The sequence below is a fragment of the Streptomyces sp. NPDC030991 genome (genome assembly GCF_055571235.1).
Genome location: NZ_JBVIFR010000006.1, coordinates 347157 through 403757, shown reverse-complemented (window position 1 = coordinate 403757; position 56601 = coordinate 347157). Strand labels below are relative to the sequence as shown.

The following is a 56601-nucleotide window of genomic DNA, read 5'->3' as shown; positions in this document are numbered from 1 at the left end:
TTCGAGTTCTCCCTGGAGCGGCTGCTCGCCGCCCAGCGGGATGCCGACGCGGTGGTCACCGTGGCCGCCGTGCCCCGCACCCCGGAGGAGATCGCCGGCAAGTACGGCGTGATGCGCACCACCAGCGAACGTCTCGTCTGCGGCTTCCTGGAGAAGCCCCAACTGGCCGTTATCGAGCGGGAGTTCCCCGAGATCACCCAGTCGGGCGGCCCCCGCAGCCTGGCCACCAACGCCGGGATGTACCTCATCGACTGCGCCCGCCTGCGGCTCGCGGCGCGCACCCCCGAGCTCATCCGCCTCGCCCAGCAGCGCCTCGACTGGGGCAACGACCTGCTGCCCCGTCTCGTCGGCCTCGGCCACCCGGTGGCGGTCGACCCCATCGCCCGCCTCGGCGACCTCGGCAACATCCGCGACTACCTCGGCACCCTCGGCGACGCGCTCGGCGGCCTCTATCCACAGCTGGACCAGGCGCTCGGCAAACCGCTCAGCACGGACCCGCGCTACTGGATCCACGAGACCAGCCTGCGCTCCAAGGACCACGTCACCGGCACCACCCTGGCCCAGAAGATCGCCGAGGGCAGCGTCGTCATCGGCCCCGGTGTCCGCATCGGCCGGCACGTGGAGATCGGCACCGGGGTCCGGCTGCGCGCCACCGACGTCGGTGACGGCGTCGACCTGCACGAAGGGGTGCAGGTCGAGGGGAGCGTGCTCGGCGACTCGGCGGTCATCGGACCGTACGCGCAGATCAGCGACTCCTATGTGGGCCCCATGGTCCAGGTGCACTCCGACGTGCGCTCCCCGGTCCGCCTGGAGGCCCTGACCGCGGTGGGCGACGGCGCCCGCCTGTGGTCCGGGACCCGGCTCTCGGGCGTCAGCGTCTATCCGCGGCTGCGCGTCCCGACCGTCTCCGGCGTGCCCAGCGGCACCCAACTCACCAGCTCGGACGACATCTTGCAGTGGGTCTGAACCGGTCCCTCTCACCAGGAGACTTCCCGTGAACACTTCGATCGCCGTGATCGGCGGTACCGGCCGGGTCGGCCGGCTCGTCACCCGCAAGCTCCTCGACCGCGGTGAGTCGGTGCGCGTCGTCGGCCGCAGCGCCCGGCGCGCCCGGCACCACCTCCCGCCCCGCGCCCAGTTCTTCCTCGGCGACGTCCGCGAACCCGAGTCCCTGCCCGCCCCGCTGGAGGGCTGCTCAGCGGTCGTCTACACCGTGGAGCCGGGCACCGACACCACCGGGCCCGACAGCCCGCGCAGCACGCTGCACGCCGGCGTCCTCAACACCCTCGACGCGCTGCGCCGCGGCGAGTTCGGGCCCGCCCAGTTCATCCTGGTCAGCCAGCGCCATGTGACGCGCAGGGACCACCCGATGAACGCGTACGGCCGGATGCTGGACTGGCGGCTGGCCGGGGAGAACGCGGTCCGCGCCTCCGGGCACCCCTACACCGTCATCCGCCCGGGCTGGCTCACCGACCGCACCGAGCTCGCCGACGACGGCCGGGTCCACCTGGAACAGGGCGACCGCAGGGACGGCTACGTCGCGCTCCAGGACGTCGCGGAGGCCTGTGTGCAGGCGCTGTACTGCCCGTCCGCGCAGGGGCTGACCTTCGAGATGCGGGGCGGCGCGGGCAGCCCGCCGCACGACTGGGAGCAGCTCTTCGCCGGACTGCGGGCCGACGAGCCCACCGGAGAACGGGCCGTCGCATGAGCGCGGAGATCTCCACCGGACGCCCCCAGCCGCTGGGGTCCACCGTCGTCGACGGTGGGGTCAACTTCTCCGTCTTCTCGGAGCACGCCACCCGCGTGGACCTGCTGCTCTTCGACCGCTGCGACGATCCGCACCCCTCGCGCACCATCGAGCTCCACCCGGACCGGCACCGCAGCTTCCACTTCTGGCACTGCCACGTGGCCGGCATCGGGGCCGGGCAGGTCTACGCGTACCGGATGGACGGGCCGCGCGACACCAGCAGATCGGGGTCGCGCTTCGACCACCGCAAGGTGCTGCTCGACCCGTACGCCCGGGCCAACATCAACTCCCGCTGGAACCGGACCCTCGCCATCGGCGCGGCCGACAACGTACAGACGTGCATGCGCAGCCTGGTCGTCGACCTGGACGACTACGACTGGGAGGGCGACCAGCCGCTGCGCACGCCCATCGAGGACACGGTCATCTACGAGATGCACGTGCGGGGCGCCACCGCGTCACCGACCTCGCACGCGGAGAGCCCCGGCACCTTCTCCGCGGTGATCGAGAAGATCCCGCACCTGCGAGAGCTGGGCATCACCGCGGTCGAGCTGCTCCCCGTCTTCGACTTCGACGAGACGCAGGTGCTGCGCACGGGGCCGGACGGCGAGCCGCTGCACAACTACTGGGGCTACGACCCGTACGGCTTCTTCGCGCCGCACACCGGCTTCTGCACGTCGCCGCATCTGAACACGCACATCGCCGAGTTCAGGGACATGGTGAAGGCGTTCCACCGAGCGGGCATCGAGGTGATCCTCGACGTCGTCTTCAACCACACCAGCGAGGGCAACGAGTTCGGTCCGACGATCAGCTTCCGCGGCCAGGCCAACGAGGCGTACTACCACCTGTGGCCGCAGGACCGCGGCCACTACATGGACTTCACCGGCTGCGGCAACGCGGTCAACGCCAACCACCCCTTCGTCGCCAAGTTCATCGTCGAGTCCCTGGAGTACTGGGTCACCGAGCACCACGTCGACGGCTTCCGCTTCGACCTGGCCTCCGAGCTCTCGCGCGGCGACCAGGGGTACGAGATGGCGGTGCCGCCCGTCCTGTGGGCGATCGAGCTGTCCAAGGTGCTCGCCGAGACGAAGATCATCGCCGAGCCGTGGGACGGCGGCGGCCTCTACCAGGTCGGCCGGTTCCCCGGGAAGCGCTGGGCCCAGTGGAACGGCCCGTTCCGTGATGACGTACGGCGGTTCGTGCGCGGCGACGCCGGCGTGGTCGGCGACCTCGCCAAGCGGCTCGGCGGCTCGGAGGACCTGTTCGGGCCGCAGAAGGAGCTGCCCACCAACAGCATCAACTTCATCACCTGCCACGACGGCTTCACCCTCAACGACCTGGTGAGCTACGACCACAAGCACAACTACGCCAACGGTGAGGCAAACGCCGACGGGGCCGACCAGAACTTCAGCTGGAACTGCGGCGCCGAGGGCCCGAGCGACGACCCCGCGGTCGAGCGGCTGCGTGTCCGCCAGATCAAGAACCTGCTCTCCGTCCTGATGCTCAGCAGGGGCGTGCCGATGCTGCTCGCCGGCGACGAGTTCCGCAACACCCAGGGAGGCAACAACAACGCGTACTGCCAGGACAACGCGGTGTCCTGGCTCGACTGGGACCAGGCCGCGAAGGAACAGGAGACCTTCTCCTTCACCAGACGTCTGATCGAACTGCGCCGCCGCTACCGCACCTTCCGCGAGCCCCACTTCTTCTCCGGGCGCCTCAACGAACGGCAGCTGCCGGATGTGACCTGGCACGGCACGCGCCTGGAGCAACCCGGCTGGGACGACCCCCACGCCCGCGTCCTGGCCTGCACGCTCGGCGGCTTCGACGGCGACCCCGACCTGCACCTGCTCCTCAACATGTACCACCTGGGCCTCGACTTCGAGCTGCCGCGCATCAGCGGGCACCGCTGGCACCGCGTCCTCGACACGTCACGGGCGGGGCCGAACGACCTTCTTTCCGCCGGACAGGAAGAGCTGATCGACCACCACACCTTCCACACCCACGGCCGCAGCGTCGTGCTGCTCGCGGCCCTGCCTGAATCGAAGGACACCCCCCGATGAGCGTCTCCGCCGAACGCCGCACGTTCTCCGACACCCTCGCGGGCTACGTCACCTACTTCAGCCCCGCGCAGCGCCGCTTCGGCCTGCGCACCTCCGACGACCGGGAGTTCACCGTCCACCTGCCGAGGAACGTCTCCTCGCGCATCGTCCGCAACCTCGGCGACCCCTACCGCGACACCACGGCCGCCACCCTCGACATGCTCGCCGAGGGCCGCTATGTGTTCGTGTACGGCATCTGCTACGCCTGGCAGGACGGCGAGCGGTTCGAGGCGAAGGAGATCACCTTCCCCGAGGAGCACCGCGGCGCCTACGTCTTCGAGCACCCGGCCTGGTGGGTCCAGCAGGCCGCCGCCGTCGCCGACTTCTACCTGCGGGGACACTTCCCCGACGGCAAGTACGACTGGCAGAACTTCCGCACCCAGCTGACCCTGCACGGCACGCATCTGCCGGACTTCGACGGCGTCGACGTGCGCCAGGAGACCGACACCATCTCGCGGCTCGTGTACGGCCTGTCGACGGCGTACCTGCTGACCGGCGAGGACCGGTTCCTGGAGGCCGCCGAGTCGGGCACCGAGTATCTGCGCGAGCACATGCGGGTCGCCGACGACCAGGACGGGATCGTCTACTGGTACCACGGCATCGACGTCACCCCGACCGGCCAGCGCAAGGTACTGGCCTCGGAGTTCGGCGACGACTTCGACGCGATCCCGATGTACGAGCAGATCTACGCGCTGGCCGGCCCCACCCAGACGTACCGGATCACCGGTGACCCGCGGATCCTCGACGACATCGACCGGACGATCGCCCTGTTCGAGCGGTACTTCAGGGACCCCGAGCACGGCGGGTTCTTCTCGCACCTGGACCCGATCACGCTCGACCCGAACGCGGACGCGCTCGGCCCCAACCGGTCCCGCAAGAACTGGAACTCGGTGGGCGACCACGCACCCGCGTACCTGATCAACGCCTTCCTGGCCACCGGGCGCGAGGACTTCGCGCGGCTCCTGGAGGAGACCGCGGACACCATCGTCCAGCGCTTCCCCGACGAGCCGAACTCGCCCTTCGTGCAGGAGCGGTTCCACAGCGACTGGGCCCCGGACCGCACCTGGGGCTGGCAGCAGGACCGGGCCGTCGTGGGGCACAACCTGAAGATCGCCTGGAACCTGACCCGGATCGGGTCGCTGGTGGACAAGGACGGCTACGGCGCGCTGGCCGAGCGGATCGGCGAGATCATGCCCGCCGTCGGCAGCGACCAGCTGCGCGGCGGCTGGTACGACGTGGTGGAGCGCGTCGCCGACCCGGACAGCGGGCTGCACCGGATGGTGTGGCACGACCGCAAGGCCTGGTGGCAGCAGGAGCAGGCGATACTCGCCTACCTGATCCTGGCCGGCACCACGAGCGACCCGGAGCAGCTGCGCCTCGCGCGTGAGGCGGCCTCGTTCTACAACGCCTTCTTCCTCGACTACGACGACGGCGGCGTCTACTTCAACGTCCTGGCCAACGGCATCCCCTACCTGCTCGGCACCGAGCGGCTCAAGGGCAGCCACGCCATGGCCGGCTACCACGCCCTCGAACTGTGCTACCTGGCCGCCGTCTACACCGGCCTGCTCATCAGCAACGACACCCTCACCCTGCACTTCCGGCCGCGCCCCGACGACCTGCCCGACCGCACGCTGCGGGTCGCGCCGGACCTGCTGCCGGCCGGTTCGGTGGAGCTGACCCGGGTGTGGGTGGACGGGCGCCCCTTCCACCACTTCGAGCCCAAGGAGCTGACCGTACGGCTGCCGGCGGGCGACGAACCGGTGCGGGTACGTGTCGAGCTGGAACCGGCCCAGCTGCGCCTTCGGATGCGCACCGAGTTCGACGGCGGCACCGCGCACGTGCGGTGCGACGGCGTCATCGACACCACGGAGCTGGAGAAGTTCCGGCGCGTTCTGTCCGAGGTGATGGCGGCGGAGCCGCGGCGGGTGGAGTTCCATCTGTGCCAGGTCACCTCGATGGGCCGGCCCGCGATCAACGAACTCCTCTTCCAGCGCACCAAGGCCGGCCTCGACGTGGACTTCGTCATCGTCGGCTGCGCGCTGCCCGACGTCGCGGACGCGCTGCTCGCCACCGACGCCTTCCTCCTGGAGGGCGGGGACGCGTGCGCACATGACTGAACCCCTGCACCAGTTACCCGTTCCACACCTTCCCGGGGGCACCGTGTCCACCCTGACGACCCTCTCCAGCGAACTCTCCTTCTCGGCGTACTGCCAGGACCTGTTCCGCGAGCTGGCCCGCTCCGACCAGCGGCGGTGGGCCGAGGTCTATCTGCGCGGGCTGCTCGACGTGCCGGGGCGCAAGACACCGACCCGGATCTCCGAGCACGTGCTCGGGCGGCGGGCGGTGCAGCAGCTCCAGCAGTTCGTGCACCAGAGCCCGTGGGACTGCGGCCCGGTGCGGCGGCAGACGGCCGTGAGGACGGCCGGCACCTTCGACATCGACGCCTGGTCGGTGGACGAGGTCGTCTTCGCCAAGAACGGCGACCGATCGGTGGGTGTGGCCCGCCAGTACGCGCCCTCACAGGAACGCACCGTCAACTGCCAGCTCGCCTGCGCGGTCTCCCTGGTGGGGTCCGGCGGCGGCGTCCCGGTCAACTGGCGCCTGCTGCTGCCGCCCCGCTGGGACCGCGACGAGCAGTTGCGCGAGGGCGCCCACGTCCCCGCGGACGAGCAGTCCCGGCCGCGCTGGCAGTACGTTCTGCAAGCGCTGGACGAGATGACCGAGGAGTGGCAGCTCGATCCGCGTCCGGTGCTCGCGGACTGGCGGCACGAGAACGAGACCGAGCCGCTGCTGCGCGGTCTGGAGGCGCGGGGCCTCGGCTACCTCGTCGAGGTGTCGCCCCGCACCGCCGTCACCATGCCCAGGCCGCACTCGGCGCTGCCCGCGGTGCGCGGCACGGTCGCCGACCTCGCCGCACACGTGGCGCGGCGCGGCGAGCGGACCCCGGTCGGCTGGTACGACCCGGTCACCGAACGCCGGCACCGTTCGCAGTTCCTGTCCACCCCGGTGCTGCTGTCCTCACCCGGCGCGGCACAGGTGCAGCGGGTGAGCCCCCGGCACCTCGTCACGGACTGGCCGTTCGGCAGGCCCGAGCCGCGGGCGTACTGGCTGACGAACCTGCCGGCGCGCCGGATCGCCGAGGCGCTCCCGCTGGCGCAGCTGCGCTCGTCGGCCGGTGAGGGGCTGCGGCGGCTGCACGAGGATTTCGGGCTCGGTGACTTCGAGGGCCGCTCGTTCCGCGGCTGGCACCACCACGTCACCCTGGCGTCGGCGGCGCTCGGCTTCGACGCCCTGCGCAGCGCGGTGCCGCGCGAGGTACGTGTGCTGAGCGGCGCGGGGGCCTGACCGTGACCGGTGCGCCCGTCCGGGGATCCGTCCCGGGCGGGCGCACCGCTGTGCCGGTAAAACCTGTGAAAGGGGCGCGTCAGCCCTTCTTCCAGCCCACCTTCGTCCAGTCGAGGTCGCCGAGGCCGGGGACGCCGTAGTTGGCGAGGTTCTTGCGGACGGCCATCATCTGCGGGCGCTGGTACAGCTCGACGTCGTGGCCGATGCGCCAGATCTCGGCGTCGGCCCGGTTGTAGAGGGCGGTGGCCCGCTTCTGGTCGAGGGTGCCCTGGGCCTCGCGCAGGAGCCGGTCGACCGTCGCGTCGCCGATCCGGCCGTAGTTCAGCAGCGAGCCCTTGCCGCTCGGCCGCTGGTAGACGGAGACGACCGAGCCGGGGTACGTCATCCCGACGAACCGGAAGATGGCCAGGTCGAAGTTGCCCTGGTTGAGGTAGCGCGAGCCGTAGTCGTTCGGGGGCACCTTCACGATGTCGATCTCGATGCCGACCTGCCGCAGCATCTCCTGGATCAGCTGGGACAGGTCGAGGCCGAGCCGGTTGGTGGCGGAGCTGATGACGAAGCGCAGCTTCAGCTCGCGGCCGTTCCTGGTACGCGGTCCGCCGTCGCCCCGGGCCCGCCAGCCCGCCTCGTCGAGCAGCCGGCGTGCGGCGTCCGGGTCGTAGCTGCCGTAGGGGGCGGAGTGGTCGGCGTATCCGGGCTGGTTGGTCATGAAGATGTGGTTGCCGAGCAGCGGGACGCTGACCGGCAGCCCTTTGGCGGCGACGTCCGCCAACGCCCGGCGGTCGACCGCCTGTTGGACGGCGCGGCGGACCTCCGGGCTCATCAGGGGGCCGCGGGCGCCGTTCAGTGCGACGTGCACCTCGTCCCAGGAGGACCCGGTCCGGATCTCGCTGTCCTCGGCGCCCTTCAGCTGGGCGTAGTCCTCGGTGTTCGCGGCGTTGACGGCGTCGAGCTCGCCGTTGCGGTAGGCCTGGAGCGCGGCGTCGGGCAGCAGGGTACGCAGCGTGATCCTGTCGAGGCGGGGCCGCTCCCCCCACCAGTGCGGGTCGCGCTCGGCGGTCACGGTCTGCGTGGTGCTGTCCACGGAGGAGATCCGGTACGGCCCCGCGCCGACCGGGACCTTGCCGACCCAGCCCTTGTCGAACTGGGCCGGGGTGGCGGTCGCCGATGCCGGGTAGAGCGGTGTGAACAGCCGCCGCCAGTCGGCGTAGGGGTCGCGGAAGACCACCTTCACCTCCCGCGCGTCCGCACCCTGGCGGACATCGGCGATGCGGTCGTAGCCCGCGGGGTCCCCGATGCGGTAGCGGTCGTCGCCCCGGCCGAGCGCCTTCCACTGGGCCGCGAAGTCCGCGACGCCGATGGGGGTCCCGTCCGACCAGCGGGCCTTCGGGTTGAGCCGGTAGGTGACGGTCTGCGGCGAGGTTGCGGTGACCGTGGCGGAGACGAGGTAGTCCGGATCCGGGTGCGGGACGCCCTTGGGGTCGCGCGCGAAGAGCATGGGCTCGGACAGGCTCGCGATCTGCCAGCCGTCGGTGGTGCCGCCGTCGACGTGGTTGTAGTTGAGCTGGAGGCTCCACGCGGTGAGCGGGAGCGTGAGCGTACCGCCGGTGCGGAGCCGGCCCGCCGGGGTGGTGCCGATGTCCTGGGCGCCGAACTCGGGGACCGCCGCGGGCCGGTGGTGCGAAGCCGTCGCGCCGGCTCCGGTGCACCCCGCGAGCACAGCCAGCAGACACGCCGCCGCGGCGCGACCCACTCTGCGTAAGCCAGACACGTGACCCTCCCGATATGCCGTCACCGAAGTGAACTGATGTGTGAAGGAACGGAGTTGAAAGTAACATTGGCATGTATCGACCTCATGAACGTCACCCGCCGCGCACTCAGCGAGGAAGTACATGACCGGCCACACGCTCCGGCACGTCGCCCGTGGTGTGCTCCTCCTCCTCGTCTCGGCGCTGTTCGCGTACGTCGTCGCGTCCAAGGCCCTCGATCCGCGCGCCTACTTCGAGAACCGCGCCCCCCGGCCGCCCGCGGCGGCCGTCGATCACGAACTCGCCGCGCTCGGGCTCGACGACCGCCGCCCGGTCCTCGCCCGGTTCGGGCACTGGGCGTGGCGGGCCCTCCACGGGGATCTGGGGCGCACGCTCGACGGGACGTCGGTGACCGCGGAGTTCGGGCGCCGGGTGGGCGTGTCGGTGCGGCTGCTGACCGTCGGCACCGTCGCCGGTACGGGGCTCGGGGTGCTCGCCGGGGCGTGGGCCGCGGTGCGCGGGGGCCGGCTGCCGGACCGGGCCATGACCGTGTTCTCCTTCCTCGTCCTGTCGGTGCCGACGTTCGTGCTCGCGCTGCTCCTCAAGGACGGCGCGCTCGCCCTCAACCACGGCGTCGGACACACCGTGATCCGGTACACGGGCGAGTCCACACCCGGCAGCGGCGGCGGCCTCATCGACCGGCTCGGTGACCGGGCGGTCCACCTGGTCCTGCCGACGGCCACGGTGGCACTCGGCTCGATCGCCTCCTACAGCCGCTACCAGCGCGCCGCGACGCTCGACGTCCTGAACGCGGACCATCTGCGGACGGCGCAGGCCAAGGGGCTGACCCCGGGCCGGGCGCTGCTCCGGCACGGGCTGCGGATCTCCCTCGTCCCGATGACCACGTTCTTCTCGTTCGGCTTCCTGACGGTCCTCACCGGCTCCGTCTTCGCGGAACAGATCTTCGGCTGGCCGGGCATGGGCAGCTGGTTCCTGGAGGCCGCGCAGAAGGGTGACGTCAACTCGGTGACAGCGGTCAGCCTCTTCACGGCCGCGGCCGTGATCCTCGCGGGCCTGGTGGCGGACGCCCTGCTGCTCGTCCTGGACCCCCGGGTACGCGGATGACGGCGCCGCACGCCCTGCCGCGCTCACCGGCCGCGCTGCTCGGCCTCGCGCTCCTCGCGCTGCTGTTCGTGTACGCGTTCGCCGGCCCCCGCGTCTCCGCGTGGTCCGGCACCGACGTCGACTACGCGGCGCTGAGCGCGCCGCCGGACGGACGGCACTGGTTCGGCACCAACCGGATCGGCCAGGACGTGTTCGCGCAGACGGCGCGCGGGCTGCAGAAGTCGCTCCTGATCGGCCTGCTCGTCGCGGTCGCCGGCACGGTGTGCGCCGCGGTCGTCGGGACCTGCGCGGGCTTCTTCGGCGGCTGGACGGACCGCGCGCTGACGTTCCTCGTCGATCTGCTCCTGGTGGTGCCCGGCTTCCTGGTGCTCGTCGTCGTGGCGCCGTCGCTGCGGGACACGGGCTGGCCCGCGTACGCCGCGCTGCTGGCCGCGCTCGGCTGGATGGTGACGGCGCGGGCGGTGCGCGCGACGGCCCTGGCCCTGCGCGAGCGCCCGTACGTGACGGCGGCCCGTACCATGGGCGTGCGTCCGCTGCGCATCGCCCGCCGCCATCTGCTGCCGCACATGGCCTCGTTCCTCATCGCGCACGCGACGATCTCCGTGGCGGCGGCCGTGATCGGTGAGACGAGCCTGTCGTACTTCGGGTTCGGGGTGCAGCCGCCCGATGTCTCCCTGGGCACGCTCATCGCGGACAGCACGGGCGTGGCCCTGACCTACCCGTGGATGTTCTTCTTCCCGACCGGCATGCTGCTGTGCTTCGTGCTCGCCGTGAACCTGGTCGGCGAGGCGCTGCGCGGACGGCTCGACCCCGTGGCCGCGGAGGTGCCCGCGTGAGCGAGGCGGTGCTCCAGGTCCGCGGCCTGCGAGTGGGGTTCGGCCCCCACCGCCCGGCCGTCCGCGGTGTGGACCTGACGCTGCGGCGGGGCGAGGTGCTCGGCCTGGTCGGCGAGTCCGGCGCGGGCAAGACGCTCACGGCGCTGGCCCTGCTCGGTCTCCCGCCGCGCGGGGCCATGGTGTCCGGCTCGGTCCGGCTGTCCGGCACGGAGCTGACGGATCTGCCGGTCCGCGAACTCGCCCGGCTGCGCGGCAACCGCATCGCCATGGTCTTCCAGGACCCCTCGGCGGCGTTCACCCCGGTCCACCGGATCGGCGACCAGCTGGCCGAGGCCCTCCGTATCCACCAGCGGGGAACGGCACGGCGGTCGGCGCGGGCCAGGGCCCGCGACCTGCTCGCGGAGACCGGTGTCCCGGAACCTGACCGGGTGGCCCGCGCCTACCCCCACCAGCTCTCGGGCGGGCTGCTCCAGCGCGCGATGATCGCCATGGCCACGGCCAACCGCCCCGACGTGATCGTGGCGGACGAACCGACCAGCGCCCTGGACGTGACCGTACGCACCCAGGTCCTGGCCGCTCTGGAGCGCGCCCGGGCGGCGGCGGACGCGGCCCTGCTCCTGGTCACGCACGACCTCGGCGCGGTGGCCCACGCGACGGACCGGGTGGCGGTGATGTACGCGGGCCGCATCGTGGAGACGGGCCCGACGGACGCCGTGTTCACGAGCCCCCGCATGCCCTACACGGCGGGCCTGCTGGCGGCGTCCCCGCGCCTGGACCACGCCCACCCCCTGACCCAGGTCCCGGGCACGCCGCCCGCCCCGGACGCCCTGCCTGCGGGCTGTGCCTTCGCCCCGCGCTGCCCGAGCGCGACCCCCGAATGCGCCGTGTCGGCGCCCGAGTTGCGTCCCACAGGGGCGCGGGGAGCGGTGCCACCGGTCACGGGCGGCCCGAACCCGCCACCGAGCACCACACCACCGACGGCGAAGAGGGGGACGACCGCGCCCCCTCACGAGGTGGCCTGCTGGAACGGGCGCCCCCCAGCGATCACGGCCCCCTTGTTCCCCCTCACACCTGTGCCCGCACCCCGCCCCGCGGCCCCCGCCACGGCCTTGCGCGTCTCGGCGCTGAGAGCCACTTACCCGGCGGGCCGTCGCAGGCACCGGCACGTCGCGGTCCAGGACGCCCACCTGACCGTCCGGCGGGGCGAGACCGTCGCGCTGGTCGGTGAGTCCGGTGCCGGCAAGTCGACGACACTCGCCCGCGTCCTCGCCCTCACCGCACCGGAGGCGGGCCGCGTCGAGGTCCTCGGCCAGGACACGGCCGCCCTCTCCCGCGCCGGCCTCCGCCACCTGCGCGGCCGCGTCGGGTTCGTGCCGCAGCACCCGGCGGCGAGCCTGGACCCGCGGATGACGGTCGGCGAGATACTCGCCGAGCCGCTGGAGGCGCAGCGCACGCCACGCGCCGAGATCGCCGCCCGGCTGCCGGAGCTGCTGGCCCAGGTGGAGCTGGAGCCGGGCGCCGCCGCCCGACACCCGCACGCCTTCTCCGGCGGCCAGCTCCAGCGGATCGCGCTGGCCCGCGCGCTGGCCGTACGCCCGGATCTGCTGCTGCTCGACGAGCCGGTCTCCGCGCTCGACGTGTCCCTGCAAGCGGGGGTCCTGGACCTGCTGCGCCGTCTGACGGCCCGCCCGGAGGGGCCCGCCTGTCTCGTGGTCTCGCACGACCTGCCCGTCGTGCGGCAGATCGCGCGGCGGGTGGTGGTGATGTACGCGGGCCGCACCGTGGAGTCCGGCGCGGTGGACGACGTCTTCGGCCGGCCCCGGCACCCGTACACCCGCACGCTGCTGTCGTCGGTGCTGCTGCCGGAGCCCGGAGCGGCCCGCCGCGTCCGCGAACCGCTGCCACCGCTCCCCGGTGTCGGCGGCCCCGGGTGTGCGTTCCGGGCCCGTTGCCCGGTCTACCGCCGACTGGAGGCAGCCGACCGGTTGTTGTGCGACGAGGAAGCACTGACCGCCTCCGAGAGCCAGGTGCTCTGCCACTTCCCGTACACCGGCCCGACGGACGCGGCGGACCCGACGGACAGCGGGATGCCCCTCCGAGGCCGCGAGACCTCGAAGGGGCATCCCTTTGCTCACTGACGTGCGCTCACCGCAGCGACACGGCGGTCTCGTAGACCTCCATGGTGCGCTCGGCGGCGCGGTCCCACGAGAAGTCGCTCACCGCACGCTCCCGCCCGGCCACGCCCATCTTCGCGGCGCGTTCGGGTGCGTCGAGCAACTCACCGATGGCCGAGCCGAGTTCGCGGGCGAACCGCTCGGGGTCGGCCGGCTCGCCCGAGGCGTCGGTGCCCGCCTCGAACGGCACCAGCGTGCCGGTCTCACCGTCGGCGACGACCTCGGGGATGCCCCCGACGGCCGAGGCCACGACCGGCGTCTCGCAGGCCATCGCCTCCAGGTTGACGATGCCCATCGGCTCGTACACCGACGGGCACACGAACACGGCCGCTTGCGTGAGCAGTTGACGCACGGTCGGCGTGTCCAGCATCCCGTCGATGCGGAACACTCCCTCCCGTACGGTGCGCAGTTCCTCGACGAGCGCCGCCACCTCGGCGGCGATCTCCGGCGTGTCCGGCTGCCCGCAGCAGAGCACGAGCTGGACGCCGGGTGGCAGGGCGAACGCCGCGCGCAGCAGGTGCGGCAGCCCCTTCTGCCGGGTGACACGGCCGACGAAGAGCACGTACGGCCGGCCGGGGTCGATCCCGAAGCGGCGCAGCGCTGCCGCGTCGGGGTCGGGGCGGTAGACATCGGGGTCGATGCCGTTGTGGATCACCCGCACCCGTTCCGGCGCCACCTGCGGATAGACCCGCAGGACGTCCTCCCGCATCGCCGCAGACACGGCGACGACCTGGTCCGCGGAGCCGACGGCCGTGCGCTCCATCCAGCTCGACAGCGCATAACCGCCTCCCAGCTGTTCGGCCTTCCACGGACGCAGTGGTTCCAGGCTGTGCACCGTCATGACGTGGGCCGCCCCGTGCAGTTCCCGGGCGAGGTGGCCGGCCATGTTGGCGTACCAGGTGTGACTGTGCACGACTCCCGCGCCCGCACAGTCCCGCGCCATGGCCAGGTCCGCCCCGAGGAACCCCAGCGCGGCGTCCGCGCCGGCGATCTCGGGGTCGGGCAGGTAGGCCGTGACGCCCTTCTCCTGCCTGGGCTCCCCCAGGCAGCGCACTCGTACGTCCGTGAGCCGCCGCAGGGCGCGGGACAGCTCGGTGACATGGACCCCCGCTCCGCCGTAGACCTCCGGCGGGTATTCGCGGGTGAGGACGTCCACGCGGATCGGCGACCGCCGGTCAGCAGCAGATTCCACCATCGGCCCCCACACTGACCTGGTCACGCTTCCCGGTGTCCGTCGACTCGACGCCGAACGCCAGGACCGCACCCCCTCCCAGGCAAAGGATCAAGAAGAGTACGCACAAGGCCCTCCCCATCAAAAACCCCCCTGTTGTCGCAACTGCTTCGCGATTTGACTATGTCAGTCAAGTTCGTATGACTTATCGAGTCAAGCAATAACTTAGTAAACCCCAGAGGCCAGTTCGAATTGTGGGCGGACTACCTCTGGTAACTAAAGGCCACAGGCCCCATAGGCGACGTAGCGTCATGCTGGTAACTTTGAGTTGTCACGCAACCTGTCATGCACTCCGAAAGGGGTCTCATGGACCACAACAAGGCGGAGCCGGGCAGCGACCTCGGGGCACGCGTCAAGGCTCTGCGGACGGCGCACCGGCTCAAGCAGCAGGACCTGGCCTCCGCCGAGGCGTCGACGAGCTACATCTCGTTGATCGAGTCGGGCAAGCGCGCGCCGTCCAGGTCGGTCCTCGCCGGCATCGCCGAGAAGCTGGGCACTTCCCCGGACTACCTGCTGACCGGCAGGGAGGAACAGCGCGCGGAGGAGGCGCGGCTCAAGTTGGCCTTCGCCGAGATGGCCCTGCGCAACGGCGACAACGGCGAGGCGCTCCAGTCCTTCAGCGAACTTCTGTCGGCCCGCTCGGACCTCGACGACGCCATGGTGCGGCGCGCCCGCATCGGCCAGGCCGCGGCCCTGGAGAAGACCGGCCATCTCGAGGCCGCCATCTCCCTGCTCGACGAACTGCACGGCGAGCCGGGCATCGCGGTCGGTTCGGACGACTGGTGCCACGTCGCGATCTCCCTGTGTCGCTGCTACCGCAACGCCGGTGACCTCGCACTGAGCGTGGAGATAGGCGAACAGGCGTTGGCACGGCTGGACGAGCTCGGTCTCGAGACGACGGTGGACCACGTGCAGCTGGGCGTCACCCTGATGGGCACCTACTCCGCGCGGGGCGACCTGACCCGTGCCCAGCTGCTCGGGGAGCGGCTGCTGCGCGCCGCCGACCAGCAGGGCTCCCACGCCGCGCGGGGGGCCGTGTACTGGAACGCCGGACTCGTCGCCAGCTCCCGGGGCCAGTTGCGCGAGGCGATCGCGCTGACGGAGCGGGCGCTGACCATGATGTCCGAGGGCGACAATCTGCGGCACACGGCGCTGCTGCGGATGAACTACGGCATGCTGCTGCTGGACCTGACGCCGCCCCGCCCGGACGAGGCGTTGCAGTCGCTGACGGCCGCGCAGCAGCAGCTGGCCGAGGTGGGGACGACCGACGACCTGACCCGCTGCGAGATCAACCTCGCCAAGGCCGAGAAGTACCTCGGCCGCTGGGAGACCGCCGCGGCCCACGCCGAGCGCGCTCTGGGCCTTGTGGGCACCGGCGGCCGCACCCTGTCCGCCTCGGCGCGCACGCAACTCGCCGACATCGCCTTCCTACGGGATACGCCGCAGGACGGGGAGGCCCATCTGCGGGCGGCGGCGCGGCAGTTGCGGCACCTGCCGGCCTCGCGGCACTCCGCCGAGATCTGGCGCCACGTCGGCGACCTCTGGCTCCGGCACGGCGACCAGGGCGAGGCGCTCAAGGCCTACGACATGGCCCTGTCCGCCGCGGGCATGGCCCCGAACCGTGTCCCCGACCCCGTCCTCACCGACCACCAGAACTGACCCCCCACCCCCTCCCCCCACCCCCCTTCCCCCCCCACCACACAACCTCACCGGCCGCCGGAGCTGACCACCCCTACCACGGCCTCCCGTAGTCGGCCCATCGCCGCGACCGTCCCCGCCTCCACATGGACCCGCACCACGGGGGCGGCCGACGGCACCCGGACGTTGAACCAGGCGCCGTCGGCCAGTTCGCCGGTCACCCCGTCGAGGTGGTCGAGCTCGGCGCCGTGCGCCGCGAAGTGGCGGACCACCCGCTGCAGGGCCGCGGCCGGGTCCGGCACGGGGACGTCGATGCCACCCGACGAGGCATGGCGGTCGTGCCGGGCCACCAGCTCCGACAACTCCTGCCCCGAGCAACCGAGTTCGGCCAGGAGGTGGAGCGCGGCCAGCATGCCGGTGTCGGCGTACCAGAAGTCGCGGAAGTAGTAGCGGCCGCAGTGCGCGCCGCCGAACGCCGCGTCCTGCTCGGCCATCAGCGCCTTGATCGCCGCGGGCCCGATCCGGGAGCGTACGGGGATACCGCCTGCCTCCTTGATCGCCTCGATCGCGGAGGTGGAGGTGACCAGGTCGTGCACGACGGCGGCGCCCGGCCTGCGGGCCAGTTCGCGGCCCGCGACCAGGGCGATCACGGCGGCGGGCGGCACCACGGCCCCGCGCTCGTCGACGGCCAGACAGCGGTCCCCGTCGCCGTCGAAGGCCAGGCCCAGATCGGCGCCCGTCTCCCGGACCCGGTCCTGGAGCAGCCCCGGGTCCGCCAGCTCGGGACGGCGGTGCGGGAAGGTGCCGTCGAGCTCGAAGTGGAGCCGCACGACCTCGATCCACGGATGGTCCAGGACCAGCGGGGCGGTCAGGCCCGCCATGCCGTTGCCCGCGTCCACGACGACCTTGAGGGGGCGGATCCCGGAGAGGTCGACGAGGGAGCGCAGATGTTCCGCGTAGCCGGCCAGGACGCGGGTGGGCCGGATCGAGCCGGGGCATCCGGCCGGCGCCGGCCGCGGATGGCGCAGCCTGCTCCGCAGCAGTTCGAGCCCGCTGCCCTCGTCGACGTCGACGGCGCCCGCGCGGCACAGCCGGAACCCGTTGTACGCGGCCGGGGCGCGGCCCGCCGTGACCATCGCGCCGGGGATGTCGAGGCGGCCGGAGACGTAGTGCAGGTAGTCGGTGGAGCCGAGGCCCGCGTCGACGACGTCGGCGCCCTGGTCGAGGACGCCCTGGGCGAGCGCGTCGGCCAGGCACGGCGAGGAGGCCCGCATGTCGTGGGCGACGGCGACGGCGCCCGCGCCGGTCAGCTCCGTGAAGGCGGCGCCGACCCGGTAGGCGAGGCCGGGGTCGAGCTCCTCGCGGAAACGGCCCCGGATGTCGTAGGTGGAGACGATGCGGTCGTACAGGTCCGCCTGCGGTTCAGCCATCGAGGTCGTCCTCCTCGGGGTCGGGCGTCAGCCACACCACCGCGAGCGGCGGCAGGGTGAGGGCGGCGCTGCGCGCACGCCCGTGCCAGGGGGTCGGTTCGGGGCGGATCGTCCCGGCGTTGGTCACGCCGCTGCCGCCGTACGCGGCGGCGTCCGTGTTCAGCACCTCCCTCCAGGCGGCGGCGTCGGGCAGGCCGACGCGGTACCCGGTGCGGACGACGGGCGAGAAGTTGCAGAGCACGACGAGGGGGCGGCCCCGGGCGTCGTGGCGGACGAACGAGACCACGTTGGCCTCGGCGTGCGAGGCGTCGATCCAGGCGAAGCCGGCCGGGTCGGAGTCCAGTTCCCACAGGGCAGGCGTGGCCCGGTACCGGGCGTTGAGGTCCCGGACCAGGGAGCTGATGCCGCGGTGGTCGGCGGCCGCGGGCCAGCCCTCGTCGAGCACCCACCACTGCGGTCCGGCGTCGTGGTCGAACTCCTCGCCCTGCCCGAACTCCTGCCCCATGAACATCAGTTGCTTGCCCGGGTGTGCCCACATGAAGGCGAGCAGCGCCCGCAGGTTCGCCCGCCGCTGCCACCAGTCCCCCGGTGTCTTGGCGACCAGCGCGCCCTTGCCGTGCACGACCTCGTCGTGGGAGAGCGGCAGGAGGTAGTGCTCGTTGTGGGCGTACACCATCGAGAAGGTGATCTCGTCGTGGTGCCAGGCCCGGTGCACCGGGTCGTGGGCGAGGTAGCCGAGCGTGTCGTGCATCCAGCCGAGGTTCCACTTGAGGTCGAAGCCGAGCCCGCCGAAGCCGTCCGGGCCGACCTCGTAGGTGGGGCGGGTCACGCCCGGCCAGGCCGTGGACTCCTCGGCGATGGTCAGGGCGCCCGGTGCGGCCCGCCGGACCGTGTCGGTCAGCTCCTGGAGGAAGGCGACGGCGTCCAGGTTCTCGTGGCCGCCGTGCTCGTTGGGGCTCCAGTCGCCGTCCGGGCGCGAGTAGTCGAGGTACAGCAGGGAGGCGACGGCGTCCACCCGCAGCGCGTCGACGTGGAACTCGGCGCACCAGTACACGGCGCTCGCCACGAGGAAGTTCCGCACCTCGCGCCGGCCGTGGTCGAACTCCAGGGTGCCCCAGTCCGGGTGGTGCGCGCGGCGCGGATCGGACGGCTCGTAGAGCGGTTCGCCGTCGAAGCGCGCGAGGGCGAACTCGTCCTTGGGGAAGTGCGCCGGGACCCAGTCCAGGATGACGCCGATGCCGGCGGCGTGCAGCGCGTCCACCAGGTGCCGGAGGTCGTCGGGGTCGCCGAGACGGGACGTGGGCGCGTAGAAGCCCGTGACCTGGTAGCCCCAGGAGCCGCCGAAGGGGTGCTCCATGACCGGCATCAGCTCGACGTGGGTGAAGCCGAGGTCGGTGACGTACTTGGGCAGCTCCTCGGCGAGCTGCCGGTAGGTCGACCCGGGGCGCCAGGAGGCGAGGTGGAGCTCGTACACGGACATCGGCCGGCTCTGGCAGGCGGCGGTGCCGCGGCCCGCCATCCAGGCGGCGTCGCCCCACGCGTACGCGGAGGTGTGCACGACGGAGGCGGTGGCGGGCGGGACCTCGGTGGCGCGGGCCAGCGGGTCGGCCTTCTGCAGGAGGCGGCCGTCGCGGGTGTGGATCTCGTACTTGTAGTGCGTGCCCGCGCCGACGCCCGGCACGAAGAGCTCCCACACACCGCTGGAGCCGAGGCTGCGCATCGGGTGCGCGACGCCGTTCCAGCCGTTGAAGTCGCCCGTCACGCGAACCCCTTGGGCGTTCGGCGCCCACACCGCGAAGGAGGTTCCGGTGACACCGTCGAGGGTGCGGACGTGGGAGCCGAGGACCCGCCACAGCAGTTCGTGGCGGCCCTCGGAGATCAGGTGCAGGTCGATCGCGCCGAGGGTCGGCGGGAAGCGGTACCCGTCGTCGTCGGCCTGTCCGGTGCCGTCGTCGTAGGTGACGAGGAGTCGGTACGGGCCCGTGCCGGGGACGGTGCCGGTGAACAGTCCGTCCCGTTCGTGGGCGAGCGCGGCCCGCTCGCCCGTCGCGCGTACCGCGACGACGCCGCGGGCCAGCGGTCGCAGGGCGCGCACGACCGTGGTCCCCCCGGCCGCGGGGTGGGCGCCGAGGAAACTGTGCGGGTCGTGGTGGGCTCCGGCCAGGATCCGGTCCAGGTCCAGGTTGGGCGGCAAGGTGGGGGGTCCTCTCGTCGTCGAGCCCGCTGGTCAGCGGGCGGCCCCGGAGATCCGGTGCACCGCGGCCAGCGGGATGGGCAGCCAGTCCGGGCGGTGCCGGGACTCGTAGACCGCCTCGTAGACCGCTTTGTCCGCCTCGAAGGCGCGCAGTGGCACCGGGTGGCAGTGCGGGTCGGTGCCGCCCGCGTCGGCGTAACCGGCCATGAAGGCGCGCCGGTTGCGCACGGCCCAGGCGTGGGCCCGGCGGGCCCGGCGCACCCGGACGGCCGGGCTGTCGTCCGGACGGCGTTCGGCGAGCCGGCGCAGGCCGGCCTGTGCCGCGTAGTCGAAGGACCGGAGCATGCCCGCCACGTCCTTCAACACCGGCTGTGGGAGGGCGCGTTCGGCGGCGGGGCGGTCCGGTTCCCCCTCGAAGTCGATCAGGTGCCAGCCGTCCTGCGCGGGCAAAACCTGGCCCAGGTGCAGATCGCCGTGGACGCGCTGGACGAAGACGGGGCAGCCGCGCGAGCCGGCCCGGGCGTAGTCGTCGTGGAGCGCGGCGATCCGGGTGCGGTAGCGGGCGAGCGCGGGCACCTCGGCCGCCGCCGCCTCCAGCCGCCGGGTCATCAGGGCCGCCTCCCGCGCGACGTCGTCCGGGGTGGCCCGGGTGCGCGGGAAGGCGTCGGCGAGCACGGCGTGCACCTCGGCGACGGCCGTGCCGAGGGCGCGGGCGCGCGCGGTGAAGCCGCCGGTCGCCGGGACGGTGGGGCAGGTGCCGTCGACGCAGTCGGCGACCTGGCGCACGGCGGCCTGCCAGCCGTCCTCCTCGACCGGGAGGAAGTCCTCCAGGAGGCCGAGCACCAGATCCTGCCCCTGCCCCTGCACCGTCAGGGTGCCGTGCAGCCTGGGGGTGCGGGCGCTGCGCGCCTCGGTGAGGGCGCGCAGCGTCTCGACCTCCAGGTGCGGTCCCGGTTCGGGGCGCCGGTACAGCTTCAGCAGCAGCCGGTCACCGTAGACGACAGCGCTGTTGCTCTGGTCGGCACCGAGCGGCCGCGGCACGAGGCCGACCGGCAGCGGGAGCCGGGTGACGCGCTCCACCCGCGCTCCTCCGGCCGTCCCGGCGGCGAGATGCCGCAGCAGTACGCCCATCAGCGCGGCGTCCTCCGTGGCCTCGTACAGCGTCCACCCCTGCCAGCGGCCCTCCGGGACCCGGGCGATGGCCGCGCCCGCGAGCCGGCCGGGCAGCTCGGGGCGCAGGCCGAGGAGGAACTGGTGGAGCAGCCCGTCGCCGGTGCGCAGCACCGTGTGCACCAGGGCGGGCGCCTCGTCCCGTACGACGTGCGCGACGACCGGGGTGAGCCCCTCGGCGGGCCCGGCCCCGCCGGCGTACCAGCGGCGGGTGAGCAGCCAGGGCGCGAGCAGCGGCAGCAGCGGGGCGAGCAGCTGCCGCTGTCCGGCGTCCGCGGTGGCGACCGTCATGGCGCCGCCTCCACGGGGACCAGGAGGTGGGCGGGTGTGCGGCCGGGCTCCAGGCGTACGTAGGTCTCGTGATGCCAGGCGTGGATCTCGCCGGTGAGTTCGTCGCGCATCTTGAGCGAACCGTCGTCGGGCAGGCCGAGGGCGGCCAGGTCGACGGTGACGGTGGCCTCGGCCGGGTGGTGCGGGTCGAGGTTGACGACGGCGAGGACGGTGTCCGTGGAGCCGTCCGCGAGCACCACCTGTTTGCTGTAGGCGAGGACGTGCGGGTGCGAGGCGCGGTGGAGGCGCAGGTTGCGCAGTTCCTGGAGGGCGGGGTGGTCCCGTCTGAGCCGGTTGAGCCGGGTGATGAGCGGGGCCAGGGTGCGGCCCCCGGCCTCGGCTGCGGCCCAGTGGCGGGGCCGCAGCTCGTACTTCTCGGACGCCGCGTAGTCCTCGGTGCCGGGCTCCAGCGCCTCGTTCTCGCACAGTTCGTAGCCGGCGTACATGCCCCAGGACGGGGCGAGCGTCGCGGCGAGCACGGCACGCGACTCGAAGGCGGGGCGGCCCCCGTCCTGAAGGTGGGCGTGGAGGATGTCGGGGGTGTTGACGAAGAGGTTCGGGCGGAGGAAGCCGGAGCTCTCGTGGGCGAGTTCGGTGGCGTACTCGGCGAGCTCCGCCTTCTCGTTCTTCCAGGTGAAGTACGTGTACGACTGCTGGAAGCCGGCCTGCGCGAGGGCGTGCACCATGGCGCGCCGGGTGAACGCCTCGGCCAGAAACACCACGTCGGGGTCGCGGGTGTTGATCTCGGCGATGACCCGTTTCCAGAAGCCGACGGGTTTGGTGTGCGGGTTGTCGACGCGGAAGATCCGCACGCCCTGCGCCATCCAGAAGCGCAGCAGCCGCACGCTCTCGGCGACCAGCCCCTCGAAGTCCCGCTCGAAGGCGAGGGGGTGGATGTCCTCGTACTTCTTGGGCGGGTTCTCGGCGGGGGCCACGGAGCCGTCCGCGCGCTGGGTGAACCACTCCGGGTGTTCGGTGAGCCACGGGTGGTCCGGTGAGCACTGCAACGCGAAGTCGAGCGCGACCTCCAGACCCAGCTCGGCGGCGCGCCCGACGAACTGACGGAAGTCGTCGAGGGTGCCGAGGTCCGGGTGGACGGCGTCGTGCCCGCCCTCCGCGGAGCCGATCGCCCAGGGCGAGCCCACGTCGTGGGGGCCGGCGACGAGCGCGTTGTCCCGGCCCTTGCGGTGGGTGCGCCCGATGGGGTGGACCGGCGGCAGGTACACCACGTCGAAGCCCATCGCGGCGATCGCCGGGAGCCGCCGTGCCGCCGTCACGAAGGTGCCGCTGACCGGCGGCCCGCCGGCGGTGAGCTCCGCGCCCTCCGAGCGCGGGAACATCTCGTACCAGGCGCCGACGAGGGCCCGGCGGCGCTCGACGAGGAGGGGAAGCGGCCAGGAGGCGGTGATCAGTTCGCGCAGTGGATGGCGCCGCAGCGCGGCGACCACCTCGGGGGTGGCGGTCGCGGCGAGTCGCCGGGGGAGCGGGCTCGCATCGTCGCGCAGCGCCCGGGCCACCGCGCTCACCGCCTCCTGGCGGTCCTTGTCCGGGATCCCGAAGGCGGCCCGCTCGTACAGGAGCGCGCCCTCGGCGAGCATCAGCTCGACGTCGACCCCGGCGGGGATCTTGAGGTGGGCGTCGTGGCGCCAGGTGGCGACGGGGTCGGCCCAGGCCTCGACGCCGAACGTCCACGGCCCGGCGTCACCGGCCACGACGGTGGCCTCCCACCGGTCGGCGTCCGGGTCGACGAGGGTCATCGGGGTCCAGGGGCCCGGCCGGCCCAGCGGATCCCGCAGGACGACGTTGACGCCGATCTCGCCGGCGCCCTCGCGGAAGACGGTGGCGCCGATCGTGAGGGTCTCCCCCACGACCGCCTTCACCGGTACGGCGCCGCCGCCGACCTGGGGCGTGACGTCGCGGATCGGTATGCGGTCGCTGATGGGGACCCGGGCCGCCGGGTGCAGGACGGCGGTCATCGGGCACCCCCCAGCGCGGCCCGGCGCCCGCCGATGACCGGCCGTTCGCGCTCCGCGAGCAGGTCGATGATGGTCCGGGCGAAGAGGTGGCAGTGGCCGCCGGTGCGCGCGGTGACCAGGTCGCCGTGGACGACGACGTCCTCGTCGACGTACTCGGCGCCCATGTTGCGCAGATCGCCGAGCAGGTTGTTGTGGACGACCGCGCGCCGCCCGCGGACCAGGGCAGGCAGCGGCGCCGTCAGCCACATGCCGTGGCAGATGATGCCCTTGAGGATCGCCGGGTCCTGGAACGCGCGGCGCAGGAAGCGGGCAGCGGGCGGGAGTTCGGCCGGGTCCTCGGTGTAGCGCAGCCGGTCGGAGACCATGCCGGAGGGGACGATGACGGCGGAGAACTCCTTGAGCGCGAACTCGTCGACGTCCTCGAAGGACTCCCGGACGACGAACGGCATCCGGTGCTCGTGCCCGTGGAAGGTGATCTCCTCCTTCCCCCACATCCGGGAGAGGAAGTGGACCTCGGCGCCCTCCTCGGGGAAACGGTGCTGGTAGTAGAGAATCTCGGGTTCGTAGAAGTCGCTCTCCATCAGGATCGCGATCTTGTGGCCGGTGAGCCGCACGGCTACTCCTCCCTTCCGCGTCCGGTGACCAGGTCGATCAGGAAGGGGCCCGGTGTGCCGAGGGCCCGGTCCACCGCCGCCTTCGCCTGATCGGGCTTCTCCACCCGGACGGCCGGGACGCCGAGGGAGCCCGCGAGCGCCACGAAGTCGATGGCCGGCCGGGACAGGTCGAAGATCTCGGGCTGCGCGTGCGCCCCGATGTCGACCGTTCTCCAGTACTCCTCGATGTTGAGTTCGAGCAGCTTGTAGCTGCTGTTGTTGCAGATGACGAACTTCGCGCCGATGCCGTACCTGGCCGCCGTCCACAGCGCCTGGATCGTGTACATGGAGCCGCCGTCGCCGGTGAAGGCCACCACCGTCTTGTCCGGATGGGCCAGCTGGGCGCCCAGGGCGCCGGGGATACCGACGCCGAGGGAGCCGCCGCGGGTCTGGAACCAGTGGCCCGGCCTGGTCGGCGGCAGGTGCCGGGTCACGTCCGGCGACGAGGTGAGCGCCTCGTCGAAGACCACCGCGTCCTCGGGGAGCCGGCGGGCCAGCTCCTGGAGGAAGGCGGTCGTCGGCAGGGCGCCGGCGTCGAGCGCGGCCTCGTCCAGCTGCCGGGCCGCCGCGATCTCGTACGCGCGCCCTGCCGAGCGCTGCCGGAACCACTCGGTGGCCCGCGCCCGGCTTTCGCCGCTCATCCGCCGTCCGAGGGCGCGCGCGAGCCCGTCCAGGGCGCGCCGCGGATCGGCGGCGATACCGAGGTCGACGGGGAAGTTCTTGGCGATGGCGTCGGTGTCGAGGTCGATGTGGACGACGGGGGCGCCGTCGGCGAAGACCCCGTCGAGAGCCGGGTAGACCTCGGGCAGCGCGTACGTCCCGACGAGCAGGACGGCGTCCGCGGCGCCGGTGACCTTCCGGCTGCTCTCTCCGAACATGTGGCCCAACTGGCCCGCGTAGGCGGGGTGTTCGACCGAGAGGTTCACCTCGGACCAGTCGGCGCCCCACACCTCGGCGCCCCACAGGGCGGCGAGCCGGCCGAGCTCCTCCTGGGCGCCGGCGAAGTGGACGCCGTCCCCCGCGATGACCAGGGGCCGCTCGGCGCTCGCGAGCAGGCTCGCGGCCCGGTCGAGCACGTCGGGGTCGGGGGTGGCCGCGAAGTCCACGTACGACGTGGGCACGGCCGGCTCCGCGGTGTCCCGGTCCATCACGTCGGCGGGGAGCACGACGAGCACGGGCCCGTAGGGCGGGGTCGCCGCCACCTTGAAGGCGCGCCGCAGCACCCGCAGCGTCGACTCCGGGTCGACGACGCGCGTCGCCCACTTGGTGACGGGCTCGGCCATGGCGACCAGGTCGACCGCCATCTGGGCCTCCATGGCGTCGTAGCGCAGGCCCGCCTCGCCGGCGATCGCCACCAGCGGGGCGTGTCCGCGTTTGGCCTGGTAGAGCATGCCGACCGCGTTGCCGACGCCGACCCCGGTGTGCAGTTGCAGCACGGCCGGGGAGCGCGTGGCCCGCGCGTGGCCGTCGGCCAGGCCGACGACCGAGGATTCCTGGAGCGCGAGGATGTACTCGATGTCCGGGAAGTTGCGCAATTCGTCGAGGAAACCCTGCTCGACCGTGCCGGGGTTGCCGAACATGTACCGGACCCCGTCGGCCCGCAGTTGTTCGAGGATCGCGACCCGCGCGGGCCTGCTGACCATGATGCGTCCACCTCTCCTACGTAACTGCCTTCCGAAGGGCGTCAGTTGGCGGGCGCGAAGCCCCACTGGCGCAGGCCGTGCTCCAGGACCTCGACGAGTTTCTGGCCCGTCAGGTACGAGTCCGGGGTCGAACGGCCGGTGATGAACGGGTAGTCGACGATGACGGAGGTCTCCTTGCCGAAGTTGCCGTGGAAGGCTCCGCCGGGCGCGGTCGCGTCGCGCAGGATGTACTCCAGCGGGTACGGCGGCGGGCCGATCACGAAGTCGGTGCCCATGAAGCCGGTGCCGTCCTTGTAGTCGTACTCGATGCAGTGCCCGGTGACGTGCTTGCCGCGGATGATGGAGACGCGGTCCTCCTGGTCACGGGCGAAGGCGAGCGGCGCGACGCCGTAGCACTCGGCGGCGATCGGCCGGTCGAGGGCGTGGAAGGCGAGGATCAGGTCGTGCACCCGCCAGTTGTTGGCGAGGTCGACGATGGGGCCCGAGCCGCCGACGATGAGGAGCGCGTCGTAGCGCCCGGCGATCTGCTCGCGGATCTGCTCCAGGCGCGTGTTGTACGCCTCCCAGTCGCGCAGGAAGTACGGCTTGGAGCGGTAGGGCCTGTCGGGCAGCCACGACGACAGGTCGAGCGGCCCGTCGAGGCGGGAGGAGGTGTCGACCGCGCGGACCTTGGCGGCCATCTCGGGCGTGGTGACGGAGCGGCCGAGGGGCGGGTCGACGTAGTCGGGGTCCATGCTCGGCGGCAGCGCCACGGGACGCTTGCCGGTCGGGGTCGCGAAGGTGACGTGATAGCCGGCCTTGTCGAAGGTCTCCAGCGGTCCTATCAACTCCTCGCCCCAGTAACCGTATTCGGACAGGACAACGAGGATGCGCTTGCTCATGGAAGGTCCTCTCGTACGACTCGTGCCTGGTGGGGACCGGTCGAGCTCATGTCTACGGGCCGCGGGCCGCGATCCACCAGGAACAGGCCAGGGGGTCGCACCACATCCCCAAGTGGGCGGTCGTACTACGGCATATCGCCCGGCGATCTCGGCAAGCCCGGCGCCCGACCTCACGCAATGCGGCCACCCGGCTCGCCGCCGGCGCCGCCGGACGCGGGCCCGTGGCGGAATCGAAGCCGGACGAGAGCCGCGACAGCCTCGACCGGCCCGGCCACTTCCAGTGAGAGGGATCCAGCCATGACGACCGCCCAGAGCCCGCGGACCGCGTCCGTCCAGGACGCCGCCACGTTCGTCCAGCACTGGTACGACATCCTCAGCAGTCACGAGCCGGTCGAGGACCTGCTCCCGTACGTCGTCGACGACGGCTTGGAGATGGCCTTCCCCGAGCGCACCCTGCGCGGCCACGCGGACTTCCGCGACTGGTACCAGGTGGTGGGCGAGAGCTTCGGGCCGCAGAGCCACATCGTGGAGAAGCTGCGCACCGACGAGCACGACGGTCTCGTCGACATCGAGGTGACCGTCGTGTGGACGGCGAAGAACCTCCCCGACGGCAGCGTCTCGGCCCTGCGCATCGACCAGAGCTGGCAGCTGGTCCGCGACCCGGCCGACGGCGCACTGCGCATCCGCACCTACCGCGTCGGCGACCTGAACCCCGCCTGAGCCCTCGCCACCCACCCATGCGGGAGATGCCCATGTCGTACGAGTACATCGTGGTCGGCGCCGGCAGCGCGGGCTGCGCCGTGGCGAGCCGGCTGAGTGAGGACCCGGACGTACGGGTGCTGCTCCTGGAGGCGGGCGGCTGGGACGACCGGCCGGAGATCCACCGCACCGACGCCGCCTCCGTCCTCGCCCTGCTGACCAGCGAGTGGAGCCCCTCGATCGACTGGGGGTACGCGACCGAGCCCGAGGCCGCGCTCGACGGCCGCCGGATCCCGGTGGCCCGCGGCAAGGTGGCGGGCGGCTGCAGTTCCGTCAACGCCCTGATGTGGGTGCGCGGCAGCCGCCACGACTACGACGGCTGGGCGGCCGCGGGCAACCCCGGCTGGGGGTACGCGGACGTGCTGCCCGCGTTCCGCCGCGCCGAGGACTACGACCGCGGCGGCGACGCCCTGCGCGGCAAGGGCGGCCCCGTACGGGTGCGCGACCACACCGAACCCTCGCCCCTGGCGCGGGCGTTCGTGGCCGCCGCCGGACAGCTCGGCTTCGACGCGCCGGGCGACGACTACAACGGGGAGCGGCAGGACGGGTACGGCTTCCTCTACCAGACCACCCGCACCGACGAGGGCGCCCGCGCCTCGACGGCGACGGCCTATCTGCGGCCGGCGCTCGACCGCCCCAACCTGACGGTGGAGACGGGCGCGCACGCCACCCGGCTGCTCCTGGACGGCACCCGCGTCACCGGTGTCGAGTACGCGCGCGGCGGACAGCTCGTACGGGCCGCGGCGGAGCGGGAGGTCGTGGTCAGCGCGGGCGCCTTCGAGTCGCCGAAGCTGCTCATGCTCTCCGGGATCGGCCCGGCCGCGCACCTGCGCACGCACGGCATCCACGTCGTACAGGATCTGCCGGGCGTCGGCGGCAATCTGCAGGACCACCTGTTCGTGCCGGTGTGCTACCAGGCCCGCGAGGAGCATCCTGAAGGGGCGCTGCTCTCCGAGGCGGGCCTGTTCACACACGCCCTGCGGCGGGACGGCGCACCCGATCTCCAGTTCACCTTCGGGCCGGTCAAGTTCCTCCCGCCGGACGCGCCCGCCGCGCAGTGGGAGGGCCCCGGCTTCACGTTCGCGCCGATCGCGCTGCTCCCCGAGAGCCGGGGCAGGATCCGGCTGCGCGGCACCGACCCGACAGCCCCCGCGGTCGTGCGGGCGGGCTATCTGACGGCAGCGGCCGACGTGGACGTCCTCGTCCACGGGGTGCTGCTGGCCCGGGAGCTGGCCCACACGCCGGCCTTCGACCGGCTGCGCGGCGAGGAGCTCGGCCCCGGCGCCGGGATCTCCCGCCCCGACGAACTGCGCGCGTACGTCGCCGCGCGCGCCACCACCCTGTGGCACCCGGCCGGCACCTGCCGCATGGGCACCGGCCGGGACGCGGTCACCGACCACGAGCTGCGGGTGCACGGCATCGACGGGCTGCGCGTCGCCGACGCCTCGGTGATGCCGACGATCGTCGCCGGCAACACCAACGCGCCCAGCGTCATGATCGGCGAGCGCGCGGCCGAACTCATCAAGGACCCACATCACCGACGGACCGAGGGGACCCACCATGCCCACGCCTGAACCGACCGAGCTGTACCGGCGCTTCCTCGACGCCTTCAACTCCGGGGACCACGCGGTCGTGGCCGACGTCATCGGCCAGGACTTCGTCGACCACCACCCCGGCTTCGACATCAAGGGCCTCGACGACTACCTCGCCGCGCTGCGCGACGCGCAGACGACGTGGCACCTGAAGGGGGAGCTGGAGGAGGCGCTCGCCCTCGGTGACGACAAGGTCGTCACCCGGGTGAAGCTGACCGGCACCCACGCGGGCGCCGCGTTCGGCTACCCCGCCACCGGCCGCGACGTCGAGTGGACCACCACCGAGATCTGGCGCGCCGAGGGCGGCCGGCTCGTCGAGCGCTGGGCCCAGGACGACCTGCTCGGCCTGCGCGAGCAGGTCTCCACCGACGCGGCGAACCTGGCCACCGTGCAGGCGGTCAGCGACGCCGTGAACGAGCGCCGCTACGACGATCTCGACGAGCTGTTCGGCCCCACCTTCCGGGACAACAACCCGGCGTGGGACGTGGCGAGCCTCGACGAGCTGAAGGTGATCATCAAGGCCGCGCACGACGCGCTGGACTTCACCGTGGGCCTCGACGCGCTGTACCCGGCCGCCCCGGACAAGGTGATCATGCACATCACCTTCCACGGCAAGCACATCGCCCCGTTCTTCGGCCAGGAGCCGGACGGCCGCGAGGTCTCCTGGACCAGCCTGGAGGTCTACCGCCTGGAGGACTCCAAGGTCGTCGAGCGCTGGGTGCAGGCCGACACGGCGGGCCTGATGCGCCAGCTCGACGTACCGCTGCCGTGAACCGACCACCGTTTCGTGAAGCAGGAGGCTGCGATGGACACCCGTGAGATCGTCGACACGTACTACCGGCTCGCCAACTCCGGTGACTGGGACCCCTGGTGCGACCTGTTCGCCGTCGACCAGACGATGGACGAGCAGCTCGCCGGCCACGTGGAGGGCCGCGAGACGCTGCGGGACATGATGAAGGGCTTCCCGCAGATGTACGCGTCCTTCTCCAACGTCCCGGTGCACGTGGTCGTCGACGGCGACCAGGCCGCCGTCGTCTCGCACATCTCCGCCCGCACCCCGAAGGGCGAGACGGTCGAGGCGGACGTGTGCAACTACTTCCGGATCGGCGACGGCCGCATCGTCTACATGACGAACGTGCACGACACGGTCCCCTTCGCCCCGGTCACCGGAGCGTGAGGCCCATGTCCGCACCCGTGCAGGCACGCTGGGCGCACGTCGGCCTCAACTGCCGCGACCAGGCCGCCACCGAGGAGTTCTACCACCGCTGGTTCGGCTTCGAGCGCGCCCGGGTCGTCGAGGCCGACGGGACCCGGGTGGTGTTCCTCAGGAGCGGCCCGGTCTACCTCGAACTCTTCCCCACGGCCGCGGAGCCCGCCTTCGCCACGGCCAAGGACGGGCCGGAGAACCCGGGCGCGGCCCGCCACCTCGCCTTCCAGGTCGACGACGTCGACGCGTTCCTGGCCGCGGCCGACGGAGCACTGGAGGTGCTGCTCGGCCCGCTGGAGTTCGACACGTTCATCCCCGGCTGGAAGACGGTCTGGGTGGCCGACCCCGACGGCATCGTCGTCGAGGTCAGCCAGGGCTTCACCGACCAGACCCCCGAAGAACTGCGGCAGTACGCGTGAGCGCGTGAGCCCGCCCCCTTTCACCAGAGAGAGCTCGACGCCGATGACCCCTGTCAGCGAACAGACCATCCTCATCACCGGCGCGACCGACGGACTCGGCCGCGCCCTCGCCCACGAACTGGCCGCGCAGGGCGCCACGTTGATCCTGCACGGCCGCAACCCCCGCAAGGGCCAGGACCTGCTCCAGGAGCTGCGGGACACGACCGGCGCGGACCGCTTCACCTACGAGCTGGCCGACTTCTCCTCCCTGGAGGACATCGGCAAGCTCGCCGACCGGGTGCTCACCACGTACGGCCGGCTCGACGTGCTCGTCAACAACGCCGGCATCGGCGTGGAACTGGCCCGCCAGGAGAGCCAGGACGGCCTCGAACTCACCTTCCAGGTCGACTACTTGGCGGCCTACGTGCTCAGCTGCCGGCTCGCGCCGCTGCTGGTGCGCTCGGCACCCGCGCGGATCGTCAACGTCAGCTCGGCGGGGCAGGCCCCGATCGACTTCGACGACGTGATGCTGGAGCGCCGCTGGGACGGCGTACAGGCCTACTGCCAGGCGAAGCTGGCGCAGATCAGCCTCACCGTGGACCTGGCCGAGCAGCTGGCGGGCACCGGGGTCACGGTCAACGCCCTGCACCCGGCGTCGTACATGCCGACCAAGATGGTGGTGAACCTCTTCAGTCCGCAGAGCACCGTCGAGGAGGGCATGCGGCACACTGCGCGCCTCGTCACCGACCCGGCGCTCGCCCAGGTCAGCGGCGAGTACTTCAACCGCGACAGCCGCACCCGGGCCGGCTCCCAGGCGTACGACCCGGTGGCGCGCGCCCGGCTGCGGGAGCTGAGCGAGTCGCTGACGGGGGTGACGTTCCCCGTGCTCGGCTGAGTCCGCGCCCTCGCCCCTCGCACAGGTCGGAGCCGCGCCCTTTTGGGCGCGGCTCCTTCGTGTCGGCGGGCGGGCCGGAGGTTCAGGCCGCCGTGATCGACAGGGCGTGCCGGAAGACGTTCTTCGGGTCGTAGGCCGCCTTGATCTGCCGCAGCCGCGGGTAGTTGCCCTTGTAGTAGAGCGTCTGCCAGGCGACGCCCGAGGTGTTGTACGCGGCGTCCGTCAGATCCGTGTCCGGGTAGTTGATGTACGACCCGTCGTCCGGCCCGTCCGGCAGGGGTACGCCCCCGGTGGCGGCGTAGAGGTCGTGGTAGAGCGCCCGCATCCACGCGAGGTGCCGTTCGTCCTGGGCGGGGTCGGGCCAGTAGGTCGTGAAGTTGGCCTTGAGGATCGAGTCGCGCTGGGCCAGCGCGGTGTCCGCGGGCGCGACGGTGTTGACCTGACCGCCGTAGGAGTAGAGCAGTATCCCGGCATGCCCGTCGTAGGCGGTGTCGGAGAGGTTGCGCCACAGCACGGCTGTCCGCGCGTCGGACCAGCGCTCGCGCAGATACGCGCCCTTGGACTTGGTGCGGTTGAACACGCCCGTGTCGTAGGGGTCCTTCAGGGTCGCCTTCAGCCAGGGCGAACGCGTGGTGGAGGTGGCGTGGGCGACGCCGACCCCGTCCGTGACGGCGGCCACGTAGCTGTTCATGAGGTCGGCGGCGTTTGGCAGGGAGCCGTCCAGCTGGACATTGAGGACGATGGCGCCCTGCGCGTAGTTGTTCAGGATGAGGACGCTGTGCAGGCTCGCGTACGGGGTGCCGGCGGCGCTGTTGGCCTCGTGCCAGATGCCGTGGTTCCGCACGATCCGGGTGAACGCGGCCTCGGTGAGGTCCGTCCACTTCCAGCTGACCGTGGTCTTCAGGAGGGTGGCGGGCGGCTTGGGCAGCAGGGCGGAGGGCGTGCTGCCGGTGGCGCCGGGCGAGCGGAACCAGTAGCGCGTCACGACCCCGAAGTTGCCCCCGCCGCCGCCGGTGTGGGCCCACCACAGGTCGCGGTGCGGGTCGCCCGCCTCCCGGGTCGCCACGATCGACCGTACGGTCCCGGCGGCGTCGGCCACGACGACCTCCACCGCGTAGAGGTGGTCGACGATGGTTCCGTACTGGCGGCACATCGCACCGTAGCCGCCGCCGCTGACATGGCCGCCGACACCGACCGTGGGGCAGGTGCCGCCCGGCACGGAGACGCCCCATTCCAGGTAGAGGGTGCGATAGACGTGCCCGAGCGTGGCACCGGCCTCGACGCAGAAGGCGCCGCGGGCCCTGTCGTACGTGACGGCGTCCATCTCGGAGAGGTCGATGAGCACCCGCACGGCCGGGTCGTCGACGAGCCCGTCCAGGCAGTGCCCGCCGCCGCGCACGGCGATGCGCCGGCCCGCGCTCACGGCCTCCTGCACCACGGACACCACCTGCGCCGTGCTGTGCACCAGGCGTATCGAGTCGGGTCTCGCGGTGAATCTGGCGTTGTATCCGCGGGCCGTCAGGTCGAGGTAGCGGGGGTCGCCCGGGGTCACGGTGACCGTGTCGACGACGGTGGTGGACGTGTCGGCGGTGGAGGCAGCAGAGGAGGTGGAGGCGGCGGCGCGCGCCGTGGCGCCCCCGGCGACAGTGGTCGCGGTGGCGACGGCACCTGCCGCGCCGAGAAATCCCCGGCGGGTCACTGGGGCCATGGTGTTTCTCCTTCTTCCGGAAACGGCGCTGCCGCCCCAGGGGGTCGGGGCGGCAGCGGGGGGAACGGTTCGCGTGCGGCGCGGGTCAGACGACCTCGTGGCCGCTCGCGGTGGACTCGGGAACGTCCTCCCGTACGTCCCAGTGCTCGGCGATACGGCCGTCGTCGATGCGGAACACGTCGACGACGACGGTGCCGCGGGCGTCGGGCGTGGGCCGGAACCGGGAGTGCACGAACACCAGGCCGTCGTCGCTCGCGACCCGGCGGATCTCGAACCGGGCCTCGGGCAGCTGCTTGCGGAAGCCGTCGATGAAGTCGACCAGCGGGGCGCGTCCGTCGGGCAGGTTCGGGTTGTGCTGGATGAGGTCGGCGGCGAGGTACTCGTCGGCGCGGTCGGTCTGACCCTCGTTCCAGACGTTCTCCAGGTAGTCGCGCACAAGCTGCACGTGGTGGTGCTGGGACATGGTTTCTCCTGTTTTTTGTTACGGGTCATGGGGTGCGGAAGGTCAGGCGGCGCGGAAGGTCAGGCGGTGCGGACGGGCTCGGGGACCTCGGCCGCGACGCCGACCTTGCGCGCCGACGCGGCGTGCGCGAGCGCGGCGAGCACCAGGATGCCGAGGGCGATCGCGGGGATCGGGCCCGCGCCGAGGTCCGGCAGGAACGAGCTGCCGACAAAGCTGCCGAGGCTCATACCGAGGTAGAGCGCGGCGGCGTTCATGGCGAGGATCATTCCGGGCTGGGTCGGCACCAGGTCGACGAGCCGGGCCTGTTGCGGCGCCTGGTACATCTGGCTGAAGAACGCCCAGTACGCGAAGACGACGAGCCCGGGCGTCGAGTGCGGCGCGACGAGCAGCAGCGCGAACCCGGACGCGAGCCCGACCACCGCGACGGTGATGGTGCGCGCGCCGCCGATCTTCTCGGCGATGCGTGGCGACAGGGCGTTGCCCGCGACACCGATGACGCCGAACGCCAGCAGTGTCGCGGAGATCAGCCCGGACGACGCGTCGAAGCGGTCCTTCAGATACGCGCCGGCGATGCCGTAGACGGTGAACTGCGCCGACATGAACAGCAATGTCGTCGACACGGTGGACAGGGCCGCCGGCGTGCGCAGCGCGTTGCGGTAGGCCTGGACGGTCGGCGGTTCACCGGCCGGGATCTCGGGGACGTAGACGGCGACGAGGACGCAGGCGACCGCCGACAGGGCCGCCACGCCGAGCAGCGCGGGGCGCCAGCCGAGGCTGCCGCCGAGGAACGAGGCGAGCGGCACCCCGAGCACCGCCGCCGCGGTCATGCCCGCGAAGACGACGGCGAGAGCCCGCTGCCTGCGTTCGGGCGGCACGATGAGCGAGCCCGCGGCCGACGAGCCGGGGCCGAAGACGGCAGCGCCGATCGCGCCGAGGACGCGGGTGGCGGTCAGGAAGCCGTAGTTGGGGGCGACGGCGCTGAGCGCGGCGCCCACGGTGAGCAGTCCGATGCCGAGCAGCAGGACCCGCTTGCGGTTCCAGCGGCGCAGCAGGATGGGGGCGGCCGGCGCGAAGACGGCGAACGTGAGGGCGAAGACAGTGACGAGGAGCCCCACGCGCGCGGGCGCGACATGCAGGTCGTCCCCTATGGGCCCGTTGAGGCCGACGACCGCCAGCGAGATAGTCCCCAGGCTGAAATACCCCAGGGACAAGGCGAGCAGAGCCGGCCTCGTGCCGCGAGACGGCATGGCGGCACCTCCTTGTTTCATGCCGAAGTGGTGTGTCCGAGAAGGCGATGTACGCCAGTACTCCAAGACGAAGTACGAGAAGGCGATGTACGGGAAAGCGAGGTGCGGGAAGGTGGGACGAGAAGGTGAGTACGGGGAAACGCTAGGTGCGGGGTACGAGGGGTCGCGGGCCGCACGGGCGCGGGCGCCGCATTGACCCAGGTCGGGGCCCGCACTACGTCAACTGGCCGCTTTACCAGGCATGTTGCTTCTTCGGAAGAGCAGCGGGACCTGCCGCCCGGAGGCGATGAGCCAGTACTCCGCGCCGTTCACGGAGACGAGCACCGCCCCCGCCGCCGCCAGCGTGGCGAGTCCGGGCAGCCGGGGTGCCAGCACGGCGAGCGCAACCAGGGCGAGCCCGCCGGCGAACCGTGTCACGGAGGCCGCGCCGAACATTCGCCGGCGCGTGTAGCAGAAGGTCAGCGTGAACAGCGCGGCTCCCCCGGGCAGCAGCGCCGCGGCGAACGCGTGCGGCGTCGCCGTCGGCTCCTTCACGATCAGGTCGGCGCCCACGGAGACCAGCAGCAGGCCCGACACCATGACGAGGTGGCCGTAGCTGAGCACGTCGCGCACCACGACCGCCGGTGTCGGGTGCGTGCGCAGCGCGTGCGCCACGGCGGAGGCGACGAGGTGGAAGTACAGCCACCACAGGGCGCAGCCGATGAGGAAAGCGAGCGCGACGGCAAGCAGCACGACGGCGCCCGGCTCGGCCCCGGCGAGGCCGGCGCCGACCGTGAGGACGTTCTCCCCCAGAGCGATGATCACGAACATGCCGAACCGCTCCGGCAGGTGGTTGACGCCGAAGGCGAGCTGCCTGAGGTGCCCGCTCAGGACGAGCGGGGCGAGGAGCTCGGCGACGACAGCGACCACCCAGCAGACCGGCCGCCATGCCTCGGGCAGCGCGGCGCAACCGAACAGCGCGAGGGCGAAGGCGAGTCCTGCCCGGTAGGGGTGGATGGTGTAGACGGCGCACTCGTGGCGGATCGCCTCGCCGATGAGCAGGCGTAACGCGAGGTAACACCCCGCATAGAGGAGCGCTTCCGACCGCTCGTCAAGAGCGTGCGGCGCCGCGACCCCCATGCCGTAGGTGGCAAGGCCCGCGAGCAACAAGAAGACGCGCTGCGCGCTGGTCTCGCGTACGGCGTTCATGGCCATGACGACATCCACCCAGGCCCACCACAAGGGGACCAGGACGAGCAGACAGGTACCCAGGGAGCGCCAGTCGGCATGCCCGGCGAGCGCGTGTGCGATCTGTGCGACGCCGAAGGCGAGCACCAGGTCGTAGAAGATCTCCGTCCAGGTCGCCCGGTCGCGTACCTCCAGGCGCGTTCGTACCGTGACCTCGGCCACCGCTGCACCAGCCTTCCGCTCGGTCCGTCATCGGTGCCCGACTGTGTGCGGGTACGGACGCGCCGCGGCACGGCGGGAGCGACACATGGGACATTCCAGGAAGTCGGGGACCGCGCTGTACCAACTCGGCACACTCCGTGAGCGACTGCCTGAGCAGTTGCGGGACCGACAGCGCGAGCGGCCACGGGAGTGGTGGCTGTACGAGCGGCCTACGATGAGAGGGCCAGTCCCGTACGCACCAGGAGCGCAAGTTGTACTTCACCGACCGCGGCATCGAAGAGCTGGAGAAGCGGCGCGGCGAGGAGGAGGTCACCTTCGAGTGGCTCGCCGAGCAGCTGCGGACGTTCGTCGACCTGAACCCTGACTTCGAGGTGCCGGTGGAGCGCCTGGCCACGTGGCTGGCGCGGCTCGACGACGAGGACGACGAGGACGAGTAGTGCCGACCGGCTGTCGGGGCACAGTCGCGCCTGTGGTGGCGATCTCAGGGGCGTACGCGGCAACGGTTCAGTCGCGGGCCGCGCGGATCCTGTCGTAGACGAGTCCGAGCGCACCCTGCCCCAGCAGTAGCGCGGCGGCCGTGAGCCAGCCACCGCTGCGGCGCCGCAGCCCGTGGACCGCCAGCGGCACCCCGGCCGCGAGTTGCGCGGCGGCGACACAGCGCGCTCTGGGGCCGCGCATCCAGGGGCCGATGCCGGTGTTCTCCACGACGTCGAGCTCGGCGTGCACGGCGTCCCGCCAGCCCGGCCACTCGATCGTCTCGGCGTCGGCCCGGCCCCGGGCCGCCTCGCGGAGCCGGTCGGCCGGTTCACCGGGGGCCAGCCCTGCGGGGAGTTCGAGGCCGGTGCGGGTGAGGACGGCGAGCAGACCGAGCATGCGGGCCCGCGCGTCGGCGGCGGTGTCGGGCTTGGCCAGAGCGTCGAGGGACTGCACGTCGAGCACGGGGTCCAGGCCGAGGCGGGCGGCGAAGGTGCGCATGGCCTCGTCCTCGCCGACCGGGGTGCCGTTCGCGAGCCACTCGTAGCCGACGGGCCGACGAAAGCCCGAGGCGAGCGTGAACCCGCTGCGGTCGGCGTCCCACCACAGGGCGAGCACGGGCCACGGCGCACCGACGGCGAGCGCACCGGCCCAGCCGCCGAGGACCCGGTCGACGGGTTCGCCGCCGCCGGGCTTCGCGCCCAGCCACGGTCTGCCCTCCGGCACCAGGACGCTCCACTCGTGCCCGGCCCCCACGAGCAGCATCCGCTCGCGCAGCAGCTGGGCGGCGGGGCCGACGACGGCTGGTTCGGCGCGGCAGAGCAGGAGCGCACCGGCGGATTCGAGGGGTGGCATGGCCCCACGCTAGGACAGTTCGGCAGGGTTGGCCCACAAATAGGCGCTTCGCGAGTTCACTCCGCGGGACTTCGAGGTTCCCGGACACCGACGCTTCAGCCTCACGAGTGTGAGGTCGCGCAGCAGTCTTGACTTACGGAATCCGCGATATATCGTGTTTGTCAGGGGACGCGATATGGCGCGTTCACTGCCGAGGAGGTCGCACCATGCCCGAGTGGTCCGTCGCGGAGCCGCAGAAGCTCACTTTCGACGAGCCGGTGACGGCCCTGCACGTGCGCATCGTCAACGGCACGGTGAATGTGGTGGGCACCGAGGAGAGCTCCGCCCGCCTGGAGATCTCGCGGATCGAGGGCCCGGCGCTGCGGGTCACGCAGGAGGACGGCACGCTCGCCGTCGCCTATGACGACCTGCCCTGGCAGGGCTTCCTCAAATGGCTCGACCGCAAAGGCCGGCATCGCAGCGCGGTCGTCTCGCTCGCCGTGCCGAGCGGCACCCGGGTCGAGGTGGGTGTGGTCGGCGCGGGCGCCGTCGTCTCCGGCATCGAGGGGCACGCGGAGGTGAAGGGGGTCACCGGCGACACCACGCTGGTCGGCGTCACCGGCCCGGTGCGCACGAGCACGGTCTCCGGCAGCGTCGAGGCGCAGGCGGTCACGGGAGACCTGAGGTTCAGCTCCGTCTCGGGTGATCTGACCGTCGTGGACGGCTCGGGTTCCGTCGTGAAGGCGGACACCGTGAGCGGCTCGATGGTCGTCGACCTGGACCCGGCGGGCCCCACGGACGTGAGCCTGACGAGCGTCTCCGGCGAGATCGCCATCCGTATCCCGCACCCGGCGGACACGAAGGTCGAGGCGAACACGGCGAGCGGCGCGGTGTCGAACGCCTTCGACGGACTGCGGGTATCCGGCCAATGGGGCGCACACAAGATCACCGGCCGTCTCGGCGCGGGCACCGGCACCTTGAAGGCGACCACGGTCTCCGGCGCGATAGCCCTGCTCCGCAGGCCACCGGGCGAGGACGGAGACCCGTTCGAGCCGCCGCCCAGGGACGTGCCGGGGCCGTCCGGCGCCGAGCCCTCCGATGCCGGCTCCAGTGACCCCGGTCCGACCAGCCCCTCCACCAGCCCCTCCACCGGCCCCGCCGCCGACCCCGCCGGCACGGTCACCGATCCCGCCGGCCCTGCCGACGCCTCCGCCGCTGCCGACGCCCCCGCCGACAAGAAGGTGCTCTGACATGCCTCCCGTCTTCGCCCATGGCCGTCTGCGGCTCTACCTCCTCAAGCTGCTCGACGAGGCCCCGCGCCACGGCTACGAGGTGATCCGCCTTCTGGAGGAGCGTTTCCAGGGTCTGTACGCCCCCTCCGCGGGCACCGTCTACCCGCGTCTGGCCAAGCTGGAGTCGGAGGGGCTCGTCACCCACACGACCGAGGGCGGCCGGAAGGTGTACGCGATCACCGACGCGGGGCGGGCCGAACTGGCCGACCGGAGCGGCGAGCTCGCCGACCTGGAGCTGGAGATCCGCGACTCGGTGGCCGAGCTGGCCGCCGAGATCCGCGACGACGTGCGCGGGGCGGTGGGCGACCTGCGCCGCGAGGTGCGCGCGGCCACGTCCCAGGCCCGCGGCGCCCGCACCGGCTCGGGGCCGGACCTGAGCGACCTCAAGGACTTCACCGACAGGGAGTCCTGGCGCACCGCCAAGGAGGAGCTCCGCCGGGCCAGGCAGGAGTGGAAGGAGCAGGCGCGGCGCGCGAAGGACGAGAGCCGCCGGGCCCGTGAGGAGGCCCAGCGGGCGCGCCGCCAGGCCAAGGAGACCCAGGACAAGGTGCGGGAGCAGGCGCAGGACGAGTTGCAGCGGATGGCCAAGCGCGTCCAGGACCAGGTGCAGGACCACTTCGCGCGGGGCGACTGGCCGACCGGTGTGCGCGAGGGGCTGTCCGAACTGGCGAAGGAGTTCGGCGAGTTCGGAAAGTCGTTCGGCAAGGACTTCGGCAAGGACTTCGGTGCCGGGCAGGCCGAGGAGTCCACGGAGACCGGCCGCCCGGCACCCGCGGAGCCGGAGTACCGCCCCACGTCGGACGCGGTCCCCACCGAGTACGTCCCGGCGTGGGCGGCGGCGGACTCCACCGGCGACCCGGCCCGTGACCTGGACCGCCTGCTGGACCGCTTCCGCGACGACATCCGCGACACGGCCCGCGACCACGGCGTCTCCGAGGAGCAGCTCCGCACGACCCGCCACCACTTGGCGGAGGCGGCCGCACACATCACGGCGGCGTTGCACACGCCGAGGGGGTGAGCCGCACCGGCCCTCCGGACGGACGGGCGGAGGGCGGAGGGGCGGACGGCGGACGGCGGACGGCGGACGGCGGACGGCGGACGGCGGACGGCGGACGGCGGACGGCGGACGGCGGACGGGCGACCCGAACCGGAACACGAGCTGGGGTTCAGGTTCGAGGCCGGGTTCGGATTCGAGCCCGGGTTCGGATTCGAGGCCGGGTTCGGATGCGAGCCCGGGTTCGAGCCCAGGCCCGCCCAAAGCCGCGCTCCCCTTCAGCCCGCTGCTGCCGCCCCGCCCCCGTACAGCACCCGCTCCACCGCCGGCACGGTCACCCCGTGCCCGGCGAGGGCGTCGGACGCGATGCCGGGGCGGGCCGCGAGGGCGAGGAGGAGGTGTTCGTCGCCGATCGCGCGGTCGTGGTGGGCCAGCGCCATCCGCAGGGACGACTCCAGGACCCCCTTGGCCTCCTTGGCGAAGGGCCGCCGCCCGCCGAGTCGCCGCCCGCCACTCAACGCACCGACGCCGTGGGCCTGTTCGACCCGGCTGACGATCTCGTCCACGTCGATACCGAGCCCCGCGAGCGCCTCGGCGTCCGCCTGGCTCAGACCTGCCCGGCGGCGCGCGGTGACCAGCGCCTCGCCGATCGACCCGCGCTTCCCCTCGGCGTCCACCCCGAGCGCGCCCAGGGCGAAGGAGCCCCGGGTGCCGCGGGCGTCGAGGACCGCGAGGAGCAGATGCCCCTCGTCGATGTGCGGGGCGCGCTCGCGCTCCGCATGGGTGACGGCGCCCTTGACCACGTCCCGGGCACCTTTGGTGAACCGCTCGAACATCATCGCCTCCCGTACTTCTTGTGCACGGCCTGTCGGCTGACCCCAAGCTCGGCCGCGATCTCCTGCCACGACCAGCCCTGATTGCGCGCGCTGCGCACCTGTACCGCTTCCAGTTGCTCGAGCAGCCGCCGCAGCGCGGCGACCGAACGCAGCCCCACGCGCGGGTCGCGGGCACCTGCCTGCTCGGCGAGATCCGTTGCCTCGGTCATGATGTCAATGTAGGTTGACAGGCCCTCCGCGTCAACCAAAGTTGACAGAACAAGCGCGAAAAAGGGGCGCCGAAGCGCCCCTCTGCCGTTCGCCCTCTCAGGTCCGCCCTCTGGGCTTCGCCCTCTGGGATTCGCCCTCTCAGGCGCGCCTCTCAGACGGTCAGCACGACCTTCCCGAACAGTTCGCCGCCGGCCATCTTCTGGAACCCCTCGCGCGCCCGGTCGAGCGGCAGCACCTCGTCGATGACGGGCCGCACACCGGTCGCGGCGCAGAAGGACAGCAGGTCCTCCAGTTCGTCCTTGGAGCCCATGGTCGAGCCGACGACCTTCAGCTCCAGGAAGAAGATGCGGTTCAGCTCGGCGGACTTCGGGCTGGGCCCGCTGGTCGCACCCGAGATGACCAGTGTGCCGCCGGGCTTCAGGGACTTGACCGAATGCGACCAGGTGGCCGCGCCCACCGTCTCGATCACGGCGTCCACCCGCTGCGGCAGCCGCGCGCCGGACTCGACGGCCTCGACCGCGCCCAGCTCAAGCGCCCGCTTGCGCTTGGCCTCGTCGCGGCTGGTGGCGAAGACGCGTAGCCCCGCGGCCTTGGCGAGCACGATCGCGGCCGTGGCGACACCGCCGCCCGCTCCCTGCACGAGCACCGAGTCACCCGGCCGCACACCGGCGTTGGTGAAGAGCATCCGGTACGCGGTCAGCCACGCGGTCGGCAGGCACGCGGCCTCTTCGAAGGAGAGCTCCTTCGGCTTGGGCAGTACGTTCCACTCGGGCACGGTGACCTGCTCGGCGAACGTGCCCTGGTACTTCTCGGTGAGGATGGAGCGGCCCTCGCGGGGCCCGACCCCGTAGCCGCTCTGCCCGATGACGGAGTGGAGCACGACCTCGTTGCCGTCACGGTCGATGCCGGCGGCGTCGCAGCCCAGGATCATGGGCAGCGCCTCCTCGCCGAGCCCGACCCCGCGCAGGGACCACAGGTCGTGGTGGTTGAGGGAGGCGGCCTTGACGTTCACGGTGGTCCAGCCGGGCCGGTCCTGGGGGGCGGGTCGCTCCCCCAACTCCAGTCCGTTCAGCGGCTGGTCACAGTCGATTCGGGCGGCGTAGGCGGCGAACATGACCTTGACGATAGGCGTCCCGCCGGGGCCGGGGAACCGTGCCGCGCTGTGACACCGATTACGGCCTCGCCGCCCCCGCCACATGGCGAAGGCCCCGCCGAAGACGGAGCCTCACCATCACTTCACGCACGTCACGCACGAGCGGCACCGCACGAGCGACACGCGCCCGGGCGACGCCGCTCACCGGCGGCCGCCACCAACGCCGGGCGGCGCACAACGGCGCGCCACCCACCGGCAGACGCCCCTCACCGACGAGCGACGCCCTCAGCCCGCGCCGCCGCCGCGACCGCCGCTGTCACCGCGGGGGCGACCCGCTCGTCGAACGGCGACGGAATGACGTACTCGGCGCTCAGGTCGTCGCCCACCACGGCGGCCAGCGCCTCGGCGGCGGCGATCTTCATCGTCTCGGTGATCCGCGAGGCCCGCACCTGCAGCGCGCCCGCGAAGATCCCGGGGAACGCCAGCACGTTGTTGATCTGGTTCGGGAAGTCCGAACGCCCGGTCGCGACCACGGCCGCGTACTTGTGGGCGACGTCGGGGTGCACCTCGGGGTTCGGGTTGGCCATCGCGAAGACGAAGGCGCCCGGTGCCATCGAGGCGACCGCGGACTCGGGGACCGTACCGCCGGAGACACCGATGTAGACGTCGGCGCCCGCGAGCGCGTCCTCCAGGGAGCCGGAGAGACCGGCCTTGTTCGTGATCTCGGCCAGCTCGCGCTTGACGGCCGTGAGGTCCTCGCGGTCCCGGCTGACGATGCCCTTGCGGTCGGTGACCGCGACGTCGCCGAGCCCGGCCTCCAGCAGGAACTTGGCGATCGCCACGCCCGCCGCGCCGGCGCCGGAGATCACCGCGCGCAGCTCACCGAGCGTACGGCCGCTGAGCCGGACCGCGTTCTTCAGCGCGGCCAGCGTCACCACGGCCGTGCCGTGCTGGTCGTCGTGGAAGACGGGGATGTCGAGCCGTTCCTGGAGCCTGCGCTCGATCTCGAAGCAGCGCGGCGCCGAGATGTCCTCCAGGTTGACGCCACCGAAGGAGGGGGCGAGCCGCACGACGGTGTCGACGATCTCGTCCACGTCGGTCGTCGCGAGCGCGATCGGCACCGCGTCCACGCCGCCGAACTGCTTGAAGAGAATGGCCTTGCCCTCCATCACCGGGAGGGACGCCTCGGGGCCGATGTCCCCGAGTCCGAGCACGGCCGTGCCGTCGGTGACGACGGCCACGACGCTCGACTTCCACGTGTAGTCGTGGACCAGCTCCGGCTGCTCGGCGATGGCGCTGCACACCTTCGCGACGCCGGGCGTGTACGCCAGGGACAGGTCGTCCTTGTCGCGGATCGGCACGGTGGCCTGCACAGCCATCTTGCCGCCGCGGTGCAGCGCGAAGGCCGGGTCGAAGGAGTCCGCGAACTCGCCGCTGCCTTCGTCGCCGGTACTGCTGTCGCTGCGAGGATTGACGATCTCCGCTGCCACTTGTCTTACCCCTTAAGTCTTAAACATCAGTTGAGGGTGTCCGCTCCTGGTTGAGGAGCGGGCGGGCACCGCGTACGCACCGGTCGGTCCCCGTTGGGGGACCGCCGCACAGGCGCGTACACGACGGGCGCGCCGCACGCGCGCCCTGAGCCCCGGATGAGGGGTGTAAAGAACCTTCTTACCCGACGGACGGCGCTGCGGACGAGCCCGGGCGTGATCGATCACGGCCCGGTGACATGACTCATAGCCGAATATCTGGACAAGTCATCAACTCGCGCTCGAAGCGCGATGGAAGTCAGCCCGAATGGTGAGACAGCGGACAGTTCGCCGGAGAATCTTCCGCGGTCGGGCAGCAGCTCCGCAGATGATCCGGCCCCATGCACCCTGATGTGCTGCCGTGTTGGTGGTCTTGGCACACCTGTTATCCGATTTTGACATCGCTGACGCCCTGGAGCGGCCCGTCCGAATGGCAAGATGCCGTAATCACGCAAGGTCGCGACACCCGAAGGTGTGTGCCAATGCGACCGACACGGCACTCCACCCACCCTGCCGGAGGACCCCACCATGACCGCAAGCACCACCCGTCGCACGACCGCGAATTCCGCGAAGTCCCGGATAGCAGCGGTCGGCGCGATCGCGGTCGCCGGCACTCTGCTGCTGACCGGCTGCGGTGACCAGACCAAGTCGAAGGAGTCCGGATCTGAATCCGGCGCCTCCTCCACGAAGGCCGCACCGCTCGCCTCCAAGCTCCCCGCGGCCATCCGCGACAAGGGCGTCATCAACGTCGGCTCCGACATCGCGTACGCGCCGGTCGAGTACAAGGACGACGCGGGCAAGGCCGTCGGCATCGACCCGGACGTCGCCGCGGCCCTGGGCAAGCAGCTCGGCGTGACGTTCAACTTCCAGAACGGCAAGTTCGCCGACCTCGTGGGTGGTCTGGCCTCCAAGCGCTACGACATCGCCATGTCGGCCATGACGGACACCAAGGACCGCCAGAACGGGATCGACGGCGACACCGGCAAGAAGGTCGGCAAGGGCGTCGACTTCGTCGACTACTTCACCGCGGGCGTCTCGCTCTACACCAACAAGGGCGACGACCAGGGGATCAAGACCTGGGACGACCTGTGCGGCAAGACGATCGCCGTGCAGACCGGCACCTTCTCGCACGATCTCGCCAAGGACCAGGCGAAGAAGTGTACGCAGGACAGCAAGAAGGCCCTGAAGGTCGAGGACTTCGCCACCAACCCCGAGGCCGAGACCCGGATGCGCTCCAAGGGCGCCGACGTCGTCTCCGCCGACTACCCGATCGCCGCGTACTCGGTGAAGAAGTCCGGCGCCGGCAAGTACTTCGAGATCGTCGGCGACCAGGTCGAGGCGGGCCCCTACGGCATCGCCGTCGCCAAGGACAACACGCAGCTGCGGGACGCCCTGCAGGCCGCGATGGACGCCATCATCAAGAGCGGCGAGTACAAGAAGATCATCGCGAAGTGGGGCGTCGACGACGGCGCCGTCACCGAAGCGAAGATCAACGGTGGTTCCTGACCCCTGTCACCCCTGTCCTGCACTCTGACGGGCTCTGAAAGGCACCACCCATGACTCCCCTCAGCAAGGCGAACGAGCCCGCCGGCACCGCGCCCGCGGTTACCGCGCCGGAGGCCATCACGGCCATCCCGGTCCGGCACCCCGGCCGCTACGTGTCCGCGGTCATCGCCGTGGCGCTGCTCGGCGCCATCGTCTACGCGTTCTCGCAAGGCAAGATCGAGTGGGGCACGATCCCCGACTACTTCTTCGACGACCGGGTGCTCACCGGCGTCGGGAAGACGCTCGAACTGACCGTCCTGTCCATGATCATCGGTGTGGTCGGCGGCGTCGTCCTCGCCGTGATGCGGATGTCGAAGAACCCGGTGACGAGCACCATCGCCTGGTTCTACATCTGGTTCTTCCGCGGCACCCCGGTCCTGGTCCAGCTGTTCATCTGGTTCAACCTGGGCCTGGTCTTCGAGTACATCAACCTCGGGCCGATCTACAAGGACTACTGGTCCTCGTTCATGACCCCGCTGCTGACCGCCCTGCTCGGGCTCGGCCTCAACGAAGCGGCGTACATGGCGGAGATCTGCCGCTCCGGCCTGCTCGCCGTCGACGAGGGCCAGACCGAGGCCGCGCACGCGCTCGGCATGAGCCACGCCAAGACGCTGCGCCGCATCGTGATCCCGCAGGCCATGCGGGTGATCGTGCCGCCCACGGGCAACGAGGTCATCAACATGCTGAAGACGACCTCGCTCGTCTCGGCCGTGCAGTTCCTCGACCTGTTCAAGGTGGCCTCGGACATCGGCCAGTCCGCCGCCTCCACGGTCGAGATGTACTTCCTGGCCGCCGCCTGGTACTTGATCCTCACGTCGATCTTCAGCGTCGGGCAGTACTACATCGAGCGGTACTACGCGCGCGGCACCTCCCGCGCGCTGCCCCCGACCCCGCTGCAGCGCCTGCGCACCCTCGTCGGCCGCCCGAACGGAGGCATGGCGTGAGCGCCAAGACCAACACCGGCACCGACGCGAACCCCACGCCCGGGCCCGGGACCGCCATGGTCAAGTCCGAGGGCGTCCACAAGTCCTTCGGCAGCGTCGAGGTCCTCAAGGGCATCGACCTGGAGGTCAAGCAGGGCGAGGTGTTCTGCCTCATCGGCCCCTCCGGCTCCGGCAAGTCGACCTTCCTGCGCTGCATCAACCACCTGGAGAAGATCAACTCCGGACGGCTCTACGTCGACGGGGAACTGGTCGGCTACCGGCAGAAGGGCGACAAGCTCTACGAGCTGCGCGACAGCGAGGTCGCCCTGAAGCGCCGGGACATCGGCATGGTCTTCCAGCGCTTCAACCTCTTCCCGCACATGACGGCTCTGGAGAACGTCATGGAGGCGCCGGTCCAGGTCAAGGGCGTCTCCCGGGCGCAGGCCCGGGAGCGGGCCGGACAGCTCCTGGAGCGGGTGGGCCTCGCCGAGCGGGCGGAGAACTACCCCTCGCAGCTCTCCGGCGGCCAGCAGCAGCGCGTGGCGATCGCCCGCGCGCTCGCCATGGACCCGAAGCTGATGCTGTTCGACGAGCCGACGTCGGCGCTCGACCCGGAGCTGGTCGGTGACGTCCTCGACGTCATGCGCGACCTCGCCGAGTCCGGCATGACGATGATCGTCGTCACGCACGAGATGGGTTTCGCCCGCGAGGTCGGCGACAGCCTCGTCTTCATGGACGAGGGCGTGGTGGTCGAAGCGGGCCGCCCGCGCGACGTCCTGACCGACCCCCAGCAGGAACGGACGAAGTCGTTCCTCTCCAAGGTGCTCTGACCTTGCCGACGGGAGAAGGGGCGTCCGGGGAGTGCCCCCGGAGGCCCCTTCTCTCTTGCCCCGCGGTCGGGCGCGGGCCCGCTGGTGCGACTCGCGACGTGTCCCGGCCCGGCGGTGCGGTCCGCGAGGCATCGCCGCCCGGCGGACGGCCGTGTCACTTCAGGGCGAGAACCATCGCGTCGGACGGCGCGCTCCAGACAACCCGCGCCTCCCCGAACCCGGCCCCCCGAAGGGCCTCCGCATGCCAGGCCGCGGACGGCGTGTCCCCGTCGGCGTGCTCCCCGTAGATGGCGAAACGCTCCGCCGTGGGTCCGGCGAGCACCGGATCCTGTGCGGCGAGCGCCCACCACTCGGCCCAGTCCACCGCGCCGCCCGTCTTCGCCTCGTCCATCCGGGCGTGGCGCAGGGCGCGCTCGGCGGCGTTGATCCGCGGGGTCGCCGGGTCGATCATGTGGTCCGCGTTCATGAAGACGCCGCCGTCACGGACAAGGCCGGCGAGCCGGCCGTAGAGGGTCGCGAGGGGTCCGGAGTGCAGCCAGTGCAGGGCGGTGGTGGTGAGCACGGCGTCGTACGAGTCGTGCGGCAGCGCCCGCGTCCACCCCGGGTCCTTGAGGTCGGCGGTCACGAAGCTGACGCGCTCGTCCCCCTCGAAAGTGCCGCGCGCGATGGCGAGCAGGGCCGGGTCCAGGTCGACGCCGACGCTGGTGGCCTGCGGAAAGCGGGTGAGCAGCCGGTCGGTGATGCTGCCGGTGCCGCAGGCGAGGTCGAGCACGCGGGGCGCGCGGCCCACGCACGCCTCGACCATGTCGAGCATCACCCGGAACCGCTCCTCGCGGTCGGGCATGTACCACTCCTGCTGCCGGTCCCAGCTGTTCTGCCAGGCACGCCAGTCGGCGCTCCGGCACCGGCCGGTGTCGGTGGCGGTCTCGGTCATGCACCCTCCATAGAACGACGAACAGCCCCCGGCCGCTCACACGATCCCCAGCCCGTTCGTAATACCCTGAAAGCCAGATCGGGCATTACTTGCCCGACCAGCCATGACGATAGACCGCCCCGGTAAGGACTACAAGTGGAACTGGCCTATTACTCGGACTACGCCGTGCGCCTCGTCAACACCGAGGAACCGGTCCGCGGCAAGGACAGCCTGACCTCCGTGGACGCGGTGCGCGGCCTGTTCGGCGCCAACCAGGAGGCGGCCCGTCGCGCGGCCGACGCCGACCTGACACGTTTCCGGAGCGTCCGGGGGCGGCTGCGCGCCGTCTTCGAGGCGGCCGACGGCGGCGACGAGATGCTCGCGGTGAACCTGCTCAACTCGCTCCTGCTGGAGTTCCCGGTGAGCCCGCAGATCTCCGGGCACAACCACCGCGACGACGACGGCCGCCCGCTGTGGCACATGCACCTGGCCGACCACCCGTCCAACGCGACGGCCGGCTACGCCGCCATCGCGGCCATGGGTCTCGCCTTCCACCTCACCGAGTACGGCGTGGACCGCCTCGGCCTGTGCGAGGCCGCCCCGTGCCGCAACGCGTACCTGGACACGTCGACGAACCGCTCCCGGCGCTACTGCTCGGACCGCTGCGCCACCCGCGCCAACGTCGCCGCCTACCGTGCCCGCAAGCGCCTGGAGGCCGAGCGGCCCGACCGGCCGGACGGCACGGGGCGTACGGCACCCAAGGCCCAGGACAGCACCGCCGTCACGGACCGCTGACCCTCGCCCTCCGCCCACGGCCTGCGTCGCCGCAACCGCCCGCGCACCCTGGCGAGCACCAGCTCGTCCGGCACGACCCCGTACACCGTGCTGTCGCCACCGGCCCCGGGGTTGTCCCCGAGCACCCACCAGCCGCCTTCGCGCCGTTCGGCGATCCGTTTCACGACCAGCAGGTCCTGCTGGAACGGATGGCGCAGCACGACCACATCGCCCGGCCGCACGCGGGCGCCGTACTGCACCAGCATCCAGTCACCGTGGTACAGCGTCGGCACCATCGAAGGGCCGTCGACCTCGATGATCTGGAACGGCACCTTCGTCCCGCGCACTTCCTCGACCGCCTCGGGCATCAGCCAACCTCCCCGGTTTCCAACCGCCGGTCCCATCCTCCACCAGTCCCAGTGTCACCCTGGACTTTTGGCCTAAGCCCCCGGGGGCACCCGAGAAAACGCGTCATGCACGGAGTAATGTCGCACCTGAGAAGACGATCACGAGGAAGGACAGCAACATGCTTTCCCGCCTGTTCGCCCCCAAGGTGAAGGCCAGCGCTCACTGCGACCTCCCCTGCGGCGTGTACGACCCGGCCCAGGCCCGCATCGAGGCCGAGTCGGTCAAGGCCGTCCAGGAGAAGATGGCCGGCAACGACGACGCGCACTTCCAGGCGCGCGCCACGGTCATCAAGGAGCAGCGCGCCGAGCTGGCCAAGCACCACGTCTCGGTGCTGTGGAGCGACTACTTCAAGCCCCCGCACTTCGAGAAGTACCCGGAGCTGCACCAGCTGGTCAACGACACCCTGAAGGCCCTCTCGGCCGCCAAGGCGTCGAAGGACCCGGCCACGGGCCAGAAGGCGCTCGACTACATCGCCCAGATCGACAAGATCTTCTGGGAGACCAAGAAGGCCTGACCCGAGGCCAGTTGAACCCTGGTACCGGCGACCGGCGAGCGGTGCACCCTCGCGGGCCCGGGACCACCCGTAGGGGCCCGGCCGATGAACTCGGCCGGGCCCCTACGGCTTCGGCGAGAGTCAGGAGTCCCCGTGCCCCGCCGCCCCCGTGTGCTCTACGTGACCGATCTGGCCTACGAGGCGCGCGGCCGGCGCTACTGCGACGAGGACATCTTCCTCACGTCGCGGCTCCGCCCGGCGTTCGACCTCGCGCTGTGCCATCCGCTGGACGCGGCCGCCCTCATGGGCGACTTCGAGGTGGTCGTGGTCCGCAACAGCGGGCCCGTGCTCGGCTACCAGGGCGCGTACGAGGCGTTCCGCAGCCGAGCGCTGGAGCGCGGCACGAACGTGTACAACCCGCTCACCGGCCGCGCCGACATGGCCGGCAAGCAGTACCTGCTGACGCTGACGGCCGCCGGGTTCCCGGTGATCCCGACGATCGACCGCGCCGCCGACCTCGCCCGCCTCCCCACGGCCGACGCGTACGTGACGAAGCCGAAGCTGGGTGCGGACTCGATGGGCCTGCGCGTCGTACCGCCGACCGAGCTGCCCGAACTCCGCTACACGGGCGACCTGTTGGTCCAGCCGCACATCGACTTCCAGTACGAGGTCTCCTTCTACTTCGTCGACGCCACCCTCCAGTACGCCCTGTACGCCCCGGACCCGGAGCGCCGCTGGGAACTGCGCCCGTACCAACCCACCGGTCCGGACCGGGAGTTCGCCCAGCGCTTCATCGAGTGGAACACCCTCCCGCGCGGCATCCAACGCATCGACGCCTGCCGCACCCAGGAAGGCGACCTGCTGCTGGTGGAGCTGGAGGACCTGAACCCGTACCTCTCGCTCGACGCGCTGGACGCGACGACGCGGGACGCGTTCGTGACGGCGATGACCGAGTCGGTACGGGCGGCCGCGGCCGGCTGACGGGGCGATCTCCGCCGACTGCCGGGGTGCCTGCTCGGCGGCGCCGACCGCCCGCTCAGTCCGCCCTCAGTACCGCGCGGGCCTGGGCCAGCACCCGGTCCCGATCCTTGCGCACCGCCTCGAACTCAGCGCCGTGCAGGGCGAGTTCACGTCGCTGAAGACGTGCCGCCACCGTCCACCACACCCCACCCGTGTTGTGCCGGCGTTTGCACTCGATGTCGGCGACGGCCGTCCCCGTCTCCCGCTCCGACCGCTTGGTGTTGCCGTCCCGGCCGCGCCCCCAGCCCTTGTCCTCGAAGGCCTTCACGGGATCGGCGTACCGCTTGTACCCCTTGCCGACCACGCAGTCCGCCCATGCCTTGTAGGCACGGCGCAGCCTGGGGTCACGTTCGACCTGCTTGCGGACGGCGGCCTCGCGCTCGGAGACGTACGTCCACATCCGTCTGCTGTCCCGGACCCCGCGCTCGATGCGCCGGTACCCCTCCCCGGAGCAGCCGCTGCGGTCGCTCTGCCGGTCGCCGTAGTAGACGGCCGACTCCTCGGTCGTCATCTCCCGCCCCGCGGGCTCGCGCGGGGCGAACTTCCTCGCCGGGTCCCACCCGTACCCCCAGCGCCGCGCCTTGCCCAGGTCGTAGGGGCCGACCGGGCCCGTGCCCACGGCGACCATCGCGGTCGTGAACGTGACGGCCATGCCCGGAAACTTCGGATCCTCCGGGAAGTCGGCGAAGCCGTGCCGGACCATGCAGCGCTGGGTGAGCAGCCGCGTCGCGGACTCGACCCGGCCGAACGCCTTCACGTCGGCACCACCGAACTCGTAACGCTCCAACGGCAGTTGCGGCATCTCCTCGTCCGCCCACACGACCGGCGTCCCGTCCGCCCATGCCTTCGCGTGCCGGCCCACACCACCGACACCGCCGTCACCCCCGGCGAACCCGATCACCACCGCCCCGGCGACGGCACACACCACCCCCCGAAGCCTCACGCCTCTCTCTCCCCACTTTCCCGGCGCTCGGGGCTCTCGGGGCTCTCGGGGCTCCCTGTGATCTTCCGGACGATCCGCGCCGGGTTGCCCACGGCGACCACGTCCGGCGGCAGGTCGCGGGTGACGACGGACCCGGCGCCCACCACCGTGTTCGCGCCGATCGTGACGCCGGGGCAGACGATGACGCCGCCGCCCAGCCAGACGTTGTCGCCGATCGTGATGGGCTTCGCCGCTTCCCACTTGGCGCGCCGCGGCTCGGGATCGACCGGGTGGGTGGGGGTGAGGAGTTGGACGCTCGGGCCGATCTGCACGTCCTCGCCGATCCGGATGGGCGCCACGTCCAGCATCACGGCCCCGTAGTTGACGAAGGTCCGCGCGCCGATGCTGATGTACTGCCCGTAGTCGACGGAGAGCGGCGGCCGCACCGTGACATCCTCGCCGACCTCCCCGAGGAGTTCGCGGAGCAGGGCGCGGCGTGCGGGCAGGTCGGTGACGCTGCTCGCGTTGTAGCGCTCTGCCAGCTCGACGCCGCGCAGCGCGTCCGCGTCCAGAACGGGGTCGTCGGCGAGGTACAGGTCACCGGCGAGCATGCGCTCCTTCTGGCTACGCGACTCGGGACGCGGCCAGTCGCGCACCTCGGCCACCGCGCCGACCGCCAACGGCCCGTACACATGCGGGAATTCCTCCCCGCCGGGCGCCCGGGGCACCCCGGGCTCCACCCGGACCGGCACGTCGAGCCGCTCGCGGTCGATGACCAGGACCACCAGCTCCCCGGGCTCCGGCTCGGTCCCGTAGAGCAGCTCGGCGACCCGGCGCAGCTGATGCGGGAACGAGCAGTGGATGAACCCGACCTCCTGGAGGGTCTTGCCGCGGGTCGACATCGCGTACGCCCCCGCGACCTGGGCGCTCTCCCACAGGGCGCGCTCGGTGATGTGCAGCAGTTCGATCGCCATACGCGCCAATCTAGGGGACCACTGACGCGCCCCCGCGCCAGGGCGGGGCAGCCGGCCACGCGGATCACCCGCCACTCCCCTCACTCGCGCCACTTCCGCGCGGCAGCGAGCAACGCCCCTGCTCCCCGCCCTCGCAGCAGCGCGGCGCGGCGCTACTGCTGCCGGCTGTAACGGCGGACGATCACACCGTTGCCGAGGGTGCGGTTCTCTTCGAGGGCGAACCGCGTGAGGTCGTACTTCCGGCCCGCGAACATGGGCATGCCGACACCGAGGACCACCGGATACGTCTTGATCACCAGCTCGTCGATCTCGTCCGCGAGCAACCCGGCCAGCTGCGCGCCGCCGCACAGCCAGATCCCCAACTCACTGCCGCTCTCCCTCTTCAGCTCACGCACCTTGCCGATGACGTCGTCGCGGATCAGCCGCACGTTCGGGTGCGGGGACTCTTCGAGGGTGCGCGTCGCAACGTACTCGCGCAAATGTCCGTACGGGCTGGGAAAACCGGCGTCGATACCGACCTGGTAGCTGCGGCGCCCCTGGATCACGGTGTCGTACTTCTTGTTCGCAGCCCCGTCGAGCCCGACCATCCTGCGGCCTTCCGCCGACACGGTCTCCGGGTACTCGGTCTTGAGGAATTCCAGGAACTCCTCGTCGACGAAGGACATGAACATCGTCCCGTCACCGGACTCGTCACCGATGAAACCGTCGACGGACACGGCGACGAAGTACGTGAGCTTGCGCAAGCTGGTCTCTTTTCGTGGAGGACAGAGGGAAGCAACGGGGGAAAACAGGTGAACCACTGCAGTTATAGTGCTCCACCTGTAGTGGTTACAAGCCCTTTCCCGGAACCGGGACCAGAGACGAACGAACCGAAGAGAACGAGAAACGAGAGGGAGCCCCGAAAGACATGGCGTCGAAGACATGGTGAGGAACCCGGAGCGCCGAGCCGCCCTCGTGGACGCCGCCGTCGAGGTCCTCGCGGCGGAGGGCGCACGCGGCCTGACCTTCCGCGCGGTGGACACGGCGGCAGGCGTCCCCACGGGCACGTCGTCCAACTACTTCGCCAACCGCGACGACCTGTTCCACCACATCGACGCCTGGTTGCACGAACGGCTCGCGCCGGACCCGAAGGTCGTCGAGAAACTCCTGGAGCGCCCAAGGGACCGGGACCTCGTCACCGCGTTCATGCACGACCTGATGCGCCGTGTCATGGGCGACCGCACCGGGTTCCTCGCGATGATGGAGCTGCGCCTGGAGGCAACGCGCCGACCCGAGCTGCGCGCCTCCCTGATGAAGTCACTCCGCGCCGACCTCGACTTCGGCATCGCGTTCAACGCCGAATCCCAACTCCCCGGCGGCGCCGAGGAGATCACCCTGCTCTACCTCGGCATGCTCGGACTCATCCTGGAGCAACTCACGATGCCCGGACTACTGGACGACGCGTTCCCCGGCGCGAGCGTGCCCAACGGCCTGGTGGAACGCCTGGTCGAACGCATCCTGCCGAACCCCTGACACCCACACCGAGACGACCCGGCACGGGTCCGAGGGGCGCACGGGTCATGTGGGCGCACGGGTCATATGGGCACAGGAGGCCGATGGGCGCACGAGATCATGGGCGGCTGGCGGCTGGCGGCTGGCGGCTGGCGGCTGGCGGCAACGCGCGGGGCATCTCGGTGTGTCTCAGTACGCCTCAACAGGCCGATGCACCCTGCCCGAAAGGGGGTCAGATGCCCTGCGGTTCACGCCACATAGGCCATAGGGACGGGCCGTCCGGCAGATCGAGCGTGGTCCCGGTGAAAACGAAACCGAGCCGCTCGTACAGGGCACGGCTGCGGGCGTTGCTCGCCTCCAGATAGGCGGGCAGCCCCTCGCAGTCACAACGCTCCAGGACCGGCGCCATCAACGCGCTCCCCAGCCCCTCACCCTGCCGCCCCGGTTTCACACCGATCATCCACAGATAGACATGCGCGCGGCCCACCGGATGTGCTGCCTCCGTCAACCGGGCTATCTGCTCCACCCGTTCGTTGTCAGGGTCGACGGCAGCACGCACCTGCGCGGGTCCATCCGCCTGGCCCGCCTCACCCTGGTCGAGTGGCGCACCGGGCCCACCCTCCGGCCCGTCCGGCGTGTCCGGCCCATCCGGTGCATCCGGTGCATCCGGTGCATCCGGTGCATCCGGTGCATCCGGCATGTCCAACCACAGCGCGACGGCCGCTCCGTCCTCCGCGAGGTCGATGTACCCGTCGGCGAGGGTCGCATCGGTGAACGCTCCCATCAGGCCCGCATGCCTGGCCTTCCGGTGCTCGGCACCGGGGAACACCCAGCTACTGACCGGATCGTCCATGAACACTTCGTCGAGCAACCCCACAACGAAGTCCCGATCGCTCGGCGACGCCCGCCGAATCCCCACGCCCACCCTGGATCCCCTCGACTAGTCCACCCCAGCCGACCCAACCGTTCCGATCAGCCCAACCAGCCATCTCCGACCGGTCGTTGGCAGCCTAAGCGATCACTCCCCTACGCACCCGGGGGCCCCGCCCTCCCCCAAACACCCGAACCTCCGGACCACCCGGACCCACCAGCCCGTCCCAACGACTTACGCCGCTTGGACCGCCTGGACCGCTTGGATCGCCTAGATGCCGCCTGGGCACCTGGGCACCTGGGCACCTGGGCACCTGGGCACCTGGACCAGGTGAACAACTGCACCCCCGCCTGAACCTGGACCGCCTGAATCAGCCTTCGCGCGTGGTGCGCGCCCGGGACCGCCAGCCGACCTGCCGCCGACAGCCCAGTCCAACCCAGCCCTCCACGCCAACACCACCCGCCGCCGACCAGTCCGCACCCTCCTTTGGAACTCCCCCAAGCCGCCCTCGGCCGCCCCCGATAAGCGTCCCCCGAGCACGCACGCCGACCCCACATGCCCCACCTGCCCCTACCGGCCACCTCCCGCCTTCCGCCTTCCGCCTCGAACCGTTTCCTCGTCAGCCGACTGCCCCTCGCCACCCCAGCGTCGCGGCCGCTTCTCCACTTCCGGGCCACTCCTCGGCCGGCCACCTCCCACCTCGCGCCGCCACCTCAGCAGCCGGCGCCAGACCCTCGGGCCCTTCTCCAACAACCACCCCTACACCCGAGACTTTGCTAGCGACCGCCTCCCTCCCAGGTCATTTCCTCACCGGTCCCTACAAGCCCCACAGGCCCCCGCCGGCGACCCCCTACGTTGGACCGCTCCTCTACCGGCCCCTCCAGCCCTGGGGCAAACCGCCATCGGCCCCCGCCCAGCCCCGGGCCATTTCGCTACCGACCGCCTCCACCCCTGGCCCTCCCCCACCGGCGGCGCAGCCTCACTCCCCCGCCGCCGCCTCTCGTCCCACCCCTGAGACCCGCCGCGCCTCGGCGCCCTCCGGCCGGGCCGAGCTGCATCACGCGCCCGCCTACCTGTGCCCGCGCTGCGCCCCCACGATCCGACGCCTCACGCACCCGCCCACCGGCGCCTGCGCTGCGCCCCCGCGACCCGACGCCTCCTCTGACATACCCGCGCCGGGCGCCACAGGCCCCGCCTGTCCCCCTCCACCCCTCCCGCCCTAGGTCAGGGCTCTCCAACACAGCCACCCGGTGACAGACGCGCCGTCTACCTCCCATTCCCGAGCGCCCCCTCACACCTACGCCCCACCAGGTGGCCTCACGGCACACCCCCTCCCGCAACCCACCCCCTCCATCTCATCTGCATTTCATCCGCGTCCCCATCCGGGCCCCCAGCACCCACCCCGCCCCGGGCCGCCACCGTCACCGCCGCCCTCAATACCCCCGCCGCGTCACGAACTCCGCGAGAGACAGCAACCCACCCGTTCTCTCCGGCGCCGGCACCGCCCGCGCCAACTCATGCAGCGCCCGAGCCATCTCGTCCGCCGCCTGCGCCTGTGCCCAGTCGCGGCCGCCCGCGCGCTCGACGGCCAGTGCGATGGCCTCCAACTCCGCCTCGCTCTCCTCCCCCGGGCCCGGCGGCCCGTACAGCGCGGCCAGCTCCTCCGCCGCCGGGCCACCGGAGGCCAACGCCGCGACAACCGGCAGGGACTTCTTGCGGACGGCCAGGTCGGCCCCGGCCGGCTTACCGGTCCGCGCCGGGTCGCCCCAGATGCCGATCACGTCATCGATGAGCTGGAACGCCAGGCCCGCCGCCCGCCCGAACGCGTCGAGCGCCGCGACCTCCGCCTCGTCGGCCCCCGCGTACAACCCACCGATCGCACAGGCACACCCGAGCAGCGCCCCCGTCTTGGCCTCCGCCATGGTCAGGGTCTCCTCAAGCGACACCTCCCCCGGCGCCCGCCGCTCCAGAGCCACGTCCGTCGATTGCCCGGCGCACAACTCCATGACGCAGGTGTCGAGTCGGGCCGCTGCGGCCGGGGCCGCCGGGTGCGGGTCCTCGGCGAACATCCGATGGGCCTGAGCCTGCATCGCGTCGCCCGCCAGGATCGCGTCGGCGACCCCGAACACGGTCCAGGCGGTCGGCCGATGCCTGCGCGTGGTGTCCCGGTCCATCACGTCGTCGTGCATCAAGGTGAAGTTGTGCGTCAGCTCCACAGCCGCCGCAGCCCGCACGGCGGACTCTGCCCGCCCGCCGAGGGCTCGCACCGCCGCGAGGACGAGGGCAGGCCGCACGGCCTTCCC

Annotated in this window: 50 protein-coding genes and 1 pseudogene (2 of these 51 running past the window's edge); 25 read left to right on the top strand and 26 right to left on the bottom strand. The window is 71.7% G+C overall.

Going from position 1 to position 56601, the window contains the following annotated elements:
• The 5 genes in view from ACZ45E_RS15020 to ACZ45E_RS15000 are tightly spaced (at most 43 nt apart) and all read left to right on the top strand, a layout consistent with a single transcriptional unit that may run on beyond the window.
• Nucleotides 1-966, top strand: the 3' portion of a protein-coding gene (locus ACZ45E_RS15020; RefSeq protein ID WP_468220750.1) for a sugar phosphate nucleotidyltransferase. It extends 375 nt beyond the left edge of the window; 966 of the gene's 1341 nt are visible here — the last part of the coding sequence; its start codon lies beyond the left edge, outside the window; the stop codon is at nt 964-966.
• 28 nt (nt 967-994) lie between these two features.
• The gene (locus ACZ45E_RS15015; protein ID WP_468220747.1) at nt 995-1708 is read left to right on the top strand and encodes an SDR family oxidoreductase; all 714 of its coding nucleotides are present in this window, start codon (nt 995-997) and stop codon (nt 1706-1708) included.
• Nucleotides 1705-3804 carry a glycogen debranching protein GlgX gene (glgX, locus tag ACZ45E_RS15010; RefSeq protein ID WP_468220745.1) on the top strand — a complete coding sequence of 700 codons (2100 nt, stop codon included), beginning with the start codon at nt 1705-1707 and terminating at the stop codon, nt 3802-3804. Before ACZ45E_RS15015 ends, glgX begins: the two co-directional genes overlap by 4 nt.
• Entirely contained in the window at nt 3801-5960 is a 2160-nt protein-coding gene (locus ACZ45E_RS15005) for an AGE family epimerase/isomerase (protein WP_468220744.1), read from the top strand. The genes glgX and ACZ45E_RS15005 overlap by 4 nt, the downstream gene beginning before the upstream one ends.
• Before the next feature lie 43 nt (nt 5961-6003).
• Nucleotides 6004-7188: an IS701 family transposase gene (locus tag ACZ45E_RS15000; protein WP_468220741.1), complete on the top strand. Its 1185-nt coding sequence runs from the start codon at nt 6004-6006 to the stop codon at nt 7186-7188.
• Nucleotides 7189-7267: 79 nt separating this feature from the next.
• Here the strand turns inward: ACZ45E_RS15000 and ACZ45E_RS14995 are convergent, their stop codons facing one another.
• Nucleotides 7268-8941, bottom strand: coding sequence for an ABC transporter family substrate-binding protein (locus ACZ45E_RS14995; RefSeq protein ID WP_468220739.1), 1674 nt, complete (start codon nt 8939-8941; stop codon nt 7268-7270).
• 139 nt (nt 8942-9080) lie between these two features.
• On the opposite strand from ACZ45E_RS14995, the gene ACZ45E_RS14990 reads away from it, so the two are divergent.
• Genes ACZ45E_RS14990 through ACZ45E_RS14980 form a run of 3 tightly spaced genes read left to right on the top strand, consistent with a single transcriptional unit; the run spans nt 9081 to nt 13035 of the window.
• Nucleotides 9081-10061: an ABC transporter permease gene (locus ACZ45E_RS14990; RefSeq protein WP_468220736.1), complete on the top strand. Its 981-nt coding sequence runs from the start codon at nt 9081-9083 to the stop codon at nt 10059-10061.
• A complete protein-coding gene (locus tag ACZ45E_RS14985; protein WP_468220734.1) occupies nt 10058-10897 on the top strand; it encodes an ABC transporter permease in 840 nt (279 codons plus the stop codon). Before ACZ45E_RS14990 ends, ACZ45E_RS14985 begins: the two co-directional genes overlap by 4 nt.
• A complete protein-coding gene (locus ACZ45E_RS14980) occupies nt 10894-13035 on the top strand; it encodes a dipeptide ABC transporter ATP-binding protein (protein WP_468220732.1) in 2142 nt (713 codons plus the stop codon). Before ACZ45E_RS14985 ends, ACZ45E_RS14980 begins: the two co-directional genes overlap by 4 nt.
• Before the next feature lie 7 nt (nt 13036-13042).
• Here the strand turns inward: ACZ45E_RS14980 and glgA are convergent, their stop codons facing one another.
• Nucleotides 13043-14266 carry a glycogen synthase gene (gene glgA, locus ACZ45E_RS14975; protein WP_468220729.1) on the bottom strand — a complete coding sequence of 408 codons (1224 nt, stop codon included), beginning with the start codon at nt 14264-14266 and terminating at the stop codon, nt 13043-13045.
• A 342-nt stretch (nt 14267-14608) separates the two neighbouring features.
• Here glgA and ACZ45E_RS14970 point away from each other — a divergent pair, with 342 nt between their 5' ends.
• A complete protein-coding gene (locus tag ACZ45E_RS14970) occupies nt 14609-15961 on the top strand; it encodes a helix-turn-helix domain-containing protein (protein WP_468220728.1) in 1353 nt (450 codons plus the stop codon).
• Between the two features lie 47 nt (nt 15962-16008).
• Here ACZ45E_RS14970 and ACZ45E_RS14965 read toward each other — a convergent pair whose 3' ends face one another.
• Genes ACZ45E_RS14965 through ACZ45E_RS14935 form a run of 7 tightly spaced genes read right to left on the bottom strand, consistent with a single transcriptional unit; the run spans nt 16009 to nt 26217 of the window.
• The gene (locus ACZ45E_RS14965; protein ID WP_468220726.1) at nt 16009-17370 is read right to left on the bottom strand and encodes a phosphohexomutase domain-containing protein; all 1362 of its coding nucleotides are present in this window, start codon (nt 17368-17370) and stop codon (nt 16009-16011) included.
• Entirely contained in the window at nt 17363-19564 is a 2202-nt protein-coding gene (glgB, locus tag ACZ45E_RS14960; protein ID WP_468220723.1) for a 1,4-alpha-glucan branching protein GlgB, read from the bottom strand. The genes ACZ45E_RS14965 and glgB overlap by 8 nt, the downstream gene beginning before the upstream one ends.
• A gap of 33 nt (nt 19565-19597) precedes the next feature.
• Nucleotides 19598-21025 carry a maltokinase N-terminal cap-like domain-containing protein gene (locus ACZ45E_RS14955; protein ID WP_468220721.1) on the bottom strand — a complete coding sequence of 476 codons (1428 nt, stop codon included), beginning with the start codon at nt 21023-21025 and terminating at the stop codon, nt 19598-19600.
• On the bottom strand, nt 21022-23040 hold the full coding sequence (locus ACZ45E_RS14950) for a maltotransferase domain-containing protein (RefSeq protein WP_468220720.1): 2019 nt from the start codon (nt 23038-23040) through the stop codon (nt 21022-21024). The genes ACZ45E_RS14955 and ACZ45E_RS14950 overlap by 4 nt, the downstream gene beginning before the upstream one ends.
• A complete protein-coding gene (locus ACZ45E_RS14945) occupies nt 23037-23654 on the bottom strand; it encodes a DJ-1/PfpI family protein (RefSeq protein ID WP_468220718.1) in 618 nt (205 codons plus the stop codon). The genes ACZ45E_RS14950 and ACZ45E_RS14945 overlap by 4 nt, the downstream gene beginning before the upstream one ends.
• Nucleotides 23655-23656: 2 nt before the next feature.
• The gene (locus ACZ45E_RS14940; RefSeq protein ID WP_468220716.1) at nt 23657-25336 is read right to left on the bottom strand and encodes a thiamine pyrophosphate-binding protein; all 1680 of its coding nucleotides are present in this window, start codon (nt 25334-25336) and stop codon (nt 23657-23659) included.
• A 41-nt stretch (nt 25337-25377) separates the two neighbouring features.
• Entirely contained in the window at nt 25378-26217 is an 840-nt protein-coding gene (locus ACZ45E_RS14935) for a type 1 glutamine amidotransferase domain-containing protein (RefSeq protein ID WP_468220713.1), read from the bottom strand.
• A gap of 297 nt (nt 26218-26514) precedes the next feature.
• Here ACZ45E_RS14935 and ACZ45E_RS14930 point away from each other — a divergent pair, with 297 nt between their 5' ends.
• From ACZ45E_RS14930 to ACZ45E_RS14905, 6 genes are read left to right on the top strand one after another with little or no spacing between them, the layout of a single operon-like run.
• Nucleotides 26515-26937: a nuclear transport factor 2 family protein gene (locus tag ACZ45E_RS14930; protein ID WP_468220711.1), complete on the top strand. Its 423-nt coding sequence runs from the start codon at nt 26515-26517 to the stop codon at nt 26935-26937.
• A 32-nt stretch (nt 26938-26969) separates the two neighbouring features.
• Complete coding sequence (locus ACZ45E_RS14925) at nt 26970-28550, top strand: GMC family oxidoreductase (RefSeq protein WP_468220709.1); 1581 nt, start codon at nt 26970-26972, stop codon at nt 28548-28550.
• Nucleotides 28537-29340, top strand: coding sequence for an ester cyclase (locus ACZ45E_RS14920; protein WP_468220706.1), 804 nt, complete (start codon nt 28537-28539; stop codon nt 29338-29340). The genes ACZ45E_RS14925 and ACZ45E_RS14920 overlap by 14 nt, the downstream gene beginning before the upstream one ends.
• 33 nt (nt 29341-29373) lie before the next feature.
• Entirely contained in the window at nt 29374-29745 is a 372-nt protein-coding gene (locus ACZ45E_RS14915; protein WP_468220704.1) for a nuclear transport factor 2 family protein, read from the top strand.
• Between the two features lie 5 nt (nt 29746-29750).
• A complete protein-coding gene (locus tag ACZ45E_RS14910; RefSeq protein ID WP_468220701.1) occupies nt 29751-30194 on the top strand; it encodes a VOC family protein in 444 nt (147 codons plus the stop codon).
• Nucleotides 30195-30237: 43 nt separating this feature from the next.
• Nucleotides 30238-31068 carry an SDR family NAD(P)-dependent oxidoreductase gene (locus ACZ45E_RS14905; protein WP_468220699.1) on the top strand — a complete coding sequence of 277 codons (831 nt, stop codon included), beginning with the start codon at nt 30238-30240 and terminating at the stop codon, nt 31066-31068.
• An 82-nt stretch (nt 31069-31150) separates the two neighbouring features.
• Here ACZ45E_RS14905 and ACZ45E_RS14900 read toward each other — a convergent pair whose 3' ends face one another.
• The 4 genes from ACZ45E_RS14900 to ACZ45E_RS14885 form a co-directional block, all read right to left on the bottom strand.
• A complete protein-coding gene (locus ACZ45E_RS14900) occupies nt 31151-32776 on the bottom strand; it encodes an FAD-binding oxidoreductase (RefSeq protein WP_468220697.1) in 1626 nt (541 codons plus the stop codon).
• An 85-nt stretch (nt 32777-32861) separates the two neighbouring features.
• Nucleotides 32862-33239, bottom strand: coding sequence for a nuclear transport factor 2 family protein (locus tag ACZ45E_RS14895; protein ID WP_468220695.1), 378 nt, complete (start codon nt 33237-33239; stop codon nt 32862-32864).
• Nucleotides 33240-33298: 59 nt separating this feature from the next.
• Nucleotides 33299-34486 carry an MFS transporter gene (locus ACZ45E_RS14890; protein WP_468220692.1) on the bottom strand — a complete coding sequence of 396 codons (1188 nt, stop codon included), beginning with the start codon at nt 34484-34486 and terminating at the stop codon, nt 33299-33301.
• Nucleotides 34487-34705: 219 nt separating this feature from the next.
• Nucleotides 34706-35875 carry a low temperature requirement protein A gene (locus tag ACZ45E_RS14885; protein WP_468220690.1) on the bottom strand — a complete coding sequence of 390 codons (1170 nt, stop codon included), beginning with the start codon at nt 35873-35875 and terminating at the stop codon, nt 34706-34708.
• 251 nt (nt 35876-36126) lie between these two features.
• On the opposite strand from ACZ45E_RS14885, the gene ACZ45E_RS14880 reads away from it, so the two are divergent.
• On the top strand, nt 36127-36312 hold the full coding sequence (locus ACZ45E_RS14880) for a DUF6104 family protein (protein ID WP_010061466.1): 186 nt from the start codon (nt 36127-36129) through the stop codon (nt 36310-36312).
• A 67-nt stretch (nt 36313-36379) separates the two neighbouring features.
• Here the strand turns inward: ACZ45E_RS14880 and ACZ45E_RS14875 are convergent, their stop codons facing one another.
• Nucleotides 36380-37204 carry a hypothetical protein gene (locus ACZ45E_RS14875; RefSeq protein WP_468220688.1) on the bottom strand — a complete coding sequence of 275 codons (825 nt, stop codon included), beginning with the start codon at nt 37202-37204 and terminating at the stop codon, nt 36380-36382.
• A 206-nt stretch (nt 37205-37410) separates the two neighbouring features.
• Here ACZ45E_RS14875 and ACZ45E_RS14870 point away from each other — a divergent pair, with 206 nt between their 5' ends.
• A complete protein-coding gene (locus tag ACZ45E_RS14870; RefSeq protein WP_468220685.1) occupies nt 37411-38433 on the top strand; it encodes a DUF4097 family beta strand repeat-containing protein in 1023 nt (340 codons plus the stop codon).
• Nucleotide 38434: 1 nt separating this feature from the next.
• Nucleotides 38435-39493: a helix-turn-helix transcriptional regulator gene (locus ACZ45E_RS14865; protein ID WP_468220683.1), complete on the top strand. Its 1059-nt coding sequence runs from the start codon at nt 38435-38437 to the stop codon at nt 39491-39493.
• A 254-nt stretch (nt 39494-39747) separates the two neighbouring features.
• Here the strand turns inward: ACZ45E_RS14865 and ACZ45E_RS14860 are convergent, their stop codons facing one another.
• The 4 genes from ACZ45E_RS14860 to ACZ45E_RS14845 all read right to left on the bottom strand — a co-directional run bounded on the left by ACZ45E_RS14860 (nt 39748) and on the right by ACZ45E_RS14845 (nt 43098).
• Entirely contained in the window at nt 39748-40305 is a 558-nt protein-coding gene (locus ACZ45E_RS14860; protein WP_468220792.1) for a Clp protease N-terminal domain-containing protein, read from the bottom strand.
• A complete protein-coding gene (locus ACZ45E_RS14855) occupies nt 40305-40514 on the bottom strand; it encodes a helix-turn-helix domain-containing protein (protein ID WP_363196008.1) in 210 nt (69 codons plus the stop codon). Before ACZ45E_RS14855 ends, ACZ45E_RS14860 begins: the two co-directional genes overlap by 1 nt.
• 152 nt (nt 40515-40666) lie before the next feature.
• The gene (locus tag ACZ45E_RS14850; RefSeq protein WP_468220681.1) at nt 40667-41629 is read right to left on the bottom strand and encodes a zinc-binding dehydrogenase; all 963 of its coding nucleotides are present in this window, start codon (nt 41627-41629) and stop codon (nt 40667-40669) included.
• Between the two features lie 245 nt (nt 41630-41874).
• Complete coding sequence (locus ACZ45E_RS14845) at nt 41875-43098, bottom strand: NAD(P)-dependent malic enzyme (RefSeq protein ID WP_468220678.1); 1224 nt, start codon at nt 43096-43098, stop codon at nt 41875-41877.
• A 564-nt stretch (nt 43099-43662) separates the two neighbouring features.
• Here ACZ45E_RS14845 and ACZ45E_RS14840 point away from each other — a divergent pair.
• Genes ACZ45E_RS14840 through ACZ45E_RS14830 form a run of 3 tightly spaced genes read left to right on the top strand, consistent with a single transcriptional unit; the run spans nt 43663 to nt 46432 of the window.
• Nucleotides 43663-44640: an ABC transporter substrate-binding protein gene (locus tag ACZ45E_RS14840; RefSeq protein ID WP_468220676.1), complete on the top strand. Its 978-nt coding sequence runs from the start codon at nt 43663-43665 to the stop codon at nt 44638-44640.
• A 50-nt stretch (nt 44641-44690) separates the two neighbouring features.
• Nucleotides 44691-45623 carry an amino acid ABC transporter permease gene (locus ACZ45E_RS14835; protein ID WP_468220674.1) on the top strand — a complete coding sequence of 311 codons (933 nt, stop codon included), beginning with the start codon at nt 44691-44693 and terminating at the stop codon, nt 45621-45623.
• A 56-nt stretch (nt 45624-45679) separates the two neighbouring features.
• Entirely contained in the window at nt 45680-46432 is a 753-nt protein-coding gene (locus tag ACZ45E_RS14830; RefSeq protein ID WP_468220789.1) for an amino acid ABC transporter ATP-binding protein, read from the top strand.
• Between the two features lie 154 nt (nt 46433-46586).
• Here ACZ45E_RS14830 and ACZ45E_RS14825 read toward each other — a convergent pair whose 3' ends face one another.
• Nucleotides 46587-47366, bottom strand: a complete 780-nt coding sequence (locus ACZ45E_RS14825) for a class I SAM-dependent methyltransferase (RefSeq protein WP_468220672.1) — start codon at nt 47364-47366, stop codon at nt 46587-46589.
• Nucleotides 47367-47501: 135 nt separating this feature from the next.
• Between ACZ45E_RS14825 and ACZ45E_RS14820 the strand changes: the two genes are divergently transcribed.
• Nucleotides 47502-48140: a CGNR zinc finger domain-containing protein gene (locus ACZ45E_RS14820; RefSeq protein WP_468220670.1), complete on the top strand. Its 639-nt coding sequence runs from the start codon at nt 47502-47504 to the stop codon at nt 48138-48140.
• On the opposite strand, the gene sodX is transcribed toward ACZ45E_RS14820, so the two are convergent.
• Nucleotides 48035-48487 carry a nickel-type superoxide dismutase maturation protease gene (sodX, locus tag ACZ45E_RS14815; RefSeq protein ID WP_468220668.1) on the bottom strand — a complete coding sequence of 151 codons (453 nt, stop codon included), beginning with the start codon at nt 48485-48487 and terminating at the stop codon, nt 48035-48037. The two genes, ACZ45E_RS14820 and sodX, sit on opposite strands and share 106 nt — an antisense overlap.
• 158 nt (nt 48488-48645) lie before the next feature.
• Between sodX and sodN the strand changes: the two genes are divergently transcribed.
• Both sodN and ACZ45E_RS14805 read left to right on the top strand, forming a co-directional pair.
• Complete coding sequence (gene sodN, locus ACZ45E_RS14810) at nt 48646-49041, top strand: superoxide dismutase, Ni (RefSeq protein WP_468220666.1); 396 nt, start codon at nt 48646-48648, stop codon at nt 49039-49041.
• Between the two features lie 84 nt (nt 49042-49125).
• Nucleotides 49126-50001 (top strand): hypothetical protein, encoded by an 876-nt coding sequence (locus tag ACZ45E_RS14805; protein WP_468220664.1) that lies wholly within the window; start codon nt 49126-49128, stop codon nt 49999-50001.
• A gap of 55 nt (nt 50002-50056) precedes the next feature.
• On the opposite strand, the gene ACZ45E_RS14800 is transcribed toward ACZ45E_RS14805, so the two are convergent.
• The 4 genes and pseudogenes from ACZ45E_RS14800 to ACZ45E_RS14785 form a co-directional block, all read right to left on the bottom strand.
• A complete protein-coding gene (locus ACZ45E_RS14800) occupies nt 50057-50983 on the bottom strand; it encodes a hypothetical protein (protein ID WP_468220662.1) in 927 nt (308 codons plus the stop codon).
• Complete coding sequence (locus tag ACZ45E_RS14795; protein ID WP_468220787.1) at nt 50980-51573, bottom strand: sugar O-acetyltransferase; 594 nt, start codon at nt 51571-51573, stop codon at nt 50980-50982. Before ACZ45E_RS14795 ends, ACZ45E_RS14800 begins: the two co-directional genes overlap by 4 nt.
• A 21-nt stretch (nt 51574-51594) precedes the next feature.
• Nucleotides 51595-51936, bottom strand: a pseudogene (locus ACZ45E_RS14790) (DUF952 domain-containing protein); the annotation flags it as partial.
• A 152-nt stretch (nt 51937-52088) separates the two neighbouring features.
• Nucleotides 52089-52679: a dihydrofolate reductase family protein gene (locus tag ACZ45E_RS14785; protein WP_468220660.1), complete on the bottom strand. Its 591-nt coding sequence runs from the start codon at nt 52677-52679 to the stop codon at nt 52089-52091.
• A 178-nt stretch (nt 52680-52857) separates the two neighbouring features.
• Between ACZ45E_RS14785 and ACZ45E_RS14780 the strand changes: the two genes are divergently transcribed.
• Nucleotides 52858-53448, top strand: a complete 591-nt coding sequence (locus ACZ45E_RS14780; RefSeq protein ID WP_468220658.1) for a TetR/AcrR family transcriptional regulator — start codon at nt 52858-52860, stop codon at nt 53446-53448.
• A gap of 211 nt (nt 53449-53659) precedes the next feature.
• Here the strand turns inward: ACZ45E_RS14780 and ACZ45E_RS14775 are convergent, their stop codons facing one another.
• Both ACZ45E_RS14775 and ACZ45E_RS14770 read right to left on the bottom strand, forming a co-directional pair.
• Nucleotides 53660-54352, bottom strand: coding sequence for a GNAT family N-acetyltransferase (locus tag ACZ45E_RS14775; RefSeq protein ID WP_468220656.1), 693 nt, complete (start codon nt 54350-54352; stop codon nt 53660-53662).
• Between the two features lie 1379 nt (nt 54353-55731).
• Nucleotides 55732-56601: the 3' portion of a family 2 encapsulin nanocompartment cargo protein polyprenyl transferase gene (locus tag ACZ45E_RS14770; RefSeq protein WP_468220654.1), read on the bottom strand. The gene runs 291 nt beyond the window's last position; only the last 870 of its 1161 coding nucleotides appear in the window; its start codon lies beyond the right edge, outside the window; the stop codon is at nt 55732-55734.

Excerpts from the sequence above, each read along its gene's own strand:
- glgX (WP_468220745.1), top strand. The coding sequence starts at position 1,705 with ATGAGCGCGGAGATCTCCACCGGACGCCCCCAGCCGCTGGGGTCCACC.
- ACZ45E_RS15005 (WP_468220744.1), top strand. The coding sequence starts at position 3,801 with ATGAGCGTCTCCGCCGAACGCCGCACGTTCTCCGACACCCTCGCGGGC.
- ACZ45E_RS14990 (WP_468220736.1), top strand. The coding sequence starts at position 9,081 with ATGACCGGCCACACGCTCCGGCACGTCGCCCGTGGTGTGCTCCTCCTC.
- ACZ45E_RS14985 (WP_468220734.1), top strand. The coding sequence starts at position 10,058 with ATGACGGCGCCGCACGCCCTGCCGCGCTCACCGGCCGCGCTGCTCGGC.
- glgA (WP_468220729.1), bottom strand. The coding sequence starts at position 14,266 with ATGGTGGAATCTGCTGCTGACCGGCGGTCGCCGATCCGCGTGGACGTC.
- ACZ45E_RS14970 (WP_468220728.1), top strand. The coding sequence starts at position 14,609 with ATGGACCACAACAAGGCGGAGCCGGGCAGCGACCTCGGGGCACGCGTC.
- ACZ45E_RS14965 (WP_468220726.1), bottom strand. The coding sequence starts at position 17,370 with ATGGCTGAACCGCAGGCGGACCTGTACGACCGCATCGTCTCCACCTAC.
- ACZ45E_RS14955 (WP_468220721.1), bottom strand. The coding sequence starts at position 21,025 with ATGACGGTCGCCACCGCGGACGCCGGACAGCGGCAGCTGCTCGCCCCG.
- ACZ45E_RS14950 (WP_468220720.1), bottom strand. The coding sequence starts at position 23,040 with ATGACCGCCGTCCTGCACCCGGCGGCCCGGGTCCCCATCAGCGACCGC.
- ACZ45E_RS14940 (WP_468220716.1), bottom strand. The coding sequence starts at position 25,336 with ATGGTCAGCAGGCCCGCGCGGGTCGCGATCCTCGAACAACTGCGGGCC.
- ACZ45E_RS14935 (WP_468220713.1), bottom strand. The coding sequence starts at position 26,217 with ATGAGCAAGCGCATCCTCGTTGTCCTGTCCGAATACGGTTACTGGGGC.
- ACZ45E_RS14930 (WP_468220711.1), top strand. The coding sequence starts at position 26,515 with ATGACGACCGCCCAGAGCCCGCGGACCGCGTCCGTCCAGGACGCCGCC.
- ACZ45E_RS14925 (WP_468220709.1), top strand. The coding sequence starts at position 26,970 with ATGTCGTACGAGTACATCGTGGTCGGCGCCGGCAGCGCGGGCTGCGCC.
- ACZ45E_RS14920 (WP_468220706.1), top strand. The coding sequence starts at position 28,537 with ATGCCCACGCCTGAACCGACCGAGCTGTACCGGCGCTTCCTCGACGCC.
- ACZ45E_RS14915 (WP_468220704.1), top strand. The coding sequence starts at position 29,374 with ATGGACACCCGTGAGATCGTCGACACGTACTACCGGCTCGCCAACTCC.
- ACZ45E_RS14910 (WP_468220701.1), top strand. The coding sequence starts at position 29,751 with ATGTCCGCACCCGTGCAGGCACGCTGGGCGCACGTCGGCCTCAACTGC.
- ACZ45E_RS14905 (WP_468220699.1), top strand. The coding sequence starts at position 30,238 with ATGACCCCTGTCAGCGAACAGACCATCCTCATCACCGGCGCGACCGAC.
- ACZ45E_RS14900 (WP_468220697.1), bottom strand. The coding sequence starts at position 32,776 with ATGGCCCCAGTGACCCGCCGGGGATTTCTCGGCGCGGCAGGTGCCGTC.
- ACZ45E_RS14895 (WP_468220695.1), bottom strand. The coding sequence starts at position 33,239 with ATGTCCCAGCACCACCACGTGCAGCTTGTGCGCGACTACCTGGAGAAC.
- ACZ45E_RS14890 (WP_468220692.1), bottom strand. The coding sequence starts at position 34,486 with ATGCCGTCTCGCGGCACGAGGCCGGCTCTGCTCGCCTTGTCCCTGGGG.
- ACZ45E_RS14875 (WP_468220688.1), bottom strand. The coding sequence starts at position 37,204 with ATGCCACCCCTCGAATCCGCCGGTGCGCTCCTGCTCTGCCGCGCCGAA.
- ACZ45E_RS14870 (WP_468220685.1), top strand. The coding sequence starts at position 37,411 with ATGCCCGAGTGGTCCGTCGCGGAGCCGCAGAAGCTCACTTTCGACGAG.
- ACZ45E_RS14865 (WP_468220683.1), top strand. The coding sequence starts at position 38,435 with ATGCCTCCCGTCTTCGCCCATGGCCGTCTGCGGCTCTACCTCCTCAAG.
- ACZ45E_RS14860 (WP_468220792.1), bottom strand. The coding sequence starts at position 40,305 with ATGTTCGAGCGGTTCACCAAAGGTGCCCGGGACGTGGTCAAGGGCGCC.
- ACZ45E_RS14855 (WP_363196008.1), bottom strand. The coding sequence starts at position 40,514 with ATGACCGAGGCAACGGATCTCGCCGAGCAGGCAGGTGCCCGCGACCCG.
- ACZ45E_RS14850 (WP_468220681.1), bottom strand. The coding sequence starts at position 41,629 with ATGTTCGCCGCCTACGCCGCCCGAATCGACTGTGACCAGCCGCTGAAC.
- ACZ45E_RS14840 (WP_468220676.1), top strand. The coding sequence starts at position 43,663 with ATGACCGCAAGCACCACCCGTCGCACGACCGCGAATTCCGCGAAGTCC.
- ACZ45E_RS14835 (WP_468220674.1), top strand. The coding sequence starts at position 44,691 with ATGACTCCCCTCAGCAAGGCGAACGAGCCCGCCGGCACCGCGCCCGCG.
- ACZ45E_RS14830 (WP_468220789.1), top strand. The coding sequence starts at position 45,680 with ATGGTCAAGTCCGAGGGCGTCCACAAGTCCTTCGGCAGCGTCGAGGTC.
- ACZ45E_RS14825 (WP_468220672.1), bottom strand. The coding sequence starts at position 47,366 with ATGACCGAGACCGCCACCGACACCGGCCGGTGCCGGAGCGCCGACTGG.
- sodX (WP_468220668.1), bottom strand. The coding sequence starts at position 48,487 with ATGCCCGAGGCGGTCGAGGAAGTGCGCGGGACGAAGGTGCCGTTCCAG.
- sodN (WP_468220666.1), top strand. The coding sequence starts at position 48,646 with ATGCTTTCCCGCCTGTTCGCCCCCAAGGTGAAGGCCAGCGCTCACTGC.
- ACZ45E_RS14805 (WP_468220664.1), top strand. The coding sequence starts at position 49,126 with ATGAACTCGGCCGGGCCCCTACGGCTTCGGCGAGAGTCAGGAGTCCCC.
- ACZ45E_RS14795 (WP_468220787.1), bottom strand. The coding sequence starts at position 51,573 with ATGCTCGCCGGTGACCTGTACCTCGCCGACGACCCCGTTCTGGACGCG.
- ACZ45E_RS14780 (WP_468220658.1), top strand. The coding sequence starts at position 52,858 with ATGGTGAGGAACCCGGAGCGCCGAGCCGCCCTCGTGGACGCCGCCGTC.